Below are 57,348 nucleotides of genomic sequence, written 5' to 3'. Positions count from 1 at the left end.
ACAAGGCTAATGCCGTAGGAAAGCCACACATAAAAACCGTAGCCTCCCATATTGATAAAATCACTCCAACTTTGGAAAAACATTTTCCGCTCCCTAAAATAAAAATGAAAAACTATTTTAGCTTACTTGCTAACTCTTTTACCCATGGGCGTTTGCTATCTTCTTTCAGCAATTCAACGCGATAACGCACGAGCGTAAACCAAATGGATAAAAATAAAAATCCAAAAATACATAAAATCAGTGGAATCAACATCGGCGTTGCAATAGACGGTTTTTCAAACTTCGTGATACTTGCCCCTTGATGTAAAGTATTCCACCACTCTACGGAAAAGTGAATAATTGGTAAATTCACTACGCCAACAATACACAAGATTCCCGCTGATTTTGAACCCACCGCACGATCAGAAAATGCAGAATAAAGGGCTAATACACCGATATATAAGAAGAAAAGAATGAGTTCTGCGGTTAAACGTGCATCCCACACCCACCAGGTTCCCCACATTGGTTTACCCCAAATTGCGCCAGTGACTAGCGCGATAAAGGTAAACATCGCACCAATTGGCGCCATGGCAACCATCGAAAGGTGTGCTGCTTTAATTTGCCAAACTAATGCAATAATCGCAGCAATCGCCATTGAGCCATACACGCCCATTGACCAAATCGCAGCTGGCACATGCACATACATAATTCGGAAACTATTGCCTTGCTGATAATCTGCCGGTGCATAAGCTAAGCCCCACACAATGCCAACAGCCAATAATAAAACCGCAATCGCACCAAAAAATGGGCTTAATTTGCCACATAAATGATATTGGGTTTCATGTTTTGCGTAAGGATGTAACCACTTCCACATAAAAGATCCTTAATTCCAAAAAATAAAAAACAGTTAAAAATCTGACCGCACTTTCACCGTAATGATGATTAATTATCTAAACTAATTCGTAGTGCTGCTGCAATAGCAAAAGGCGATAAAGTTATCGCGCCAGTCAAAATTGCACCTAAAATAGCAAGCTGTCCGCCATAAGGGAGATTTAATGCGGCGGCATCTAAAATTGCTGAGGCAAAAATTAAAACCGGAATGAATAATGGTACCACAAGTAAACTCAGCAATACGCCACCTTTACGCAATCCCACCGTCAATGCCACACCAATTGCGCCAATGCAGCTTAAAATTGGTGTTCCCACTAGCAAGGTGACCACCAGCGCCCACCAAATATTCACTTCCAACGAAAGTAATAAAGCCGCAATAGGTGAAAGTAAAATCAACGGCAAACCTGTTAATAACCAGTGCGCAACAACTTTTGCGAGTGCCGTTAGCGCTAAAGGTTGAGCCGTGAGCATCAATTGTTCTAAAGAGCCATCAATAAAATCATCTCGAAATAAGCGCTCAAAAGACAGCAACGCAGAAAGTAATGCCGCCACCCAAGCAACCCCAGGTGCAATTCGAGAAAGGAGTTTAGGATCCGGCCCAATCACCAATGGGAACAGCGTAATCACGATCAAAAAGAACCAAAGCGGGTTCAATATTTCCGCTTGTTTACGGGTCGCAATCTTCAGCTCACGCTTTATAATCTGTAAAAATATCATAAAAATCTAAGAGTTATATTTATAATCAGCAAGATTGATTTTTTTCAATAACGTACTTGGCACTTCTTGGTGACTCGTTAAAATGACCATTCCACCTTTTTTAGCATGATTTTCAAAAATCGCGGTCAAAACTTCAACCCCTTTTTTGTCTATTGCTGTAAAAGGTTCATCCAAAATCCAAAGTGGCGCTTCAGAGATCCATAATCTCGCCAAAGCAATTCGCTTTTGCTGACCTGCTGAAAGTTGGGCGGCCGGTAAATCTTCGCGGCCGAGTAAGCCCACTTTTTCCAGCACATCCCATAAAATATCGGTGCCTTGCTGGCTTTGACTAATCTGCTGATAAAATTTTAAATTTTCCCATGCCGTTAATTCAGGTTTAACACCAGAATGATGGCCGAGATAAAGTAGCTGATAATGGTATTCTTCGCGTTGTTTTGTAATCTCGTCTGAATTCCACCGCACTTTACCTTCTACAGGCTGTGCAAGGCCGGCTAAAATGCGCAATAAACTTGTTTTGCCGATACCATTGTGCCCTTCAATTTGCACGAAATCACCGCTTTGAAATTGCAGTGAAAGATCGGTGAACAACACACGATCGCCACGCTGGCACGCTAATTGTTCTAATTGAAGTTGATGAGCAGGAAACATAGCCTCAGCCTTAAAAATAAAATCTTGTGAAAAATCAGCGGGTATTCTACCACAAGGGGAAATTTTGACGAGATTTTAAGGGCTAAAAGGTATAACTATTTAGAAGTAGATTGGTGTGTTTATTGATTTAAAACAAATTAAGCTTTTCTAGTCTATTCATCGGATAATCAAATAATTAAAAGATTTACTGATCTAAATCAAATTTTCTGCTACTATTTAACTACTTTTTGATGTTTTTTATCAAAAACATTACCCTAACTTCATTTAAAAAAGGAACATATTATGTCTTATACTCTACCTGAATTAGGTTACGCTTATGATGCGTTAGAACCACATTTTGATGCACAAACAATGGAAATTCACCACACTAAACACCACCAAGCCTATGTAAACAATGCAAACGCGGTGTTAGAAACTTTACCTGCTGAATTTTCTGAAATGTGCTCAGGTCAATTAATCAGCCAATTAGACAAAATCCCAGCTGAAAAACGTACCGCATTACGTAACAACGCAGGTGGTCATGCAAACCACAGCTTATTCTGGAAATCATTGAAAAAAGGTACTACTCTACAAGGTGATTTAAAAGCTGCTATCGAACGTGATTTTGGTTCTGTAGAAAACTTCAAAGCTGAATTTGAAAAAGCAGCGGCAACTCGTTTCGGTTCTGGTTGGGCATGGTTAGTGATCAACCAAGGTAAATTATCTGTTGTTTCTACCGCAAACCAAGATTCTCCGTTAATGGGTAAAGAAATCGCAGGTTGTGAGGGTTTCCCTCTTTTAGGCTTAGATGTTTGGGAACACGCTTACTACTTGAAATTCCAAAACCGTCGTCCAGACTACATCAAAGAATTCTGGAACGTAGTAAACTGGGATTTTGTTGCAGAACGTTTTGCTAAAAAATTAGCAGATTGCGGATGTGCAGCGAAATAATAGCTTCTCAAAATATATAAAAAATCGCCTATTTTTAGGCGATTTTTTTATTGGTTAAATCCAACGTCTCACTTTTTTCTTATAAGCCAAATAAGACTCACCAAACTTCTTCTCTAGCCAGTATTCTTCAGGTTTAATTTGCCATTGTGTGATGAGATAAATAAATAGAAAAACACCTAAAAAACTAACCGCACTTTGTAAATAAAACGCCCATGCCACTAACAAGCCAACTAAGCTTAAATACATGGGATTACGGCTAAAACGATAAATACCATTTACCACAAATACTTTGCTTTTCTCTAAATGGATGGGATGAATATTGGCTTTATTTTTGTAGAATTGCCAAACACTGAAAAAACCAACAAAAGATGAAGCCAACGCAATCAGATAAGCTATCACGATATTGATTGTAACAGGGTAAGGATTAGGTAAATATGTCATGATAAGTGCACAGCCAATAAAAATGACGGGTGGTGGCACAATAGGTTTCTGAATCATAAGATCAAAAATCCAATAAAAAAGCCCGAGTAATTCGGGCTAATTAAAATATTACAGATTATTTAATTTCATCTGCGCCATTTGTTTTTCTAACGGGTTACCGCTTTTTTGTGCATTCTCAAAGCTTGCTTTAGCACCATTCACATCGCCTTTTGCGATTTGAATATCGCCCGCTAAAAGATCTTTACGCGCGCTAAAGCCCTGGCTTTTCACTTGATTTAGACTTGCTAATGCGGCATCAAATTGACCTTGTTGGAACTGCACAGCAGACAAACGAAGCGCTGCAAGAGAAGTTAAGATATCATCTTGTGATTGAGCAATTGCTTGTTTTAAGCTATTTTCAGCAGAGGCGTAATCTTGTTTTGCAACAAAACCTTTTGCTTCATCTAATAAGCTAAATACCGCATAGCTGGTTTTATCATGCGCTTTCACAAATTCAGCTACTTTAGCTTGTTGTGCTGCAGCATCTTTGTTTGCTGTATAAACTAACGCATCATATTCAGCAGACGCTTGCATAATTTGATTGGCTTGATAAGACTGCCAATAACGCCAGCCCAACATCCCGCCTACACCAAGAATAAAAGCGGCAATAATGGTTTTGCCATTGTCTTTCCACCATTCTTTTAACTGGTTCAGTTCTTGTTCTTCTTCAATGGTATATGCCATTTTCCTATCCTTCTAAAATTAAAATTGGGCTTTCACGTGTTCAATTAAATTGTCCACATCAATGGTTTGCTGCTCTGCTGCGCCAAGTAAGTGTTTTACCACAACTTGATTATTTTGCACTTCACTTTCGCCAAGCACAAGAGCCAGAGTCGCACCAGACTTATCTGCACGTCTAAATTGTTTTTTAAAGTTACCGCCGCTGCAATGCAACATTGTGCTTAAGTGCGGTAATTCTGAGCGAAGTTTTTCCGCGAGCTGGAATGCGGCTAATGTTATACCTTCACCTTGATAAACAACGTAAATATCTACCGCACTTTTTACCGGAATCGATTTATTCACTTCTTGAACGAGTAGCACTAAACGCTCTAAGCCCATTGCGAAACCGACACCACTTGTTGCGTGGCCACCAAGTTGTTCAACTAAGCCGTCATAGCGTCCACCACCACATACAGTACCTTGCGCACCTAATGCGGATGTCACCCATTCAAATACGGTTTTATTATAATAATCTAAACCACGAACCAATTTTGGATTAATTTCATATTGAATACCAACCGCATCTAATAAACCGCATAACTGCGCAAAATGCTCGCGGCTTTCATCATCTAAATAATCCAATAATTTTGGCGCACCGTCCAATACGTCTTGTAATGCTTGATTTTTAGTATCCAAAATACGTAATGGATTTTTTACAAGACGTTCTTTCTCTTCTTCGCTCATTAAATCTTGGTGATTTTCTAAGAAGGCCACTAATGCTGAACGATAGTTTGCACGTGCTTCTAATGAACCAATCGAATTTAATTGAAGTGAAACATGTTGATCAATACCTAAAGCTTTCCACAAACGTGCAGTTAAAATAATTAACTCTGCATCAATTTCAGGGGTTGCGATACCAAATACTTCGACACCTGCTTGGTGGAATTGACGGTAACGACCTTTTTGTGGACGTTCATGACGGAACATCGGTCCCATATACCATAAACGTTGTTCATTGTTGTAAATCCAACCGTGTTCAATCGCAGCACGCACGCATCCAGCCGTACCTTCTGGACGAAGTGTTAATTGCTCATCGTTATCCCAGAATGTATACATTTCTTTTGAGACAACATCTGTGACTTCACCGATTGCACGAGCAAATAATGGCGTACTTTCCACGATTGGCATACGCACTTCTGAATAGCCGTAGCTGCTTAAAATTTGGCGAACCTGTCCTTCAATCCATTGCCAAAGTGGAGATTCAGTTGGGGAACAGTCATTCATCCCACGAATTGCTTGAATATTTTTTGCCACGAGTTTTCCTTAAATAATTCGATTTTTTGGATCTTGTTGTGCAACTTTGGCACGAATTTTTGCTTCTAATTGGTCAATAATCGCGTCGTTATCAAAACGTTCTTTTTGACGCTCACCATCTAAATAATAGCCACTTTTCTTATTACCACCGGTCACGCCAAGATCAGACACTAATGCTTCACCCGGGCCATTTACCACACAACCGATAATAGATACATCCATTGGGGTAATAATATCTTCTAAACGTTGTTCCAGTGCATTCACCGTGCCGATCACATCAAACTCTTGACGAGAGCAAGTTGGACAAGCAATAAAGTTAATCCCGCGAGAACGAATACGTAACGATTTCAAAATATCAAAACCAACTTTGATTTCTTCTACAGGATCGGCGGCTAAAGAGACACGTAAGGTATCACCAATACCTTCCGCCAACAGCATACCTAAACCAATTGCAGATTTCACTGAGCCCGCACGCGCGCCACCTGCTTCCGTAATGCCTAAATGCAACGGCTGTTTAATGGCTTTTGCCAGTAAACGGTAAGATTCCACTGCAAGGAAAACATCCGATGCTTTTACGCTTACTTTGAATTGATCGAAGTTTAAACGATCCAAGATCTCAACATGACGTAACGCTGATTCTAACAAGGCTTCTGGTGTTGGTTCACCAAATTTCTCTTGAATATCTTTTTCTAATGAGCCAGCATTGACACCGATACGAATAGGGATATTTTTATCGCGTGCGCAATCAACTACTGCTCGAATACGATCTTCACGACCGATATTGCCTGGATTAATACGTAAGCAATCCACCCCATATTCAGCCACTTTTAATGCGATACGATAGTCAAAATGAATATCCGCCACTAATGGCACATTCACTTGCTGTTTAATGATTTTAAAGGCTTCGGCGGCATCCATAGTTGGTACAGAAACACGCACAATATCTGCGCCGACACGTTCCAATGATTTAATCTGAGCAACGGTCGCTTCAACATCAGTTGTGCGAGTATTTGTCATGGATTGTACGGCAATTGGTGCATCACCACCGATTGGTACATTGCCCACATAAATTTTTGTCGATTCACGACGCTTGATAGTAGGTTTTACTGCTGACATTCTTTCGTAAATTATTCGTTAAGGTTTTGGTAATTTAAATTTAGCCACACGGCCATCAACTGTAAGCGGATACGCTTTGCCTTTATAAGTAATGCGAACGTTACCCGGCGCACCGATAATCAAGGCGTATTCGTCACCATTAAAGGTTAAGGTTTCACCTTGTTTATATTCTTTTTGCGCTAATACTTTACGGTTTTGGTCTTTCACACTAATCCAGCTTGAATTTTTGGTAATCTCAATAACGAGATCACCTTTCACTGTAGTTGGTGCTTCAGAAATAGCGGGGTTTTCAACCGCACTTTGCGCATCTGGTACGGTTGGTTCTGTGTTAGGTAACGTTTGTTCCACAACAGATGCTTGAGCTTGTTCAACAGTAGGTGCTGAAGTTGCTGAGCTTGAAACTTCTGCGTTTACTGTTTGAGCTTGATTTTCTTGAGTCTTTGAAACCACAGATTCAACAGCGGCATTATTTATTGCTTCCTCTACTGGCGCAGTTTCATTATTTGACGTAGCAGGCTGGCTATTTGCCGCGACTGTTTTTTCTTTTTCAACGTAGGTTTGCACTAAATTATCACGTTCTTCGTTTGATTTTTGATAATTTTGCCACCACCATAAACCTGTCATTCCAACTACCGCGAGTAAGATAATGGTTGTAAGTGTGCCGACCCAGCGACTATGAGAAGAGTATTGGTTTACTGAACGCGTCACACGTGCATTTTTACCTAAATCGTTTTTATATGCCTCACCAAAGGTCAAATGCTCCCATTCGCTTTCAGGAATACGTAAAAATTTCGTATAACTACGCACATACCCTTTCATAAAGGTTGATGGCACATTTTTTTGGACAAATTCATTATTTTCTAATTGCTCCAAAATACTTGGGCGTAAAGAAATTGCCTTTGCTGCATCTTCTAAAGATAGATTTAATGCTTCGCGAGCTTGACGAAGTTTATCCCCAAAGGAGGTATCTGTTTTTTTGGTTTGTTCAAGGATTGTATTCATAGGTATAAAATAAAGAAATAGCAACAAAAAACTAAGTGCTAAATTCTAAAGTCGAAAGGGGCTTTTGGCAATGATTATTTGAGTGAACGGAGCTTTTCCGCTCTAGAAGGATCAACTTGGCGCAATTTCTCTAACGCTTGTTGATAAACATCGGTTTGTTTTCCGGCAAAAGCACAAAGTGCTATGTTTTCGTAAGTATCGGCTTGATGATAATAATTCGGTGCTGCAAGTGCTGCATTAAATTGTGAATAAGCTTGTTCAAACTCACCTTGCCCACATAGAAATGCACCAAAGTTGTTATACACATCCCCTTGCTTATCGTCTAACTTAATCGCCTGTAAATAAGCTTGCTTCGCTTTTTCCGTATCGCCTTGTAATTGATAAAAATGCGCAAGTGCTGAGTGCACAAGGTAATAGCGGTCATCATGCTCAAGGGCTTTATCTAAATTCAGTTTTGCTTGAACAAAATCCTCTTGTTGAAGATAACCTAATGCCAATTCAACGCGCGCTTTTGCAGCTTGTTGTTTATTAAAATCAACAGAAGACTGAGAAACACAAGCCGAAAAAACAAAAGGGAAAATGACCGCACTTAGAATGTTAATTGGGATTAATTTCATTTTATCACTCCTCTATCTTGTCAGTCTTCTACGAGCCATTTTCCTTTACAAGTATTACTATATTTAGCTTAGTTAACCGCTTTTACGTCAATACCTTCACCAAACTTACGTTTCATTGCCGTACGTTTGGTTCGGTCGATCACATCTCCTGCCAACTGACCACAAGCCGCATCAATATCATCACCACGGGTTTTGCGCACAATCACCGTAAAGCCGTATTCCATTAATGTTTTTTGGAAACGATCGACACGGCTATTTGAGCTTTTACCATAAGGCGCTTCTGGGAATGGGTTCCATGGGATCAAATTAATTTTACATGGGGTATTTTTTAATACTTTGGCTAATTGATGCGCATGCTCTGTGCCATCATTCACATGATCTAATAACACATATTCAATAGTCACTTTACCATGGTTAGCATTTGATACTTCTAAGTATCTATGCACCGAATCCATCAACATTTTGATGTTATATTTTTTATTGATCGGCATAATTTCATCGCGCAACTCATCGTTCGGAGCGTGAAGTGAAATCGCTAATGCCACATCAATCTTATCGCGCAGCATATCAAGTGCTGGCACGACACCAGAAGTGGATAACGTCACACGCCGTTTAGATAACCCATACGCGAAATCATCCAGCATAATTTCCATTGCGGGCACAACATTGGCCACATTTAGTAATGGCTCACCCATGCCCATCATCACCACATTAGTAATAGGACGAACACCCGTCACACCAAAATTACCGATAATTTTTGATGCACGCCAAACCTGCCCAATAATTTCAGACACCGTTAAATTACGGTTAAAGCCTTGCTGTGCTGTCGAACAAAAAGTACAAGCTAACGCACAGCCTACTTGAGAAGAGACACAAAGTGTTGCGCGATCCGCCTCAGGAATATAGACCGTTTCAACTTGCTGTTCACCTACCTGCATCGCCCATTTAATAGTGCCATCCGCAGAGCGTTGCTCAACCGCGACTTCAGGCGCTTTAATTTCAGCGACCGCTTTTAATTTTTCTCGTAATTTTTTATTAATATTGGTCATATTGTCGAAGTTATCTTCGCCAAAATGATAAATCCATTTCACTAATTGGTCCGCACGAAATGGTTTCTCGCCTAATTCAGCAAAAAACTCACGCATCTGCTGACGCGTTAAATCCATTAAGTTAATCTTTTTTGTATTCGTTTCGGATGAAAGGGGTTGTTCTAACATAAAGCCTCGTTATTACACATTACGGCGATGATGTTACTCAGAATTGAGCAACAAAAAATTCGCATATTAAAAATGAGCCGAGATTTTACAGATTTACCGACAGATAAGCTAGCAGATTTAAAAAACAACGAAAATTTTGACCGCACTTATTTGCGATCCGCATCGCAAAAATCAAAAAAATGAAAGGGAAAAGTGCGGTTAAAAAAACTTCGAATTTTTTATCTTTCATACATCCCAACCCCCTACAAAAACTGATAGAATGTACACTTTGTTTTATTCTCTGAGTTAGCTATATTGAAGATATGTTAAAAAAAGTTCTTTCTGTATTGTGTTTAGTACCCACAGTCGCAACGGCACAATCTTATATCGTATATGATTTCACCCATGATAGAGTGCTCGAAAGTAGCTCACCTAATCATGTGCAACCTATCGCATCTGTCACCAAGTTAATGACGGCGAATGTGTTTCTTGAAAATAATCGAAACACAAACTGTACAGCCTCAATTACAGACGATGATTTCGATTACATCAAAGGCACTCATACAAAATTACCTAAATATACGCCAATTTCTTGTAATGAATTGTTAAAAGCAATGCTCGTTCATTCTGATAACTATGCTGCCCATGCACTTTCTCGCTCTGCTGGCATGAGTCGTTTGCAATTTATCCAAAAAATGAATGAGAAAGCACGAGAATTAGGCATGCTCTCTACTCGCTTTTCAGACAGTTCAGGTTTATCTGATAGCAACATTTCAAGTGCAATGGATTTAGTTAAGCTAGCCAAATACTCGCTCAATAAAGCACAAATCAAAAATCTTTCTAACATGCCAAGTGCCTTCATTCAAGCTGGCGGACGCAGTGTTTTCGTCAAAAACACCAATAAATTAGTGCGTGAAGAAGTCTTCGATGCAGCAATAAATAAAACCGGCTATATTCGCGAATCTGGCTATAATTTAGTTTTCGTGAATAAAAATCCATGTAATCACTCTACCATCGGTGTGATCAGTTTAAATAACCATTCATCCGCATTTCGTAGCAACTTTACGAAAGGAAAACTGGAACAATATGGCTGTACTGCTGGACGTAGCATGCAAAACTTTACCGTTGATGAAGACCAATATGAGGAAGGTTATGATGAGAGTGGTATGGATCGTCTAATCCAGCGAGTTGGCGGTTAATCCTTTCACAAAGAGCGGTCAATTTTGCACAAAATTTTCCGCTTTTTAATTTTAATCGCCTATCGATTTGATAATTATTTTCATTTGAATTCCTTATGAAAAATGGTATTATTCTGCAGAATGCTAATCAATCATTATTTTTTAAGGAGATCTCATGAAGCATTTATTTAAAAGCCTATCTGTTATCGCTCTAGGTTTAGCTGCTTTACAAGCCGAAGCGAAATTTAAAGTGGTGACCACATTTACGGTTATTCAGGATATCGCACAAAATGTTGCAGGCGATGCCGCAACGGTGGAATCTATCACCAAACCTGGTGCAGAAATTCATGAGTATGAACCAACCCCTAAAGATATTGTAAAAGCTCAATCTGCTGATTTAATTTTATGGAACGGATTAAATTTAGAGCGTTGGTTCGAGCGCTTCTTCCAAAATATCAAAGACAAACCAGCCGTTGTGGTAACCGAAGGCATCACGCCACTTTCTATTTATGAAGGTCCTTATAAAGATGCACCTAACCCACACGCTTGGATGTCGCCATCTAATGCGTTGATTTATGTCGAAAATATTAAAAATGCATTAGTTAAATACGATCCGCAAAATGCTGATACTTATCAAAAAAATGCGGTAGCTTATGCAGAAAAAATCAAACAACTCGATAAACCTTTACGTGAAAAACTCGCACAAATTCCTGCCAACCAACGTTGGTTAGTCACCAGTGAAGGCGCCTTTAGTTATTTAGCGAAAGATTACGATCTCAAAGAAGGCTATTTATGGCCAATTAACGCTGAACAACAAGGTACGCCTCAACAAGTGCGTAAACTTATCAATTTAGTGAAAAAAAATCACATTCCTGTGGTATTTAGTGAAAGTACCGTGTCAGCCAAACCTGCTCAACAAGTAGCGAAAGAAAGCGGCGCCAAATACGGTGGCGTGCTTTATGTCGATTCCCTTTCTGCCGCTGACGGTCCTGTACCAACTTATATTGACTTACTGAATGTCACTGTATCCACCATAGTCAAAGGATTTGAAAAATAATGACTGCTATTTCCGTTAATGACGTAACCATGCGTTACAACAACGGGCACACTGCAATTTATGATGTTACCTTTGCATTACAAGGGGGAACCATCTGTGCTCTTGTCGGTGTAAATGGGAGCGGAAAATCCACGCTATTCAAAAGCATCATGGGCTTAATTAAACCACAGCAAGGCAATATTGCGCTTTGTGGTTTGCCAATTAATCGAGCGTTGAAACAAAATTTGGTCGCCTATGTACCGCAAGCGGAAGAAGTCGATTGGCAATTTCCAGTCTCCGTTTATGATGTTGTCATGATGGGACGCTACGGCTATATGAATTTCCTACGCATTCCAAAGGCTGAAGACAAACAAAAAGTGCTCGAAGCGATGCAACGGGTAAACATCGAGTATTTAGCCGAACGACAAATCGGCGAGCTTTCTGGTGGACAGAAAAAACGCGTATTTTTGGCTCGAGCATTAGCACAACAAAGTAAGATTATCTTACTCGATGAGCCTTTTACGGGTGTAGATGTTAAAACTGAAAATGCTATTGTGGAACTCCTTCGCCAATTACGTACTGAAGGCCATTTAATTTTAGTCTCTACCCACAATTTAGGCTCTGTACCAGATTTTTGTGATCAAGTAGTAATGATTAACCGTACTGTGATTGCCGCCGGTAAAACGGAAGATACATTCAATCAGCATAATTTGGAAAAAGTCTTTGGTGGTGTATTACGACACGTCAAATTATTAGGTGAAGATCTGCATAATGATGAAGATAAACGTGCGGTAACCGTTCTCACAGATGATGAACGCCCTGTTGTCTTTTATGGCGAAACCAAAAATGATCCGCCTGCAACGGCTGTAAAATCCTGCCGAGTGCCTCCGCATGACAAGGAATAAGCCATGCTTGAATATTTGCTAGAACCTTTCTCCTATGAATATATGCAAAAAGCCATGTGGATAAGTGCCGCAGTTGGTGGAATTTGTGCCTTTCTTTCTGCCTATTTAATGTTGAAAGGCTGGTCATTAATTGGCGACGCACTCTCTCATTCGGTGGTACCGGGTGTGGCGATAGCTTATGCCTTTTCACTCCCCTATGCTTTAGGTGCTTTTTTTGCCGGAATTTTGGCCGCACTTTCCATTTTATGGATCAAATCCATTTCTAAACTCAAAGAAGATGCCGTTATCGGCTTTATTTTCAGCACATTCTTTGCCTTGGGATTGTTGATTATTTCTCTGAATCCAACTTCAATAAATGTGCAAAATATTATTCTCGGTAATATCCTCGGGATTGCCGATGAAGATATTTATCAAGTAGCCATTATTATGTTGATTTGCTTGGTCTTATTGCTTATTTTTTGGAAGGATCTGTTACTGATTTTCTTTGATGAAACACAAGCAATTACAGTTGGACTTTCACCACTGTTTTACAAAGTTCTCTTTTTTACACTCTTGAGTGCTTGTGTCGTTGCGGCATTACAAACTGTCGGGGCGATTTTAGTGATTGCGATGGTAATCACGCCAGGTGCAACTGCCTATTTACTCACAGATAAATTCAAAACTCTTATCAAAATTGCCGTAGCATTAGGCGCAATCACTGGTTTCGTCGGTGTCTATTTAAGCTATTATCTGGATGGCGCCACAGGTGGTGTCATCGTAACATTGCAAACCTTGTTATTTTTATTGGCTTTTCTATTCTCGCCTAAATACGGATTAATGAGTCAAAAACGACGTAAGGTGGTGGATTATGACTGAGATGTTCGCCATTTTCGTTGAGCCATTTCAATTTGCCTTTATGCAAAATGCGCTACTCACCGCATTAGTGGTTGCCGTCATCTGTGCACTACTCTCTTGCTATTTGGTGTTGAAAGGATGGTCATTGATGGGGGATGCCATTTCTCATGCTGTCCTACCTGGCATTGTCTTAGCTTTTTTAGCTGGTATTCCATTAGTCATTGGTGCATTTGTCTCAGGTATTGCCTGCGCCTTAGGGGTAGGTTATTTAAAAGAAAACAGCCGTATCAAAGAAGATACCGCAATGGGGATTGTATTTTCGGGAATGTTTGCCATTGGTTTGGTGTTGTTCACTAAAATCCAAACCTCACAACATCTCACACACATCTTATTCGGTAACGTATTGGGTGTAAGCCGACAAGAGCTGATACAAACGGCTATCATCGCCTTGATCATTTTTATTTTGCTTGGCTTAAAACGTCGTGATTTTCTGCTTTATTGCTTTGATCCGAGCCATGCCCGTGTTGCAGGGCTCTCACCTAAATTATTGCACTATGGCTTGCTCACATTACTCGCGCTCACTATTGTGAGTACGATGCAAGTCGTTGGGGTTATTTTGGTCGTAGCGATGCTCATTGCGCCTGGCATCACTGCGCTAACCCTAACAAATCGCTTCGATAAAATGCTTGTTATCGCAATCATCAGTGCTGTAACTGCAAGTCTATTAGGCGTGCTACTTAGCTATCATTTTGATGCGTCCACTGGTGCATGCATTATTTTGTTACAAGCTTTATTTTTCTTAATTGCACTGGTTTATAGCAAAATAAAAGTGCGGTTAAATTTCTAAATAGAAAAGCTAACAGAGATGTTAGCTTTTTTTATTAGGGATTGAGTTTCAGCAATGCCAGGGCTTCATAATGCGCTGTATGCGGGAACATATCAAATAATTGAATTTGAGTAAGTTTATAATTGGTTAGATGCTGCAAATCTTTTCCCATGGAAATCGCGTTACAGCTGGAATAAAGAATAAAGTGCGGTTGCATTTCATTGAGAAACTCAGCGAGTTCCCTTCCGATACCTCGACGAGGCGGGTTGACGATCACCAAATCTGGTTTGTTTTCATCTTGTGTTAAAGCAAAATTAGCCGCATCCAAAGATTGGAATTTAACGTTGTTTAGCCCTAACACCTGAGCGGATTGAGTCGCCGCTTGAATAGCAGATGGGGAAATTTCAATCCCGGTCAATTCCACTTCTTGTTGATGTTTATCCTGTAAAGCTTTAGCGCAATGAAGTCCAAAACCTCCAACGCCACAAAAGAGATCCCAGAGTTTAGTAATTGATAAATCTTGCACCCAATCTTGCGCTGTTGCATATAGCCCTTGTGCTACCAGTGGATTCGTTTGGAAGAAACCTTGAGGGCGAATAAATAGCGGAATACCGTTAAAGCTCTCTGATAAGGTGTGCTGGTCCGTCAAAAAGATTTCTTTCTCGCCTTCTAAGATCGCAGCATGATTAGGTTGGATATTCACACTCACCACTTCAAGCTGTGGCAATTTTTCCAATAAACCTGCAAATTCACGTTGAATTAACGGCAATTTAGTTTCTGAACGCAATACAAAACGCAACATCAATTTTTTTGTATGTTGGCTTTCTGTGAGCAGAATATATTTGAGCTCACCTTTTTGCTTAGCCACGTTATAAGGGACTAAACCAGCGCGTCCAATGAAATCTTTTAAAATCGGAAAGAGTTCAGCAAAGCGTTGTGGATAAAGCGGACAATCACATAAATCCACCGCACTTTGTGGATCATTCGGGTCTTGTAAAATACCTAGAATGGGGCGTTCCACCGCGCCACTTACAACCATTTTCGCTTTATTACGAAAGGCAGTCTCGGAGGAATAAAAAGGCGGATGCCAAATTAAATTATCACAATCTAATTTGGCAAGTTGTTGTTTTAGATGCTCTTCTTTCTTGGCGAGTTGCTGTTCATAAGGCATTTCAAGCCATTGACAAGAACGGCAATCGCCTTTTTGATAATGATGGCAATCAATCATTTAGAAGCAAGCCACTCTTGTTGAAGTGCGGTCAGTTTTTGATGATTTTCAATCCAATGCGAAGTTTTTGTGAGTTCTGACCAATCAAAGGATTTTTGTTTAAAGAGCGATTTCAAGCGAGCTTGGCGTGCTGCGAAATGCTCTGTTGCTTCCTGTAACTTCAGATTATCAAGCACTTGAATAACACCTTCACGTTCATTACAAAACAATAATAAGTCACAACCAGCCTTCAAGGCTTTTTCACTGCGAGCCACAAAATCGCCCATAAAGCCTGCACCTTTCATGCCTAAATCATCAGAGAAAATCGCCCCTTGGAATCCCAACTGTTTACGCAAAATCTCTTTTAACCAATAACTCGAACCGCTTGCTGGCTGGCTATCACATTGTGTATAAATCACGTGAGCCGGCATAATCGCATCAAGCTTACTCTGTTGAATTAATTGCTGGAATGGCAAAATATCATGATTAAAAATCACTTCTTTTGCACGCTCATCATAAGGGGTTTCAATATGAGAATCAGCTAAAACATGACCGTGTCCTGGGAAATGTTTTCCTGTTGTTGCCATGCCTGCTTGGTGCATACCATCAATAAAAGCAGCCGCCAAATTGACCGCACTTTTTACATCACAGCCAAAACTACGATCACCAATCGCACGACATTCGTGACCTAAATCCAACACCGGAGCAAAACTCAAATCAATATCTAGCGCCACCATTTCAGCCGCCATTTGCCACCCTGCTTCTTTTGCTATTTGTTGTTGCTGAGTTGAGCCCTCAACTAACGCCGCAAAAGCCTGCATTGCGGGGAGCTGAGTGAAACCTTCACGGAAACGTTGCACACGACCACCTTCTTGATCAACTGTGATCAATAAAGGCTTTTTCACTCGTTGACGAATGGATTTAATTAGCGCTTGAACTTGCTGACGATCATAAAAATTGCGGGTAAATAAAATCAAACCGGCAACTAAAGGATGTTCCAGTAATTCAACTTCTTCTTGTTTGAGCTCATGACCTTCAAGGTCAATTAATAGTGTGGACATAAACTATTGTAAATAAAGACGATAATTAGTACTTTCTGTGCTTGGTTTTGGTAGTTCAAACACTTTATTCTCTTGTGGTTGCAATAAAATATTGCCTGATTGGCTTTCTTGCTGATTCGGCCAAACCTGTGTCACACCTTGTGTGTTATACCAATAAAGATGGTAAAGTACATTGAGTTGTTGCGTGGTTTTATTTTTTAAAGCTGCCGTATTATCCGACAAATCAACATCTAAAGCGGGTGCTAAATTTGCCGCCATATTTAAAATTGGCTTATTGGTTCCCACAATATTTGGTGCAGATGAACAAGCCGTTAAAAATAATACCGTTGCTGTAATTAGGATCTTTTTCATTATTTTGCCAACATTCTACCTAAAGGTTCACCACCAACAAGATGCATATGAATATGGAATACTTCTTGTCCACCGTGTTTATTACAATTCATAATCAAACGATAACCGTCTTCGGCAATGCCTTCTTCTTTAGCAATTTTAGCCGCGACAGTAAATAAGCGACCCAAGGTAACTTCATCTTGTTCTGTCACATCATTAACCGTTGGAATGACTTTATTTGGGATAATCAAAATATGGGTTTTCGCTTGAGGTGAAATATCTCGGAATGCGGTCACTAATTCATCTTGATAAACAATATTGGCGGGGATTTCTTTGCGAATAATTTTGCTGAAAATAGTTTCTTGAGCCATAGTCTTCTCCTTGTTTTATATAAAAAAGTGCGGTCAAAATTTACCGCACTTTGCTTTTATTTTCCATCAGAAATTGATGATGAATGACATTTCAATCAGCTTAGTGAGCCGCACCTTCTTCTGAATCATCTTGATTAATAAAGCTGGTATTAATCTCGATTTGTGCTTTTTCACGCAATGCTTGCATTAACTGTCCTTGCAATTCACCTTGACGCGCACGAACAAGTTGAGTGCTAAATTTCGCTAATTCTTGCTCATCTAAAGTAGGTTCCTCTACTCGTTCAAGGGCAACCACAATCACATCACCTTTGCTGTTACGACCAACTTGATAAGCCGCTTTGCCATCTTGTGGTTTTGCAATGGCAAATACACCTTCATAAAGCACTGGATCTTTATTATCCACTAACGTAAAGGTTTGTGGCTCACCAAAACTAATACCGGCAGGTAATTTGGTTGGATCGGCAGATAGCGCTTTAACCGCTTGCTCTGCTTTTTCAGCTAATACTTTATCGGCTTTTTCACGTTTTAAGAACTGCTCAATCATTGCTTTCGCTTCATCAAGGCTTTGTAAACCTTCAGCTTTATGATCCACGACACGTACCACAACAAATTCATTTTCACCAACCGTTAATGGCTCAGAATTTGCACCGCCGTTTGCAATATCTGATTCAAAAATGGCAGAAGTCACATTTGGGAAATTTAATGCCGCAGGGACATTATTTTTACCGAAATAATCTGTTTCTTCCACTTTCACGCCTGCTGCTTCTGCTACCGCAGCTAAAGAATCACTGCTTTCAGCTGCTTTTGCATGAACCGCTTTTTCTACCGCTTGGAAACGACTTCCTGCTAAGTTTTTACGTACGATATCCGCGATTTGCTCTTTTACTTCATCTAACGTACGTTCTTTACGATCTTGCACTAAAATAATATGGTAAGCCCCATCTACATTAACTGGTGTGCTGTATTGACCAACATTTAATAATAATGCCGCATCTTCAAAGTTTTTCGGTAATTCGTTGTCTTTTACCCAACCTAATTCACCGCCTTGTGCACCAGAAAGTTTATCCACAGATTTCGCTTTTGCTAACTCAGCAAAATCAGCGCCTTTTTGCAGTTCTTGATAAACCGCATCCGCTTCTTTCTCAGTTGCTAATTGGATATGCGCTAATTTTTGGCTAATGAATTGCGCTTTATTTTCTTGATAATATTGCGCAATTTGTGTTTCAGTTACAGGTTGTAATTTACCTAATTCATTCGCTGAAACGCGAATATATTGTACTTTCGCCTGTTCAGGTTGAACAAGTGATTTCGCATTCGCATCGTAATACGCTTTAATTTCTTCTTCTGTTACCTTTTGTTCTGCTACTTCATCAGCTAATGGAAGGGTTGCAAGACGAGCGATACGTTTTTGGAAAAAGGTTTGTGCACTATCTTTTACTTGAGCTGGCACAACAAATTCACTATCAGCTAAACCGTTTTGCATTTGTTCAAGTGTTAATGCATTACGTAAAATAGCCGCATAAGTATCTGACGTTAAACCATTTTGAGTCAATAATTGTTGATAACGGGTATTATCAAATTTACCGTTAGATTGTAAGTTAGGATCGCTTACAATCGCACGTTTGATCATGTCGTCACTTACACCTAATTTTAATTCTTTCGCATATTGACGGATTAATTCTTGATCCACTAAACGTTGAATTAAATTTTGACGAAGTGCGGTCACAAATTCCACCGAGTCAGTTTTCGCTAGGAAGCCCTCACCTTCTTGTTGAGCTCGAGCTTCAAACTCCTGGTTATAACGATTTAAGAAATCTTGTTGAGAGATGGTTTCGCCATTTACTTTTGCCGCAAAACTATCATTGCTGCTATACAGATAACCTGACATCCCACCAATCAAAAATGAAACTGGAATTAAAGCAAAGATCGCTTTTCCGATAAAGCTATGGGCGATGCCATGCATTTTTTCAATTAACATTCAATTATTACCCTTTTAAAAAAAGACAAAGTTCGTAAGATTATAATCTAAAAGGCGAAAATTCGCACTTAAAAAACACCATGTTCGTGTAGGATTTTCACAGCCATGACTAATAACACTAAACCGCCAAAAATCTCTGCTTTGCTTTTGAATTTTCTCCCTAAAAAATGACCGCTCTTTACGCCAATAAAAGAGATGACAAAGGTTGTTAAACCAATGATGAAGACAGCCAACAAAATGTCCACGGAAAGAAAAGCAAAAGAGACACCAATGGCTAACGCATCAATACTCGTTGCCACACCAAGTGTTAGCACGTGTTTTAAATTAATCAATGAGGGCGCAGGTTCATCATCTGAACTCAGCCCTTCACGAATCATATTCACACCGATGAGAGCAAGCAAAACAAAGGCAATCCAATGATCCCAATTTTGAATCATCTGACTAAATTGCAGTCCGACAACATAACCTATCGCAGGCATGATGCCTTGGAATAACCCAAAGCAACATGCAATAGCTAATGCTTGTTTCCAACGAAAGCCCGAATTGCTAAGCCTTTAGAGATGGAAACTGCAAAGGCATCCATCGAAAGCCCTAGAGCAATAACCCACAACATATGAAAAGTCATAAGCTACAAGTTATTTTCCAATACAGAAAGAACTGAAAATATTGCCGAGTAAATCATCCGAGGTAAATTGCCCCGTAATTTCACTCAGATTAGCTTGAACTAAACGAAGTTCTTCCGCCAATAATTCACCTGCATGAAACTCGGTTAATTGGACTAATCCAATTTGTAAATGTTCGGCCGCTTTTTCTAAGGCATCAAGATGGCGACGGCGCGCTAAGAAACCACCTTCCATTCCCGTTTGGAATCCCATAGCCTGTTTTAAATGCTCACGCAACAAATCTACACCCTGATGTGTCTGGGCGGATAAACAAACGGTCGTTGTTCCATTTTCTTCTTTTAGCCCAACTGCCTCGCCGCTTAAATCTACTTTATTACGAACAATGGTCACTGGCATATTGTTTGACAATTTTGATAAAAATTCTGACCGCACTTTTTCGATATTTTGGCTATCAGGGTCGCTGCTGTCTAGCATTAAAATGATGCGATCGGCTTGCTCAATCTCCGTCCAGGCACGCGAGATCCCGATACGTTCAACTTCATCTGTCGCTTCACGAAGCCCTGCGGTATCAATAATATGTAAAGGCATGCCATCAATATGAATATGCTCACGCAACACATCACGCGTTGTTCCTGCAATATCTGTCACAATGGCGGCTTCTCTGCCCGCTAAAGCATTCAGTAAACTTGATTTACCTGCATTTGGACGACCGGCAATCACCACCTTCATCCCTTCACGTAAAATCGAGCCTTGTTTTGCTTCGCTACGGACTAAATCAAGTTGATCAATAATTTCTCGTAATTTTGCTTCGATTTTACCATCTGCCAAAAAGTCTATTTCTTCATCGGGGAAATCAATCGACGCTTCCACATAAGTACGCAGATAAATCACGGAATCCACTAACTGGTTCACTTTATTAGAAAATTCACCTTGTAATGATTTTAATGCTGAACGAGCAGCTTGCTCCGAAGTGGCATCAATTAAATCCGCGATCGCTTCTGCTTGAGCTAAATCTAATTTATCGTTTAAAAAAGCCTGTTCAGAAAATTCACCTGGACGCGCAAGACGAATACCATCAAGTTGTAAGATTCGTTTTAGCAACAAATCTAATACCACTTGTCCGCCATGACCTTGCAATTCCAATACATCTTCACCTGTAAAGGAATTCGGCGATTTAAAATAAAGCGCAATGCCTTGATCTAATACTGTGCCATCAGCATCTTTAAAAGGTAAATAATCTGCCATTCTTGGTTTAGGGCATTTACCTAGTACCGCTTGTGCAACTTCAACCGCTTTCGGGCCAGATACACGCAAAATACCAATACCACCACGTCCTGGCGCTGTCGCTTGTGCGACGATTGTTTCTTTCATAAAAACTCACTAAAAATTGACCGCACTTTTATCTGCGATAAAAAAATGAGAGGGCGCATTAATACGCCCATGAGATTATATATCAATCAATGATAGAAAAAAGGCATCTTTCGATGCCTTCTATCTGTTATTTTTTACGGGTGTGTAACCCTTTTTTCTCTAAACCACGGTAGATCATTTGTTGTTGTACGATAGTGATTAAGTTAGACACTAACCAGTAAAGTACGAGACCTGCCGGGAACCAGAGGAAGAAGAACATGAAGATCAATGGCATGAAATTCATCACTTTTTGTTGCATTGGATCTGCAACTGGTGTCGGTGACATTTTTTGTAACAAGAACATCGATCCGCCCATTAAGATTGGGAGAATGTAGTAAGGGTCTTGTGCCGATAAATCTTGAATCCAACCAAAGAATGGTGCATGACGCAGTTCAACCGCTTCCATAAACGTCCAGTATAATGCGATAAAAATTGGCATTTGAAGGATTAATGGTAAGCAACCGCCAAGTGGATTTACTTTTTCTTCTTTGTAAAGTTTCATCATTTCTTGGCTCATACGTTGGCGATCATCACCAAAACGTTCGCGCATTTCTTGCATTTTTGGTTGCAACATACGCATTTTCGCCATAGAAGTATATTGTGCTTTTGTAAGCGGATATAAAATCGCTTTCACCACTAAGGTTACGCAAATAATTGCCACCCCCCAGTTAGATACAATACTTTGAATGAAAGTTAATAACCAGAATAATGGTTTCGCGATAAACCATGCCCAACCGTAATCTACAGTCAAGTCTAAGTGGTTAGCCACTTCAGCCATTTTGTTTTGTAATTTTGGACCTGTCCACAATGAGCTGGTAATTTTTTCTGTTGCACCCGCTGGAACAGATACTACTGGACCACGATAACCAATAGACGCAACGTTATTTTTGCTGTCTGTAATACTATAAAGTTGGTTATTTACATCTTGATTTGGGATCCAAGCTGATACGAAATAGTGTTGTAAAACAGCAACCCAACCTGCTTTGGTATCGATAGAAAGATTTTTGTCTTTCATATCGCTGAAGCTGTATTTTTTGTAATTTGTTTCAGAAGAAGAATACGCACCACCGGTATAAGTAGGCATTGCCACGTTACCGCTGCTTTCAACTAATGTATGTTTTAATTGGCCGTAAGGTTCAACTTCAATTGCGCTACCACTTTGGTTCACAATTTCAAAGTTAACACCTACATCGTAGCTATCGCGTTTTAATACAAAGATTTTACGATAAGTGACCCCATCTTTTTCAAATGTTAATGGTACAGAAAGCTCATTTTGGCCTTCTGCTAATTTGAAATTATCACCCGTAACTTGATATTGTGCACGACCTGCTTTTGTATCGATCCCGTTTTTACCGATTAAGCCGCTTTGTGCAATGTAAACATGCTCGTTTGTATCTTTTAATAAAACGAAAGGTTCTTTTGAATTTAATTCTGCATCATATTTTAATAATTCAGAACTGATTACATCACCACCTAGTGTATCCACTTTCAAACGGAATACATCATTTTCTAATGTGATAATGTGACCTTTGGTTTGTGAGTCTGCCACTACTTCAGCAGATGAAGAAGAACTTGCCGGTACATCAGAAGAGGCGGTTGTTGTTTGTTCCGTGGTCTGTTGTTGAACCGGTGGATTTTTATCAAGTTGCCATTGCTGATAAACAAGGAAAGAAATAAAGAGTAGTGCAAGCACTAATAGGCTACGTCTTGAGTCCATTATTTTTTCTCATCGTTATTATTAATCTTTTTCGGCGGAACAGGATCGAATCCACCGGCGCTTAAGGGGTGACATTTTAATACACGTTTTAGCGTAAGCCAACTACCTTTTAACAATCCATGTGTTTTTAACGCCTCAATACCATAGCAAGAACAGGTTGGCACAAAACGACAACGAGGCCCAATTAAAGGACTAATCGCTACTTGATAAAACTTAATTAAAGCGATGAGGATTTTTGTGCCAAACGAATGTGACGTGCCCATAATTTATCCAAAGTTTGTAAAAACGTTTGATTATCAAGCTGACCAATGCCACGTTTCGCCACAAAGACAAAGTCACAAGAAGGCAAATTATGTTGAGATAAACGAAAACTTTCACGAACTAAACGTTTGATACGATTACGATCATGCGCTCGTTTAAGATGTTTTTTAGCCACAGTTAAACCTAAGCGTGGATGCTCAAGATTATTTTTGCGTGCGAGAATGGTAATTTCAGGGGTGCTTGCTCGAAACGGTTGTTCGAAGACATTTTTGAATTGAGTGGGAGTTAACAATCGTAACTCCCGGGAGAAGTTTAGCTTAATCACTAAAAGAGGTGATTATGCAGATAAACTCTTACGACCTTTAGCACGACGACGAGCTAAAACTTGACGGCCGTTTTTAGTTGCCATACGAGCACGGAAACCGTGAGTACGGCTACGTTTTAATACAGAAGGTTGAAATGTACGTTTCATTGTAATCTACCTAAATCAAAATGGTTTACTGTTTTGATATTCAAAACACAACAAGGGTTATTAAAAAATAGGCCACAATTTTAATCATAAATTGGGCTTTCGTCAAATAAGAAAAGAGAAAATTCCGAAATAATCTTCCGTTTCTTCTAAAATCGTGGGGATTATACGGATTTTGGGTAAAATCTCAAGCAACCTTTTTGTCTTTTTTTGATGAGCAACAGAAGATCTTTTGCCTAAATTATTGTAAAATTCTCTTCGATTTTTAACCGCACTTTTGCGGCTTTTATTTTATACGCATATAACATAAGGATAATTTATCGTGAGCCTTTCCAACCTATGGCAAGATTGCTTATCTCAACTACAAGATCAGGTTTCTCCGATGGATCTCAGCACTTGGTTACGCCCATTACAAGCGGATGTCATCTCGCAAGATCAAGTGGTGTTATATGCGTCCAATATGTTTGTAAAAAGCTGGGTGGAAAATCATTACTTGGCTCAAATTCATCAAATTTGCCAAGCCCTTGCTAAAAATCCAAATTTACAAATTATCGTAAAAGAAGGGGTAAAACCTGCTCCAAAAGCAGTTGAATCAGCCCCGAGTCAAACAGCTAATCATCAAGAAAGTGCTGTGAGTTTTCAGCAAGAGTCTGATGCACCAAGCAAATTTGAATCGCACCTAAATCATAAGCATTTATTCGAAAACTTTGTTGAAGGTAAATCAAACCAACTCGCCCGTGCAGTAGGCCAAAAACTCGCCCTTGCACCTGGTGAACCAACAGCAAATCCATTCTTTTTATATGGGGGTACTGGTTTAGGTAAAACTCACTTATTACACGCCATCGGTAATGGCATTTTAGCGAATAAACCGAATGCCCGCGTGCTTTATATCCATGCTAATAATTTTATGCAGCACATGGTAAAAGCAATGCGTGATAATAAAATGGATCAATTCAAAAAATTCTATCGTTCTCTTGATGCATTATTAGTGGATGATATTCAATTCTTTGCAGAGAAAGAAAAAACACAAGAAGAATTTTTCCATATTTTCAATAGCTTATTTGAAACTGGCCGTCAAATTATTTTGACCTCTGACCGCTATCCAAAAGAAATTGAGAAAATTGAAGAACGCCTAAAATCTCGTTTCGGCTGGGGTTTAACCACTGCGATTGAACCACCTGATTTAGAAACTCGTGTTGCGATTTTGCTGAAAAAAGCAGAAGAACATAATATGGATCTGCCAGAAGAAGTGGCATTCTTTATCGCCCAACGCTTACGCACCAATGTTCGTGAATTAGAAGGTGCGTTAAACCGTGTGAAAGCAATGCAAGACTTCAAAGGTGGTCACATTGATATTGATTTTGTGCGTGACACATTAAAAGATATTCTTGCCTTACAAGAACGGTTGGTAACCATTGAAAACATTCAAAAAGTCGTGGCAGAATACTATCGAATTAAAGTGGCAGATTTAAAATCAAAAAGCAGAGCGAGATCAGTCACTCGCCCGCGCCAAGTTGCGATGGCATTAGCAAAAGAATTAACCAATAAAAGTTTACCGGAAATTGGCCGTGCCTTTGAACGCGACCATACGACAGTCTTAAATGCTTGTCGTGAAGTGCCAAAATTCCGTGAAAAAGACAGCAGTATTCAAGAAGATTGGGCGAATTTAATTCGCACCTTATCTGCATAAGGAGCCCATGATGCAATTTAGCATTTCAAGAGAAAATCTATTAAAACCCTTACAGCAAGTTTGTGGCGTATTAAGCAATCGTCCGAATATTCCTGTATTAAATAACGTGTTATTACAAATTGAAGATAACCGTTTAACTATTACAGGGACAGACCTTGAAGTTGAGCTTTCTAGCCATACTCAACTTTCGTCTTCAACCGCTGATGGAGCTTTCACCATTCCGGCTAAAAAATTCTTAGATATTTGCCGTACATTATCAGATGAATTTGAAATTACAGTTACCTTTGAAGAAGATCGCGCAATTGTAGAGTCTGGTCGCAGTAAGTTTAATCTCACTACTCTGCCAGCTGAAGAATATCCAAATCTAACAGATTGGCAATCTGAAGTGGATTTTGCCTTACCGCAAAGCACCTTACGTCGCTTAATTGAAGCCACCCAATTTTCAATGGCAAACCAGGATGCCCGCTATTTCTTAAACGGCATGAAATTTGAAACGGAAGGTAATTTATTACGTACTGTTGCAACTGACGGTCACCGTCTTGCCGTTTGTACGATCGAATTAGATCAAGATCTGCAAACCCATTCAGTTATTCTCCCTCGCAAAGGTGTATTAGAACTAAATCGCCTATTAGAAAGCAGTGACGAACTTGCTCGTTTGCAAATCGGCACGAATAATCTTCGTATTCACTTAAACCACATTGTGTTTACCTCAAAACTCATTGATGGTCGCTTCCCTGATTACCGTCGTGTATTACCACGTAATGCAACTCGTATCGTAGAAGGAAACTGGGAAACTTTAAAACAAGCTTTTGTACGTGCTTCTATCCTTTCAAATGAACGTGTACGTAGCGTACGTTTAAACTTAAGTGAAAACCAACTTAAAATTACTGCTTCTAACCCAGAACACGAAGTGGCAGAGGAAATCGTGGATGTGAATTATCAAGGTGAAGAAATGGAAGTGGGCTTTAATGTGACTTACATTTTAGATGTATTGAACGCCTTAAAATGCCAACAAGTACGTATTCGCCTCACGGATGCATCATCAAGCTGCTTAATTGAAAACAGCGAAGATGCAAGCGCAGAATACGTCATTATGCCAATGCGCCTCTAAGAATAATGGCCATTTCTCGCTTAATTGTTGAAAAATTTAGAAATTTAAATGCCGTGGATCTTGAATTTGAACACGGCTTTAACTTTTTAGTTGGCAACAACGGCAGCGGAAAAACCAGCTTATTAGAAGCAATTTTTTATCTTGGACATGGACGCTCTTTCAAAAGTGCGGTCGCAAATCGTATCATTTCTTACGATGAACCTCATTTCACGCTTTTTGGCCAAATTCAAGAAAGTCAGCATCAATGGTCTGTTGGCTTACAAAAACTTCGTCAAGGTAATACCATCGCAAAAATAAACGGTGAAGACGGCAATAAAATTGCTGCTCTCGCTCACCTTTTACCCATGCAATTAATTACGCCTGAAGGACTTACCTTATTAAATGGCGGCCCTAGTTTTCGACGTGCTTTTTTAGATTGGGGCTTATTCCACCACCATAACAGTTTTCATTCCTCTTGGATCGCATTAAACCGCTTATTAAAACAGCGAAATGCCGCATTAAGTCAAAACCAGCCTTATTCTGCGATTAAAATTTGGGATATTGAATTAGTCAAATTAGCCCACCAAGTGAGTGATTGGCGTGCTGAATATGCAGAAGCCTTACGCCCAGAAATTGAAAAAACCTGCCAGTTATTTTTACCTGAATTAGAAATTACTGTTAGCTTTTATCAAGGCTGGGAGAAAGAGACAGAATATGGCGAATTACTGGCGAAAAACTTTGAGCGAGACAAAGCCATTGGTTATACAGTTTCTGGTCCACAAAAAGCGGATTTCCGCTTTAAAGCCAATGGGCTCCCCGTAGAAGACGTACTCTCTCGTGGTCAATTAAAATTATTGATGTGCGCGCTACGTTTAGCGCAAGGTGAACATTTAATGATTCAAAAACAGCGTCATTGCATCTTTTTAATTGATGACTTTGCCTCTGAGTTGGATCAACATAAACGAGCCCTGCTTGCGGAACGCTTGCAACAAAGTGGTTCTCAAGTTTTCGTAACCGCTATTACTCAAGGTCAACTCAAAGAAATGCAAGTGGGAAAAGGAAAATTGTTCCAAGTAGATACTGGTAAGATCACCGAATTGCAACCATAAAAAATAATCCGATCTGTTTAAGGATCGGATTACGTTTAAAACAATACTATTTTTGACCGCACTTTAGTTTGGTTTCCATTCTCCGTTTAATACGGTACCAATCACGTCATAATCTTTTGTGAATACCGCCAAGTTAGCCACTTTACCCGCTTCAACTGAGCCTAAACGATCATCTACACCAATTGCTCTCGCAGGGTAAAGATTACTCATACGAATTGCTTCTGCTAATGGAATTTCCACATATTCCACGACATTCTTGATGGATTCCATCATGGTAATTGATGCGCCTGCAATTGTGCCATTTGCATCATAGCAACGACCGTCTTTCACATAAATCGCTTTTCCTACAAAAGTGAAGGTTTCCAATTCAGGTGGTGCACCTGCAGCAGCAAGAGAATCGGTTACAATGCAAAGTTTATCACCTTTCGCTTTTTTATCTAAGCGAACGTTACCAAAGTTCACATGCACGCCATCTACAATAATCCCCGTGTAAACATCAGAATCTAATACTGCACCAACTACGCCCATTGCGCGTCCTGAACTGATCGGCGACATGGCATTGTGTAAGTGAGTAGCAAAAGTCGCACCTTTGTGAAAGGCAGCTTTCGCCACTTCATAAGTCGCATTAGAATGCCCAATAGACACAATAATGCCTGCTTTTACAAAATCCTGAATATATTGCACCGTTGGGTTTTCAGCGGCAATGGTCAGCTTAGTAATCACATCTGCATTATCACATAAGAAATCTTTCATCTCTGGCGTCGCTTCACGGATATATTCCGGGCGATGCACGCCTTTTTTCTCAAGACTTAAATAAGGGCCTTCGATGTGTAAACCAAGCGCTTGATTTTTATGCTTATTCAAATACTCACGCATAATGTTTACTGCCCGTTTGATATCTTCATCTGGTGCAGTAATAAACGTTGGTAAGAAACTGGTACAGCCTGATTTCAAGTTCGTGGCTTGCATAATTTCTAATGTTTCTACGCTTGTTTGATCGTTAAACATCACGCCACCGCAGCCGTTTAATTGCAGATCAATAAAGCCGGCTGTGAGGTTATGCCCTTGTAAATCAATGGTTTTAATCCCACTCTCTAATTCGCTTTGTGGAATAACAGATTGAATATATTCCCCTTCAATAACGACCGCATAATCTCTTAACACTTCATTTTTCGTGTAGATTACGCTGTTAATTAATGCATATTTCATTATACCTTCCTAAAATCCCATTAAAATTAACCGCACTTATAATACACTATGAATCGCGCGTCCTTCCAATTCAGTAAAATATTTCACAGTTTTGACTTTCAATTCTTGCAATGCAGGCTCATCACATACTAAAACAAAATGGCGATGAAGCTGTAAAGCACTCACTGTCCAAAGGTGATTAATACTGCCCTCAACTGCAGCTTGCACGGCTAAGGCTTTATTATGACCTGTTGCTAAAATCATCACTTCTTCAGCATCAAGTAATGTACCTACGCCGATTGTTAAAGCATATTTGGGCACTTGATTTACATCGTTATTAAAGAAACGAGAATTAGCAATAATGGTATCAGGTGTTAAAGTTTTAATACGGGTACGCGAACTTAAAGAAGACGCTGGTTCATTAAAGGCAATATGCCCATCAACGCCTACACCGCCCATAAATAAATGAATCTTGCCGTAAGATTTAATTTTTTCTTCATAACGACGACATTCTTCATCATGGTCATTGGTATTACCATTCAAAATATTGATATTTTGCGGTTGAATATCAATATGGTTGAAGAAATTATTATGCATAAAACTGTGATAGCTTTCTGGATGTTCTTTTGGTAAACCCACATATTCATCCATATTAAAGGTCACCACATGTTTAAAACTCACTTCTCCCGCTTGATTTAATTTAATCAATTCTTGATAGGTCTTAAGTGGTGTACTGCCTGTTGGTAAACCTAATACAAAAGGACGTTCTGCGGTAGGTTTAAAATGATTAATTCGATCAGCAATATGACGCGCAGCCCATCGGCTGACTTGTTGTTCATTGTTCAGAGGAATGAGACGCATAATAACCTTCCTTATCAGTACCACACCGACATTCTTTCCTCTCTCCATTGAAGAGAGAGGAAAGAAGTAAGTGCGGTCACTTTTCCATTAATTTATAAATATTTTGCTTTTAACTCTTTCGCTTTCGCTAATTGCTCTGGTGTTGCTTTCGCTGTCATTGGCTGGCGGCAATAACCTGCATCCACACCATCTAGTTTCAATAACTCTTTGATAGTGAGATATAAGCCATTCGCTAAAATGCCTTCGATAAGGTCATTGGTCACGTGTTGAACTTGAAGCGCATCAGCCAATTTACCTTGTTTGGTTAATTCAAAGATTTGTCTTGCACGCACACCATTTACGTTGAATGTACTACCGATCGCACCATCTACACCAAGAGATACTGCCGGTACCATCATTTTATCAAAACCAGCCCAAATGAGGTGATTTGGATAAGCTTTTTTCAAGCGTTCTAATAGATAGAAATCCCCAGCGGTAAATTTCACACCTAGCACTTTCGGTTTTTTATAAAGTTCGCCGAATTGCTCAATCCCCATATTCACGCCTGTTAAAAACGGAATTGAATACACGATCATGTTATTGCCTGTTTCAGCAATGATAGTGTCATAGTAATGTTTGATTTCAGGGAAGCTGAATTTATAGTAGAACGGGGTTACAGCAGAAAGACTGTCATAGCCTAATTCCGTTGCATACTTACCTAATCCCACTGCTTCATGTAAGTTCACACTACCTACTTGTGCGATTAGCGCGACTTGGTCTTTTGCTTCATCTTTCGCGATACGGAAAATTTGTTTTTTCTCCTCCGTAGAAAGCATGAAGTTTTCACCTGTTGAACCGCCTACATATAAACCATCAATTTTCATCTTATCAATGTTATAGCGAATAATTTCACGCAAACCTTTTTCATTGATAGAGCCATCTTCATTGAATGATACTAATAACGCACTAAAAATACCTTTTAAGTTACGTATTTTTCTCTACTATTTGATACGTTGTTCTAAAATAACATTTAATGTTTTTTGCTTTATTTTGACCGCACTTTCCTGTGATGCCTGTACCAATAAAGCGTAAATCAAATCTAATACGAGTAATTGAGCAATCTTCGTGCTGATAGAATCGCCCTGTAACTTGCCTTGCTTATTCCCATTCACTAAAACAAGATCGGCATATTCTGTGATGGGTGAACGCAAGCTGTGCGTAATCGCAATAGTTTTAGCGCCATTTTCTTTGGCAATTTTCATGGTATGAGTCGTTTCTTGAGAATAACCTGAATGGCTCAAACCAATTGCTACATCTTTTTTCGTCAATAACGATGCCTGCATATACATAAAATGATTATTACCCGTCGCATCCACTTGCACACCAATACGCATCAGTTTATTTTTGGCATCTTCTGCAGTAATACCTGATGTCCCCACACCAAATAAGAAAACACGATTTGCTTGTTGAATGGCTTTTACTGCCTCTTCCAACTGCTCAAAATCTAATAAATTAATGGTTTCATCCATCACGTTATTGATGGCAGATTTCAGCTTATGTGCAATATTCAACGAGTTGTCAGAATCAGTAATATCTGAATCTAATACGGTGTTATCTTTGCCATCTTTTGTGGCAAGCTCGATGGATAATTCCAATTTAAAATCACTGAAGCCTTTAAAGCCGAGTGTACGGCAAAAACGCACAAAGGTCGCCTCCCCCACTTCTAAATGGGCGGCAATTTCAGCTAAAGGAGCTTGCACCGCAAGATCGGGATTCAATAAAATCGCATCCGCAATTTTCTTTTCAGTCTTCGTTAAACTACGATACAACGAGCTAATGGTATTTAAAATATTGCCGTTTTTAGCCATAAACCACTCCCATATTTTTTGCTTGTAATAAGCAATCTTTTACTCAGTAAGCCGCGTCAATCAAGCCTGCATCTTGTCCAAATTGGGCACTTTCTAATTCGCAGTGATAAACAGCGGGAAATTCACTTAATAAAGATTGAACTAACGGTAAATAGCCTTCTGCCAATCCTACGCTACCGCCAACCACGACTTTTTGCATGTCTAATCCAATCTTCAAATCCGCAATGCCTTGTGCTGAACGAGTCACAAGTACGGTTGCTTTTTCATCATTTTGACGGAAACGCGCAAAAACTTCTTTCGGATCACAAGGATCATCCCATTGAGAATAAACTGCTTCAATCACGCGACCTGATGCAATGGCTTCAACATAGCCACGGTGGCCACAACCACAAATTGGACCATTAGGATCGGCCAAAGTATGACCTATATGCCCCGCAATGCCGTTTGGCTCAGTAAGTAAACGATGATTTAAAATTAAACCACCCCCTACGCCTGTGGAAACAGTAATAAAGGTAAAGTTTTGAACATCATTAGGATTCTGTAATTGATACTCGGCATAGGCTGCCGCTTGCACGTCATTAAGTAAACCTATCGGTTTATCAGTATGCTGTGCAATGCTATCTTTTAATTGAAATTGGGCTAATCCACCCAAATTTTTAGGATTAAGTGCAGTCAGAATGCCTTGATTAATAATGCCCGTTGAAGCTACGGCGACATAATCAAACTGTCCCTCATATTCTTTTAACAACTGAGCAAGGGTTTGATGCATCGCTTGCGCAGCGTCATTTTGTGACGTGGGAATCTGTTTTCGCTGCTGAATCTCACCATTTTTCACAATAGCAGAAACAATTTTCGTGCCACCAATATCTAATGCCAAACAACGCTGTAATGTCTGACCACTATCCACTGTTAATGACATATCTTCTTCCTTTATTTTTTCGCTGAATGAATGGCTTCGGTGAACCAACTTACGATATGCTCTAAACGAGTCAATGCCGAACCTACTGTCACACAATAAGCACCAATTTCAATTGCCGTTTTCGCCAACTCAGGGGTGTTATAATGTCCTTCTGCCATGACTCGGCAGCCTGCCGCTTTCAAATCTTTAACTAATTGATAATCAGGCTCTTCCGGCACAGAGCCACCTGTGTAGCCAGACATCGTACTGCCCACAATATCAAAACCAAGTTTTTGACAGTACAAACCTTCTTCTAAATTCGAGCAATCCGCCATGGCCAAACAGCCTAATTCGTGGATTTTTTTGACCGCACTTTCAATATCTACCGGCCTAGGACGATTCGTACCATCCACTGCAATAATATCTGCACCTGCTTTCGCTAAATCTTCAATATCATGCAAAAATGGGGTAATTCGTACAGGGCTGTCAGGTAAATAACGTTTCACAATACCAATAATCGGTACATTCACAGTAGGGCGTGTTGCTTTAAGATTTTCTATGCCCTCGATACGCAATCCGGCTGCACCACCAATAACAGAAGCCTGTGCCATAGCCGCCACAATTTCTGGTTTATCCATCGGGCCGTCATCGACAGGCTGACAAGAAGCAATAAGACCAAATTTGATTTTATCTAAGACTTTATAATGTGATAATTTCGACATATAAACTCCTATTCTAAGCACGGATACCTAGTTTCCTTTTAGTTGAGTCTCATTATAGTAGACATTGCGCCATAAAAAAATATTTTTTGAAGTGTAGTTTCAAAATTTGTGATCAGATTCTCAAATTTGAGATAAAGTAACAACATTTATACAAAATATTTTTTTTTACTTTAAAATATCAAGTAATACTTCATAATTAATAAAAATAGGAGAAAAAAATGAATGTGTTAGGTTATGCGCAAAAAATTGGGCAGGCCTTAATGGTACCTGTTGCGGTCTTACCAGCAGCAGCTGTACTGATGGGGATTGGTTATTGGCTTGACCCAGATGGCTGGGGAGCTAACAGCCAACTTGCTGCATTTTTAATTAAATCAGGTGGTGCTATCATCGATAACATGGGCCTGCTTTTTGCCGTTGGTGTTGCTTTCGGTTTATCTAAGGACAAACATGGTTCTGCTGCGCTTTCAGGTTTAGTGGGTTACTATGTGGTAACCACTCTACTTTCACCTGGCAGTGTTGCTCAGCTACAACATATTGATGTAAGTGAAGTACCCGCCGCTTTCGGGAAAATCAATAACCAATTTATTGGGATTTTGATCGGGGTGATTTCGGCTGAACTTTATAACCGCTTCTATCAAGTAGAATTGCCAAAAGCGCTTTCCTTCTTTAGCGGAAAACGCCTTGTGCCAATCGTGGTTTCTTTTGTCATGATGTTCATCAGCTTCGTATTGCTTTACATCTGGCCATATATTTTCGGCGGTTTAGTGTCATTCGGTGAAAGCATTAAAGACTTAGGTGCTGTTGGTGCAGGCCTTTACGGTTTCTTCAACCGTTTACTCATTCCTGTTGGCTTACACCATGCATTGAACTCAGTATTCTGGTTTGACGTAGCTGGCATCAATGACATTCCAAACTTCTTAGGTGGTGCGAAATCACTTGCTGAAGGAACGGCAACGGTTGGAGTAACTGGCATGTATCAAGCAGGTTTCTTCCCTGTCATGATGTTCGGTTTACCGGGTGCCGCATTAGCGATTTATCTCAGCGCTAAACCAAGCCAAAGAACTAAAGTGGCATCAATTATGCTTGCGGGTGCGTTTGCGTCATTCTTCACAGGTATCACCGAGCCATTAGAATTCTCTTTCATGTTTGTTGCGCCAGTGCTTTACTTCATCCATGCGGTATTAACCGGTATTTCCGTCTTTATCGCGGCAACAATGCATTGGATTGCGGGCTTCGGTTTCAGTGCGGGTCTCGTAGATATGGTGCTTTCATCACGCAACCCGTTAGCCGTTGAATGGTATATGCTAATCGTACAAGGCTTAGTATTCTTCGTGATTTACTATGCTGTATTCCGTTTTGCAATTAAAGCATTCAACTTAAAAACATTAGGTCGCACAGAAGAAGCAGAAGAAACCACTGCAGCACAATCAGCAGCGAACCAATCTCGCGAAGAAAGAGCGATCAAATTTATTGATGCTTTAGGTGGTGCTGATAACTTTAAAAATATTGATGCTTGTATCACTCGCTTACGTTTAAGCTTAGTGGACCAACACAAAATTAATGAAGAGCAGCTTAAGTCTCTTGGCGCAAAAGGTATCGTGAAAATCGGTAACGATGGCTTACAAGTAGTTCTCGGCCCTGAAGCTGAATTTGTGGCAGAAGCCATGAAACAAAAAGTGAAATAAAATACACTAAATGAAATGCCGACTCAGAAATGGGTCGGTATTTTTTTGCCAAAAATAAAGTAAAAAATGACCGAACTTTAGCTGAGAATTTATCGTTCGAAGTGAGTTAAATGAAAGTTTGAAAATTGAAGATTGTTTTGAAGGGTGGTGGAACTAAGCAGAATTGGTCTTAACAGCAAGTGGCTTACTGCATCGCATCCCTGCGGGATTTCTACCTAGCCCACCATAGATTTAAAGCATCTCTGGGGTTCCAGTCTGCGATATAAAATTAAAAGATTAAGAATCTTTTAAAAGCCACTTATATATTCAGGAGACCAATCCTGACTTCCAAACAAACCACGTTGGAAGGCAGTGGTATGATAGAAGTCTTCCGCTATTTTGTCAATTAAGATATTGCACTAAAAGAAGTATTTTTTCGCTTTTCGTATAAAAATTAACAAAGGCATTTCAACTATCACATCAATGTAACAAAAACAAAATAACCGTCTATTAAAGACGGTTATTTTTACTATCGAGTGCCGTAAACCACAATGGTTTTACCGTGCGCATGAATTAGATTTTGATCTTCCAGCATCTTAATTATTCGCCCTACGGTCTCACGTGAACAGCCCACCATTTGACCAATTTCCTGACGAGTAATTTTAATCTGCATACCATCAGGATGAGTCATTGCCTCTGGTTGTTTTGCCAAATGCATCAGCGCTTGCGCAATTCGACCTGCTACATCAAGAAAGGCTAAATTTGTCACTTGTCGGGAAGTATTTTGTAAGCGCTTAGCCAATTGTGCAGTCAAGAACATCAATATTTCTGGGTTAATCTGAACTAGCTGACGATATTTCTTATAAGATATTTCTGCGATCTCACAAGGCGTTTTTGTCTTAACCCAAGCTGAACGTTTAGACCCCTCCTCAAACAAGCCTGCTTCACCAAAAAACTGCCCAGCTCCAAGATAAGATAAAATCATCTCTTTACCCTCATCATCCTTTGATGAAACCATCACAGTCCCTTTAATTAAGAAATACAGAATATTCGCATCTTCCTCTGCATGAATTAAAGTTGATTTTGCAGGATATTTATGTAAGTGGCAGTGTGTCAGGAACCAGTCAAGGGCAGGATCTCGAGCTTGCTCATCATCCTGCTGATTCTGTTCTTCAAGTAATTCTACATCTTCTGACATATAAGCTCCTATTGATTCATTTTAGAAATTCCATTTTATCTTTGATATCAATGGATTCATGTAATTCTGACCAAACAATCACTGCACTTCCATTGTGAATCTTGTTTAGTAGGTGTTGTTTTTTTTGTTCTAGAGAAAATTCGTGTGAACCATAATCGGTACCTTCTCTAAGTACCACACTTTCCACAATGTTTTCTAAGGTTTCTATTGGCAATTCTTGCCACGGAATAATCATATATTTATCAACTAAAGTCAATTAAGCAAAAAGCGGTTCAAGAAAACGCCATTGCTGTTCAAAACTTTGATTTGCGCCTAAACGGAAGTTTGTGCGGACATAACGCATAAACTGTCCTTCACAAAGGGTCACTAAATGCCCCGCAATAATGCGTTCATCAACATTAAAACCCCGCCCTTCGCGTAATTTACGCATTTGTAAAATATTTACAAATTGCATTTCAAGACGATCGAAAAATTGGGCTACACGCGCCTGTAAAAGTGGCTCTTCAAACATCAAGGCATGTCCGGTCAAAATACGGGTTAAACCAGGATTTTTACGTGCAAAGTCGAGAATCATCTGCATAATGTCACGCACTCGATTCATCGTATTGGTTTCATTACGAATTGATGTGGTGATACGGCTAAATAAATTTGCTTCAATATTATCGATCAACGCTTCAAACATTTTGGTTTTACTTGGGAAGTAACGATAAAGTGCAGCTTCTGACACCCCTACTTCTTCCGCTAAACGTGCTGTTGTCATACGTTCCATTCCCCGTTCAGAATGCAACATATGGGTAAGCACCGTCAACACTTGTTGTCGACGTTCTTTTACCGTGCGTTTTTCGATTTTTGGCGGTTTGATTTCCGCAGCAATCTCATCAACTTCAACGAGAGATAATTGTTCTACCATAGTTTATTTTTTACCTGAATGACCAAAACCGCCTTCACCACGTTCAGTTTCGGTAAATTCACTAACAATATTGAATTCCGCTTGTACGACTGGCACAAAGACTAATTGTGCAATACGATCGCCGACTTCTATTTTGAACGGTTCATGGCCACGATTCCATACCGACACCATTAATGGACCTTGATAATCTGAATCAATTAAGCCCACTAAGTTACCTAATACGATACCGTGTTTATGACCTAAACCAGAACGAGGCAGAATCACTGCTGCAAGATTTGGATCTGCAATATAAATTGAAAGGCCTGTTGGAATAAGTTTGGTTTCGCCTGGTTGAATTTCAATGCCTTCTTCAAGTAATGCACGTAAATCCAAACCTGCTGAACCTTCGGTTGCATAGGTTGGTAAAGGAAATTCGTTGCCAATACGGTTATCTAAAATTTTTACATCAATTTTTTTCATGCTTATTTATCCTTTAAAAGAAATCTGTCACACAAAAGTGCGGTCACAAAATCCAACGAATTTTGAACATCTTTTATTTGTGATAATGGTCAACAATTTCGGTGACCAACACGTCTGCCAATTTATTTTTATCAGCTAACGGCAACGCTTTTTCGCCTGTTTTCCAAAAGATCTGCAAGGCATTTTGATCTTGTCCGAATACTTGCCCACCCGATACATCATTAGCACAAATCATATCTAAATTTTTGCGTTGAAGTTTGCTCTTCGCATACTCAGCGACATTTTGCGTTTCAGCTGCAAAGCCCACAACAAATGGACGATCTTTTTCTAAACTTGCCACACTCGCGATAATGTCTAGATTTTTCACCAATTTAAGAGAAAGCTCATCATTATTATTGGTTTTCTTAATTTTTTGATCAGCGACTTCCGCAACTCGATAATCAGCCACAGCAGCACAGCCAATAAAGATACTATTTTTGACCGCACTTTCAAGGGAGGCTTGCCACATTTCATGGGCGGTTGTTACATCAATACGATGAACGTTTTTCGGCGTAGCCAAATTAACAGGCCCCGCAATTAAGGTGATATTTGCCCCACGTTTTGCAAAGGCCTCGGCAATTGCAAAGCCCATTTTACCTGAGCTGTGATTAGAAATATAACGAACAGGATCGATAGCTTCACGCGTCGGGCCTGCCGTAATAGTGACACTTAAATCAGCTAAATCTTGTTGAACCACAAAAAGTGATTGAAGCGACTCAAAAATTTCAGCTGGCTCAGACATTCTACCCATACCCACATCACCACAAGCCTGAAAACCGCTATTTGGCCCCACAAAATGAATGCCTCGCACAGAAAGAGCGGTCAAATTTTGTTGTGTAATCGCCTGACGGTACATCTGTTGATTCATGGCCGGTGCGAGCAAAATAGGCGCACTTGTCGCAAGACAAATCGTGCTAAGTAAATCATTTGCCATTCCAACGGTTAAACGCGCAATAAAATCGGCGCTAGCTGGCGCAATCACAATCGCATCAGCCCACTTGGCCAGCTCAATATGCCCCATGGCTAATTCAGCTTGAGGATCAAGTAAAGATTGAGAAACCGCATTACCCGAAATGGCTTGTAGCGTTAAAGGTGTGACAAATTCAGCGGCTGCAGGCGTTAAAGCCACTCGAACTTCTGCGTTAGATTTGCGTAATAAACGAACAAACTCAATGGTTTTATAGGCAGCAATGCCTCCTGTAATTCCGACAACAATACGCTTTCCGCTCAAGCTCATTTGCTACTCCGCTACGACTTAATAGAATGGATATGTTTTGTGTGTTAGTACTTAACAACTTAAGGTCACCTATTTTACTTCAAATTTCGCCAATAAAAAATTTTATTTTTGCGATCTCTGTTCCAAAAATAAAATAGACAATTCGCAATGCCTAAAAACATCATGAAAATTGACCACACTTTTTCTTTTCATTAATTAATATGCAGACAAACTCTCCTTTAATGCCTCGTGAAAAATTATTGAAATATGGTGTTGAAGCCCTCGAAGATCACGAATTACTTGCTATTTTTCTACGAACAGGGATTAAAGGTTGCCCAGTCATGGAATTATCACAGAGCGTGCTGCAACATTTTGGATCCCTTCGAGCCTTATTAAGTGCAGATAAAGAAGCCTTTTGCAAAGTAAAAGGATTAGGTATTACGCAGTTTATTCAACTGCAAGCCACCACAGAAATGACAAAGCGGTATCTGAAGCAAGAATTACTGATAGAGCATGTATTTAGCGACACATCTACGGTAAGGCTTTATCTTCAAGCGGAGCTTCATCACGAAGAACGTGAAATTTTTATGGTGTTATTTTTAGATAATCAACATCGTTTGATTAAAAAAGAGCGGTTATTTTTAGGCACAATTAATGTGACGAATGTTTATCCACGTGAAATCATCAAAGAAAGCCTTTACTGCAATGCGGCCGCCTTAATTTTGGCTCACAACCACCCTTCTGGCCTAGCAGAACCGAGCTATTCCGATAAACTGATTACACAAAAAATTATTGAAGCTGCCGAGTTAATGAATATTCGTATTTTGGATCATTTTATTGTCGGCAAAGGGACTTGTTATTCTTTTGCTGAACATAATCTGTTATAGTTTTAGGGAATTTGATGATTTTTTTATCGTTCATTTCCATTTAAAGACGGAAAAAATCGCTTTTGGACTTGAGAAATGAAAATAAAGTCAGTATAATTTGCGACCTTTAATATAGTAAGTGGGTCGGATACTGCGACCTGACGAGGAAGCAAGCTTAGTTTTAAGCTTCATTATCCGAACCATAAGCTCGAGCTTATATTTAAATTATTGGAGATTATTATGTCTAGAGTTTGTCAAGTAACAGGCAAGCGTCCAGCTGTGGGTAACAACCGCTCACACGCGTTGAATGCGACACGTCGTCGTTTTCTTCCAAACCTTCACACTCACCGTTTCTGGGTTGAAAGTGAAAACCGTTTCGTGACCTTACGTTTAACTGCGAAAGGTATGCGTATTATCGATAAAAAAGGCATTGATGCAGTGTTAGCTGAAATCCGTGCTCGTGGCGAAAAAATCTAAGGAGCTAAAACATGGCAGCTAAAGGCGCTCGTGAGAAAATCCGTTTAGTTTCTACAGCAGAGACTGGTCACTTCTACACAACTGATAAAAACAAACGTAATATGCCTGAAAAAATGGAAATCAAAAAATTTGATCCAGTAGTGCGTAAACACGTTATCTATAAAGAAGCAAAAATCAAATAATTTTGCTGATTTGAAAAAAGCCCGACATTGTTCGGGTTTTTTTATATCACAAATTCATTACCGAGATTATCTATGCCTGAACTTCCTGAAGTCGAAACAGCCCTACGCGGTGTCACTCCCTATTTAAAAGATTTTACCATCGAAAAAATTGTAGTGCGCCAACCCCAATTACGCTGGGTTGTCTCTCGTGAATTAACCACGCTCAAAAACGTCAAAATTTTAGATACTTCTCGTCGTGCGAAATATCTCATTATTCATACAGAAAAAGGTTACATTATTGGTCATTTAGGGATGTCTGGCTCTGTTCGAATTGTGCCACACGATAGTCCTATTGATAAACATGATCACCTTGATATTGTAATGAATAATGGGAAATTACTACGTTATAACGACCCAAGACGCTTCGGTGCATGGTTATGGACTGAAAACTTAGATGACTTTCATCTTTTCCTAAAACTTGGTCCTGAACCGCTTTCAGATGAATTTAACGCAGAATACCTTTTTAAAAAATCACGCAAAAAATCGACCGCACTTAAAACCTTTTTAATGGATAATGCCGTCGTCGTGGGCGTAGGAAATATTTATGCCAATGAAACGCTCTTTTTATGTGGTTTGCACCCCGTGAAATTAGCCGAAAATCTTACGCGAAGCCAATGTGCCTTACTCGTTGAAACAATTAAAGACGTATTAGCAAAAGCCATTACACAAGGTGGAACAACATTAAAAGATTTCTTACAACCCGATGGTCGCCCTGGTTATTTTGCTCAGGAATTGTTAGTGTACGGAAACAAAGATAAACCTTGTCCAAAATGTGGCACAAAGATTGAAAGTATGATTATTGGGCAACGCAATAGCTTTTATTGCCCTCATTGTCAGAAAAAGAAATAGGCGTTATTACACGCCTATTTCTTAGAAAAAGGCACTCCAGAAATGAGAAATTGGCATGGCAAGGAAAAGAGCCGGCAGCATATTCGCTACATGGAACATTTGGATATTACAAATGCGAAAGCCCGCAGCTATCATTAGCATACCGCCTACTGCTGCAAAATCACCTCGCATTTCTGGTGTCACAAAAGGAATAATAAACACCGCAGAATAAGCTAAAATCACTTGAATCAATGTCTGCGGCACAAAAATACTTGCTACAGAAATGCCAAGTGATGTGGCAAAGATCATCGCGGTGAAAAAATCTAAAAAAGATTTTACAATAAGGATATCAAAATTCCCCGTCATCCCCTCATTCATCGCCCCAAAAATACCCGTTCCACTAAATGAAAACAAAATCACAATCGCAACAAATTTAGACAAGAACTCTTCTTGGCTATGCATGCTACTTGGTGTATCAGGGAACATCTTTTCAACAAGACCTTTGGCTGATGAGGCAAGCTTATTGATCCCGTGTTCTAATAAAAGCAATTCCCCGATTATCGTGCCTAATAACACCGATAAAATCATTGCCGGCATATTGGTGGTTTTCGCCACCATCACAATACCCATGCCCATCGAACACAAGCCAAAGATTAAGGTTAGATTAGTGCGTAAACGCTCTGGAATGCGTCCACCGAGCACCGCACCGATAACTGCACCACTGATAATCGCCAGTGCGTTGATATAAGGTCCGATAATCATATTCTTCTCCGAGTTGACTTACCCTATTATACGAAAAACAAGATGAAAATCGACCGCACTTTTTTCCTCTTTAGGGTATCCTCCTCTACCACTTCCTCAACACCCAATATACCTCTTTATGAGTATTTTGATTTTAAAGTTTGATCAACCTCAAACTTTTGGAAGATAACCTTAGAAAAACTACTACTTTTTGGTATCTTATGCTTGCACTGAACTATTTTTATGAGTGAATTCAAAAGCTTAATAGGAATTGTTCGCATTTTAAATTGTTTTTTTATTCTTTCCTAATGGAGTGATTATCGTGAACGCATTGAGAAAAAGCCTTGTTTTGGCCACTTCTTTCGCAGCTTTAGGTGTATACAACTCAGCGATGGCTGAAATGGTATACAAGCCTCTTGAACAACCTGTTGAAGCAGCGAACCCCAATTTAAAAATTGAAGCAGTAAATGAAAAATTTGCTGAGAAATATCCTAGCCAATTCAATTCGTGGAAAGCGACTGAAAAAGGCGACAAAATCATCTATGCTGATGAACAAGATCCTCGTTTAATCGTGTTATGGGGGGGCTATTCTTTCGCAAAAGAATATAACGCACCTCGTGGTCACGTTTATGCAGTAGAAGATGTACGTAATATTTTACGTACTGGTGCGCCCAAAAATGCAAATGATGGCCCTCAACCAATGGCATGTTGGACTTGTAAAGGTCCAGACGTTCCTCGTTTAATTGCAGAATGGGGTGAAGATGGTTACTTTGGTGCAAAATGGGCTAAAGGTGGACCTGAAGTGGTCAACTCAATCGGTTGTGCAGACTGTCACGATACTACATCAAAAGACTTTGCCGAAGGCAAACCAGCATTACGTATTGCTCGTCCACACGTTCTTCGTGCATTAGATCACTTAAATAATGCACTTCAAGCAAAAGCAAAAGCTGAAGGTAAAGAACAAGCTAACTTAAGCTTTAACACAGCTGCTCGCACTGAAAAACGTGCTGAAATCTGTGCAAACTGTCACGTTGAATACTACTTCGCGGGCGACTTAAAACAAGTAACCTTCCCTTGGGATAACGGTCAAACTGTTGATGACATCGAAAAATACTATGATGATATCGGCTTCAGTGACTGGACTCACTCTCTTTCTAAAGCACCAATGTTAAAAGCGCAACACCCTGACTTTGAAATTTGGTCTTTAGGTATGCACGGTAAAAACGGCGTAACTTGTATCGACTGTCACATGCCTAAAGTACAAGGTAAAGACGGTAAAGTTTACACCGACCACCAAATCCAAAACCCATTCGATGCATTTGATACCACTTGTGCAAACTGTCACGATCAAAGCAAAGAAAAACTTAAAGACATCGTTGCTTCACGTAAAAAAGAAGTGAAAGATGTAATGGGTCGTTTAGAAGATCAACTTGTTCGTGCTCACTTTGAAGCGAAAGCGGCATGGGATGCAGGTGCAACTAAAGAAGAAATGGAACCTGTTTTAATGGATATCCGTCACGCTCAATGGCGTTGGGACTACACAGCAGCAAGCCACGGTGGTCACATGCACGCACCTGATGTAATGCTTCGCGTATTAGGTTCTGGTATAGACAAAGCAGCGGATGCACGCGCTAAACTCGCAGCAATCTTAACTAAACATGGCGTGAAAACTCCGGTTGAAGTACCAGATATTTCTACAGCTGATAAAGCATGGAAAGTAATGGGTATTGATATCGAGAAAGAACGTAAAGCGAAAAAAGAATTCTTAGAAACTGTTGTACCTCAATGGGTAAAAGAAGCGAAAGCCAATGGCAAATTAGCTGAAGATACCGCAACAAAACAATAAAAAAAGAACCGCACTTTGTAACTAAAGTGTCGAAGTGCGGTCATTTTTAACCATATATTTGAGGTAATCAGAATGAATTTAACTTCTTTAATCAGCAAATCGGCAAAATCCCTCGCATTGCTTGCAATGCTTGCTGCAATGCCAATGGCTGCAAGTGCGGAAGAGATGGCAAAAACACCTGCCTCTCAACTCACTTATGAGCCACAATTGGATAACCAACGTGACCCAAACCAATATTGTGCGAAATGTCACAAATTTGACCAAGTTGATAAAAACCAAACTTTAGATCAATCTGGTGGTGAATTACACTTTGGTAAATTCCACGGCGCACACTTAAATCAAAAAAGCCCTAACACAGGTAAACCGATTAACTGTGTAAACTGTCACGGTAATATTTCGGAATATCACCGTCGTGGTGCAAAAGATGTGATGCGTTTTGATGGCGATATCTTTGGTGATAAAAAACCAATGTATACCGCACAAGAACAAAACCAAGTTTGTTTTGCTTGTCACCAACCTGCAAAACTTCGTGAAAAACTTTGGGCGCACGATGTTCACGCAATGAAATTGCCTTGTGCAAGCTGCCACACATTACACCCGAAAGATGATGCGATGAAAGGTATTCAACCGAAAAATCGTGTGAAACTTTGTGTAGATTGCCACGGCGAACAACAAAAACGCAAAGCGGCAAAAGACACACAATCACAAACGCAATCAACCGAACAAAAGGATAAATAATGACAGCTTGTTCACGCCGAAACTTTGTTTCCGGCATGGGGGCATTAATCCTTATGACGGGGACATCAGTTACCTCTTTAGCAAAAGAGGAAAAGGCGGATAAACCGAAACGCTATGCAATGGTACACGACGAAACAGCTTGTATCGGCTGTACCGCTTGTATGGATGCTTGTCGTGAAACAAACCACGTTCCTGAAGGCGTTTCACGTTTGGAAATTCTCCGTAGTGAACCTTACGGCGAATTCCCAAATCAAGAATACGAGTTTTTCCGTCAATCTTGCCAACACTGTACAAACGCCCCTTGCGTGGCAGTTTGTCCGACCGGTGCATCATTTATTGATCCTGAAACAGGTATCGTCGATGTGCATAAAGATCTTTGTGTAGGTTGCCAATACTGTGTTGCAGTTTGTCCTTACCGCGTACGTTTCATTCACCCAGTACACCGTACTGCAGATAAATGTAACTTCTGTCGCGATACAAACTTAGCAGCTGGCAAACAACCTGCTTGTGTAGAAGCTTGTCCAACCAAAGCATTAACCTTTGGCGATATGAATGATCCAAGCAGTGCAGTTTCCCGCAAAGTGAAAGAAAATCCGGTTTATCGCACTAAAGTGGAATTAGGTACTCAACCAAATCTTTACCATATTCCATTCCAACACGGGGAGCCAAGAAGATGACATTAGATTATCCTGTTCCGTTTCACACACCTAATTTGGTGTGGGATTCAACAATCGCTATCTATTTATTCTTACTTGGTATTTCTTCCGGTGCGGTACAATTAGCGATTGCTTATAAACGTAGTCACAAATTAGAAAATCCTAGCAAAAACTGGATTATCCGAGCGGCTGCCGTTTTAGGTTCTGTGCCAACATTAATTGGTTTAACCCTGTTAATTTTCCACTTGGCACGTCCTTGGACATTCTGGAAATTGATGTTTAACTATCAATTCAACTCTGTAATGTCTATGGGGGTAATGTTATTCCAAGTTTATATGCTGTTCTTGGTATGTTGGTGTGCGGTTATCTTCAAAGAAGATATCATGGCGTTCATTCAACGTTTTATGCCAAAACTTGGCTTCGTCGGTAAAATTATCAATGTATTAGAACGTTTAACTAGTCCTGTAGAAGTTATTCTCTTCATCTTAGCCGCTGTGCTAGGGGCTTATACTGGTTTCTTACTTTCAGCATTGATCAGTTACCCAATGTTGAATAACCCTGTTCTACCAGCGTTATTCCTGGCTTCTGGTACCTCTTCAGGTATCGCAGCAACCTTCTTATTTATCCTCATTGCAGGTAAATTAAAAGGTGATAGCCATGAATCACACTTCATTCATAAATTTGAAGTGCCAATTATGGTGACTGAACTTGGTTTATTAATCTGTTTCTTTGTTGGTCTACACTTCGGTGGTGGTCAGAAAGTGGTTGCATTACACAATGCACTTTCCGGCTTCTGGGGGGCAGTGTTCTGGATTGGGGTATTCTTAATTGGTATCATCATTCCTCTACTTGCGAACCTTGCAGTAAAAGACAACTTAAAATACAACAAGAACTTTATTATCCTTGTGTCAATCTTCGACTTAATCGGGGTTCTCTGCTTACGTTACTTCATCTTGTATGCAGGACAACTTACCGTTGCGTAAGGATAAACTTCTTATTTAATCAAAAGGCGTATACAATGCGCCTTTTGTTTATTTAAAAGACTAAAGTGCGGTTAATTTTACGTATGTTTTTCATGCTTAAAATTAACCTTATTTTGTCAAATACAACCATTAATACTGAAGAATACTATGCTCCCCGAATTCGGATTTCTATCACTACTCTTCGCCACTACTGCCGCACTCTTACTTTCTATCGTGCCGCAAATTGGTATTTGGCGAAATAAACCCTCTCTCACCAACACAGCTTGGGAATTAAGTTATTGTTTCGGTATTTTTACGAGCGCTTCAATCGGTATTCTTGCCTACTCTTTTGCAACAGATGACTTCACTTTGGAATACGTGGCAGCGCACTCCAATTCTCAGCTACCGACATTTTTCAAAATTGCCGCCACCTGGGGCGGACATGAAGGCTCTATTTTATTTTGGCTTTTCACATTAAGTCTTTGGTTAGTGGCTTTTGCCTTTTTCTCTCGTAAAAATGACCGCACTTTTTCTGCACAAACCCTTTCTTTACTCGGCTTAATTTGTCTTGGATTTGCTATTTTTATTTTGTTCTACTCCAATCCATTTGGACGTGCTTTTCCTGCCCCTGCGGAAGGGCGAGATCTCAATCCAATGCTGCAAGATATTGGCTTAATTTTCCATCCACCGCTTTTATATGTGGGTTATGTGGGCTTTGCTGTTAACTTTGCCATGTCAATTTCTGCCTTAATCTTTAATCGTTCTGCACAAGCAATCGCGCGTGCGATGCGAGCCTGGGTTCTCGTTTCTTGGCTGTTCTTAACGTTAGGGATCGTGCTTGGTGCATGGTGGGCATATTACGAATTAGGCTGGGGTGGCTGGTGGTTCTGGGACCCTGTAGAAAACGCCTCACTTATGCCATGGTTATTAGGACTTGCACTTTTACACAGCTTAATGGTGACTGAAAAACAAGGCATGTTTAGCTACTGGACAATACTCTTTTCCCTACTCGCTTTTGCATTTAGTGTATTAGGCACATTTATTGTCCGTTCAGGTGCATTAACCTCTGTTCATGCTTTTGCTTTAGATAGCTCCCGTGGTTATGTACTATTACTTATTTTCTTCTTATTGACTGTCGGCTCACTCAGTTTATTTGCCCTACGCACAAATACCAATGAAAGTGCGGTCAAATTTCCACTCATTTCTAAAACTGGGGCTATTTTAGGTTTAAACATCGTATTGACCGTCGCAACCGTCAGTACCTTCTTAGGCACTTTCTATCCAATGCTATTCCAAGCCATGAATTGGGGAAGTATTTCTGTGGGGGCTCCTTACTTTAATAGTATTTTCTTGCCCTTGCTCACGTTAGTACTTTTTGCCATGGCGGGTACACTTTGCTTAAACTGGTTTAAATCAGACAAAAAAAGCTTTTTCAAACGTCTGTTATTACTTATTCCCGCTGCAGTAATTGCTTATGGCATGATTTGGAACGCGTTGCAAAATGACAGTGCGTTACGTTTCCATTTCTTTGCTTATGTATTACTCACCCTCTCTATTTGGGTCTTATTCGTTACCTTATGGCAAAATTGGGCAAAAGTAAGACTTGCTTATTTCGGGATGATTCTCGCACACTGTGGCGTGGCGATTGCCACAATGGGCGCCGTGATGAGTAGTTACTTTGGTAGTGAATTAGGTGTTAGACTCGCACCACAACAAAGCCAACAATTAGGTCAATTTGAATTCCACTACGATCGTTTTTCCAATGAAATTGGGCCAAACTTTACCGCCGAAGTCGCTTTCTTTAGCGTGTTAGAACAAGGCAAACCTTACGCTGAAATTGTACCAGAACGCCGTTATTATGATGTTCGAACTATGACCATGAGTGAAGTGGGCTTAGATGCTGGCTTTTGGGGCGATTTATACATTGTTATGGGTGATAACTTAGGCAAAGGTGAATTCACATTCCGCTTGCATTACAAACCGCTTATTCGCTGGTTATGGCTCGGGGGCATTTTAATGGCACTTGGCGCATTATGTTCAGCCATCAATTTGAAGAGAAAACGTGATGAATAAAAAGTTTATTTTGTTTTTACCGCTGATTTTGTTATTGAGTATTTGCTTACTGCTTTTTGTTGGCTTACATAAAGATCCCAAACAAATCGCCTCAGCACTCATTGATAAGACTGTGCCAGAATTCTATCAAGCGAATTTGCTTGAACCGAGTCAAATTGTCAGCCCAAGAGATTTCCCGAAAAAGCCTTTTCTACTTAATGTGTGGGGAAGTTGGTGTGGCTATTGCCAACAGGAACACCCTCTTTTGATGGAAATTTCAAAAGAAGTGCCAATTGTGGGCATCGACTATCGTGACAAACCACAAAACGGTATTGCAATGCTCGAACGCATGGGCAATCCATTTATACTCACTATTGACGATAGCCGTGGTGAATTTGCGATGCAATTAGGCGTAGATGGCGCACCAGAAACCTATGTCGTCGATGAGCACGGCATGATCCGTTATCGTCATTCAGGCTATATGGATAGAGAAACATGGCTCACTGAGATCAAACCAAAACTTGATGAATTAACTAAAAAGTAAAATGAAAAAATTAACCCGATTTCTGACCGCACTTTTACTGACTTTCGCCCTTTTTACTCACGCAGAAATGGTGGATACCTATGCGTTTAAAAATCAAGCCGATCGTACTCGTGCTGTTGAACTGGCAAAATCCTTACGTTGCCCACAATGTCAGAATCAAAACTTAGTTGAGTCCAATTCACCAATTGCTTATGACTTACGTATTGAAGTCTATAAAATGGTGGATGAAGGAAAAACGAATCAGCAAATTATCGACACGATGACAGCTCGTTTCGGTAATTTCGTAAACTATAAGCCACCTTTCCAATGGAATACAGCACTACTTTGGCTATTGCCTATTTTGTTATTAATTGGGGCTTTTGCATTAATTTTATTTTCTACTAAAAAATCAGAAGGCGAGCCAAAACAACTCGAAAATCAACCTCATAGTGCTCCTAAAGAAGAAAAAAGTGCGGTCAAATTTGAAACCAAATCCGCCATTTGGGTCTTTGCTATTTTATTAATTCTTCCCTTAAGTTATTACTTCTCCCTTGATCGTTTTGAACGTGTTCAACAAGGCGAAAAAGAGATGCTTGAGCTTGCCAATAAAAAAACAGATACATCAATGGTGCATCAAAAAGAAGATATGGTGCTCAAAATTCAAAATAAAATTCGAGAAGATGTAAATAACCCTGAGCTTTGGGCTCAGCTAGGTGATGCCTACATGCAAAATGATGAATTTGATCATGCGCTCATCGCCTATAGCAATGCAGAAAAAATTTCAGGCACAACTCCCGCTATTTTAGGCCTAAAAGCGACCGCACTTTATTATCAAGCCGGTCAAAACATCACACCACAAATCCAGCAAATAATGGATGAAGCGTTAAAACAAGATAAACATGAAATATCAGTAATGACATTATTGGCGACCGAAGCCTTTAAAAATCATGAAGCTGAAAAAGCCAAAGCTTATTGGCAGCAATTATTAGATTCGGGTAATGCTGCCGTGGATCGCCGTGCTGTCATCCAACGAATCAAAATGATAGACTATTTTGAAAAAGGACAAACCTCACAATAAGCTATGTCTCATTATTCAGAAAATATTATTATTGGAGCCGGTGCTGCCGGCTTATTTTGTGCCGCACAGTTAGCCAAGCTGGGCAAACAAGCCACCATTTTTGATAACGGTAAGAAAATTGGTCGAAAAATTTTAATGTCTGGCGGTGGATTCTGTAATTTCACCAATATGGAAATCACATCTGGCCGTTATATCAGCCAAAACAAACACTTCGTCAAATCCGCCTTAAAACGTTATACACAATGGGACTTCATTGCTTTAGTCGCTGAGTACGGCATCCCTTACCACGAAAAAGAATTAGGTCAGTTATTTTGTAATAATGGCGCAGAAGATATTGTGAAGATGCTCGGAGCCGAATGTGACAAATACGGTGTCAACATTCAACTACGAAGCGAAGTGAATGATGTTGAAGCCGTTGAAAACAATCCTAGCGTACGGTTCAAATTAAAGATAAATGCAGTTGAATGGCAATGCCAAAATTTGATTATTGCCACGGGCGGGCTCTCTATGCCTGGCTTGGGCGCCTCACCTTTTGGTTATCAAATTGCAGAACAATTTGGGTTAAATGTGATTCCTCCGCGTGCAAGCCTTGTGCCATTCACGTGGCGAGAAAGTGACAAATTCTATTCGGCACTCTCTGGCGTTTCATTAGATGTGGCGGCGACGAATCAGCACAAAACCTTTACTCATCAAATGCTATTCACCCATCGTGGTTTATCAGGCCCTGCTATTTTACAAATTTCCAATTATTGGCAACCTGGTGAAAGCATCCATTTGGATTTATTGCCTTATAACAATATTCGCCATCACCTAGATGAAATGCGTCAATCTTCACCAAAATTGCAGTTAAAAACCGTATTAAGTCGCTTATTACCGAAAAAATTAGTCGAGCTTTGGTTAGAACAAGGCTTGATTCAAGATGAAGTGATTGCGAACTTAAGTAAAGTGCGGTTAGAAAATTTAGAGAATTTAATCCACAACTGGCAATTTATTCCTAATGGCACTGAGGGCTACCGAACGGCTGAAGTGACGATAGGTGGTGTCGATACTCATGAGATCTCATCTAAAACCATGGAGGCGACAAAGATTAAAGGTCTCTATTTTATCGGTGAAGTGCTCGATGTTGTCGGTTGGTTAGGCGGCTACAATTTCCAATGGGCATGGAGTTCGGCTGCTGTTTGTGCAATGGGGATTGCTGAAAGCTAATCTTTCTCTGTATTAATTATTTTCATCATGAATAAAAAATCATTACTTTGATCATGAAATATCCTTACGTTAAAATCATCATACGAAAATAAAAAAGAAGGATATAAACATGACATCAAAAACACTTCCCTTCCACGCTGATACTGTGGGCTCATATTTACGTTCTCAACCTTTAAAAGAAGCCCGTGCAAAATTTGCAGCAGGCGAACTTTCTCATGAACAATTAACGGAAGTTGAAGATCAAGAAATTGCTAAATTAGTACAAGCACAGTTAAATGCCGGTATTCAAGTGATCACAGATGGGGAATATCGCCGTGCATTTTGGCATATTGATTTCTTAGAAAACCTAAATGGCATCGAAGGTTATCACCCTGAACACGGTTATAAATTTAATGGCGTGGAAACCAAACCTTACAATACTCGCTGCTGCGGTAAAGTCTCTTGGAATCCAAACCATCCATTTATCGAACATTTCAAAAAATTAAAAGACATTGTTGGGGATCGTGGCATCGTAAAATATACCATCCCTAGCCCGAATCAATTAATGTATCCAATCCAATGGGATACAGGCGTTTATGCGACACGTGCAGAATTTGCCAAAGATGTTCAACAAGCATATAAAGATGCAATTAAAGCCTTCTATGATGCGGGCTGTCGTTATTTGCAATTTGATGATGTGTATTGGGGTTCACTCTGTAACAATCACTTAAAACCAGAATTTGAAGCAGATAAAGCACAGGCGCTTGAAAATATTCAAGTTGTATTAGCTGCTAAACCAGCAGATATGGTTATCACAACGCATGTTTGTCGTGGCAATTTCCGTTCAACTTATTTATTAACCGGTGCATACGATCCTATTGCGGATGCGTTATTCGGCCAAACCCAATACGATGGCTACTTCCTTGAATATGATGACGAACGTTCTGGTGGATTTGAACCATTAAAACATTTTGCCAAGAATCCACACAAAGGCCGTGTTGTATTAGGTTTAATCAGTTCAAAATTCCCTGAATTAGAAGATAAAGCGGCTATTAAAGCTCGCATTGAAGAAGCGACTCAATATGTTCCACTTGAGCAGCTTTGCTTAAGCCCACAATGTGGTTTTGCTTCAACAGAAGAAGGGAATATCATAACGGAAGCGCAACAATGGACAAAAGTCCGTTATGTTGAAGAAATTGCTAAAGAAGTATGGGGTGAGGATTAATTCTTTTCATAAAACATACTGTTTTTAAACCGCACTTTTATAGGCTGAGAGCGTAGCAATACGCTCTTTTTTATTGTTTCCTTTCAATAAATAAAAAAGCTGATGTTATTCACATCAGCTTTATCATTATCGATTTGTCACTAGATTTGTGTTAAATCGACATTTTTCGTTTCTTTTGAGGCTAATAATGCTAACAAGGTTAAGAATGCATTAATGGCTAAATAACCCCCCACGCCCATTAAACCATAGAGAGCATTGATTTTTAATGAAATCATTGCTGCAATGGTTGCCCCGATAATGGATGCAATGTTATAGGCTAAAGAAGCCCCAGAATAACGTACTTCCGTTGGGAATAATTCAGGTAATAACGCCGCCATTGGGCCAAATGTCATGCCCATTAATGCCATACCAATTACTAAGAAAGCAAATACAGAAGCTGGTGTACCGTTTCCAAGGAATAATGGCATACATAATGCAAAAATTAAAATACTGACCGTTGTCCAAATCAACCATTTACGGCGACCAATTTTATCTGCATAAAGACCTGAAATACTGATAAAAATCGCAAAAACAATCGCGCTTATTAAAAGTAATCCCGTGAAGGTATTGGCAGGAATGCCTAACCCCATTGGATAACCCGCTTCTGAAAGGGTTGACGGTGTACGAGAATACGCTTGTGCAAAGGCCGTCATAATATAGAATAAGGAATAAGTCGCCACCATAATAAAGGTACCAATCACCATCTGTTTAAAGTGTTTAGTGAATACCACACTCACCGGTGCTTTTAATTTTTTCCCTTTTTCTTCTGCTTCAATGAACACATGGCTTTCATGTAAGGTTAAACGAACATATAACCCAACTAAAACTAAGGCTAAAGAAGAGATAAATGGAATACGCCATGCCCACTCAACAAGGGCTTGCTGGCCCCAGAAATAGCTCACTAAGAAGAAGGTCGCATTAGCGACAAATAAACCTATTGGCGCACCTAATTGAGGGAATGTACCATACCAAGCACGTTTTCCTTCTGGTGCATTTTCTGTTGCCACTAAAGCGGCGCCACCCCATTCACCACCAAGACCAATACCTTGACCGACACGGCAGATACATAACAAAATCGGTGCCCAAATACCAATTTGAGAATAAGTCGGCAACAAGCCGATAATAACTGTAGAGCCCCCCATTAAAACCAAAGAGGCAACCAAGGTTTTCTTACGACCGATCTTATCACCGAAATGCCCAAATAAAGCGGAGCCAATTGGACGAGCAAAGAACGCTAAGGCTAATGTGGAAAGAGAAAGTAAATCATCTGAAAGCGGATCACCGCTCTGGAAGAATTGCGTGTTAAAAACTAATACTGCCGCAGCGGCATAGATATAATAATCAAAGAATTCAATTGCAGTACCCACCATGGATGCCAAAGCAACCTTAAATGGATCATTACGAAGTTGTGAGGACATTTTGCTTCCTTAAGAGTCAAATAAAATGAAAGGGCTAAATCCTAGCATTTCCCTTAAGGTTGAGCAATTTTTAATACGATATTTTCGATTTTTTCAGCAAAATATGTTGGGTTTTCTAAATGTGCATTATGACCAGCATTAGGAATAATCATTAAATAAAGTTGATTATCCTCTGCCATTTGGCGAAACTTCTGATCTCGTTCACCACAAAAATAAAAAAATGGCAGCAAACTTGACCGCACTTTCTCTCGAAAATCAGGCTGTTTGGCAAGGCTAGTGGCTAATAACATATTGCCTATATTTGCCCCACAATTGGCTTTTCGTTTTTCAATTAATGCTTTGCGTTGTTGTTCATTCAAATGAGAAAAGACGGGTTGTTGATACCAATCTTCGAGTACGGCTTCAGGGGTTTCATGGAAAAACCGCTCCGTCCACATTTTGTCATTGGTTAGACGGGTTTGTTTTTCTTGTTCAGACTGTAAACCTAAATTAGCTCCTTCTAAAATGACGGCCTTTAAATGCCCTATTTTCACTTTCGCTTGCAGTGCATAATATTGTGCGATTCGTCCACCAAGTGAATAACCAATTAAGATATAAGGCCCATCTTTTATGAGATGTTGAATTTGTTTTTCAAGAAATTGAGCGGTTTGCTCAAAATCTTCAACCGCTACAGCTTTATTCTCTCCATGAAACGGTAAGTCGAGAGAGAAACAACGAAAGTGCGGTAGATTTTCGATGACTTTTTGCCAATCTGATTTCGTACCTAATAAGCCATGAAGAAAAACAAGATTCATCATAATAATGCCATATAAAGAAATCCCCTCTATATAAGAGGGGAAAGAAATTATTCACCAATAACCGCGTGGCTGATTTGCTCAATCAAGCGCTTATAGGTTGCGCTGCCATCACTTGGGTTTGTTTTGATTTCAATTAATGTCGCACGGCGACGAGTATACGCTTGTTTTAACACGGAGCTTAAATCTGCCCAGGTGTAAGGTAAAGCATATTTTAAACCAAACATTGCAGCGACTTGAGAGAAATCGCCATTATGTGGCAAACGATAGAATTGCTCTTTCACCTCTTCATCCACTGGCAACATATCAAAGATTGCACCGCCATTATTATTAATCACAAAAATAATAGTCGGTTGAGTGACATTCTTAAATAAGGCTAAAGAGTTCAAATCATAAAGTGTTGACGTATCACCAATCATGGCTACCACTGGCTGATCGGCGCCGATACCAATACCTGCAGCCGTGGCTAATAAGCCATCAATCCCGCTTGCACCACGGTTGGTGAAAATCGGATACCCTTCAGGCAATTTAGTTAATGCATCCACCAAACGAACAAAAAGACTGTTTCCTAAGAACAAAATACCGTTGTAAGGTAAAACACGTTCAATATGATGTGCTAATGAGGCTTCATTAAGATTGCCACCAACTTGTTGTTCGATAAAGGTTGCACAGAATTTTGAAAGCGCAAGTGGCTCAAGTAACCAAGGTTTTTGACGCAATGGCGGATGTGCACGCAACCAATGATGTACTTTGGCGTTAAAGCGAGTTTGCGTATGGTGATTTGGATCGACTGCATTTTGACTTTGCTCCACCACCCAAAATTCGCCCTGGAATTCCGCTAAGAATTGATTAATACGTTTACTGATAAAACGAGAACCAAATTGAATCACGATATCAGCTTGAAGTAGTTTTTGTTTCACGGTTTGATTTGCTAACCAAATATCTGCATAAGGGGTAAGTGGCTCGACACCAGATTGAATATCCGTCAGCAAAATCCACCCCATGGTATTTGCCCATGCGTTAATGCCCATTGCTTGTTCAGGCGTTAATTGCCCAGCCACAATGACACCACGTTTCGTACGCCAAGTATCCCAATTCTCGTGCATCAACACTTCTTGTTGTAATGGCTGATGATCAACCCAATTTTTAGGCTGACTTAACCAACGTTGAATTGGCATTAACCACGGATGACCGTCAATTTCTTGTTCTTGCGCATTATAAAGTGGCTCTGCAAAAGGCACGTTGATATGCACCACGCCTGGTTGTTGCTTTTGTTTATAACACGCTTGTTCTAACGTAGAAATTATCCATTTTGCCGCATAATCGGCTTGAGGTTTCGGTAAATTGACACTTGCCACTGGGTAATCAGCAAACATATTTTGTTGCACGATCGCTTGATTCGCACCACATTCCCACAATTCAGGTGGTCGATCGGCAGTAAGAATAATTAAATTCACGCCTGTTTGGCGAGCTTCAATAATCGCTGGATATAAATTTGCTGCAGCAGTGCCTGAGGTTACAATCACAGCAACAGGTGCTTGTGTGGATTTTGCAATCCCCAAGGCAAAAAAGCCTAAGCCACGCTCATCAAAATGACTATGGCAAGTTGCTCGAGAGGCATTTTGTAAACGCACAGCTTCTAGCGTTAAAGGTGTTGAGCGAGAACCAGGAGCAATACAAAAGTGACTCACTCCTTGGCGAACCAAGGTTTCTAAGATCACTTTTGACCAACAACGATTAAATACGCTTACAGACATTCTTCTTATTCTCCGTTATTCTCTGCAAACAGGGAAATGAGCCCTGCCGCTTTACGTTCAATTTCTAACCACTCTTCTACAGGTTGTGAGCCTTCCACAATACCGGCTCCAGCAAATACACGCACTCGGTTTTCTTCAATAAAAGCCGAACGAATGGTGACGCAAAATTCTGAAAGATGTTGACTCATCATGCCTAATGTACCAGCATACCAACAACGATCAAAAGTTTCAATTTCAGCCAAGGCTTTCTTCGCTTGCTGCTGTGGTAAGCCTGATACAGCCGCCGTTGGATGAATCGCCTTCAGTAAATCTGCATCCGTACAAAGTGCGGTCAATTTTGCTTGCATTTTTCGAATCAAATGCTGCACTTTGCGTAATGACTTTAATGCGACATCATCAACAGTAATTTGTTCCACTAAGTGACTGATATTTTGTGAAATATCCTCAACTACCAACCAGTTTTCATTGAGGTTTTTTTCATCATTTAACAGCCACTTCGCACGTTCATCATTTTCACTTGGATTATCACTAACAGGCGCAGTGCCCGCAAGGGCCTCCGTAAATAACTGGCGATCATCTCGTGCAAACAGGCGTTCTGGTGTTGAGCCCACAAAACAGTTTTGGGCGTTATCTGCCCATAGAAAATGGTAACAACCGCTATTTTTTGCTTGGCTTGCAGCAAGAAAATCTTTTCCGTTTAATTCGCCCTGAATGTGAAATACCGTTTCATTTGCTAAGACGAGCTTGGTTAATTCCCTTTGTCGAATTTGGGTAAGTGCTTGGTTGACCCAATCACACCACGTGTTCTGATTCGCTTTGGACTCTACGTTTTCGATGGTTAATTGATTGAGCGGTAAAAGTGCGGTTATTTTTTCAAATGAATTCAAAATCGTTTTTGCCGAATCAAGCTCATTTGTCTCAACAAAAACTGAAACCAGGGTCTCACCATTTTGCTGTTCAATTAAAACTTGAGGCAAAATAAACTGTCCTTCGCCTTGGAACTGTAAACCACCCACTAAAGGGAAATCATGATCTTGAATAAATTGCTGTGCCAAATTCACATCTGAAAATGACTGTACTTTACCCACGGCTGCTACGGTTTTAGTTTCATCACGAAAACGCAAATAAAATTGCGGATAAACTGGCTGCACTTTCAACCACGCCAAAAGATCAACATCCGATTCCACCTTCGTTTGAAGATGTACAATAGATGCCTGCTGATCCATTGTCGCCAAAGCGTCAAATTGGCGAATTAGCGCAGATTTAGCTTGTACTAAAGGGCCCATGAAAAATAA

60 protein-coding genes and 1 pseudogene (1 of these 61 running past the window's edge) are annotated in these 57,348 nt (G+C 39.9%); 23 read left to right on the top strand and 38 right to left on the bottom strand.

The genetic code is table 11. The features are described 5' to 3' along the window. The 4 genes from ccmD to ccmA all read right to left on the bottom strand — a co-directional run. On the bottom strand, positions 1-83 hold the 5' portion of the coding sequence (gene ccmD / locus DPV97_RS06555) for a heme exporter protein CcmD (protein WP_005699972.1). 121 nt of this gene lie to the left of the window's left edge; only the first 83 of its 204 coding nucleotides appear in the window; it begins with the start codon at positions 81-83; its stop codon lies beyond the left edge, outside the window. A 29-nt stretch (positions 84-112) separates the two neighbouring features. Beyond that, the gene (locus DPV97_RS06550) at positions 113-853 is read right to left on the bottom strand and encodes a heme ABC transporter permease (protein WP_070712755.1); all 741 of its coding nucleotides are present in this window, start codon (positions 851-853) and stop codon (positions 113-115) included. A 68-nt stretch (positions 854-921) separates the two neighbouring features. Next, positions 922-1,587, bottom strand: coding sequence for a heme exporter protein CcmB (gene ccmB, locus DPV97_RS06545; RefSeq protein ID WP_070712756.1), 666 nt, complete (start codon positions 1,585-1,587; stop codon positions 922-924). A 6-nt stretch (positions 1,588-1,593) separates the two neighbouring features. Further along, positions 1,594-2,235 (bottom strand): cytochrome c biogenesis heme-transporting ATPase CcmA, encoded by a 642-nt coding sequence (ccmA, locus tag DPV97_RS06540; protein ID WP_070712758.1) that lies wholly within the window; start codon positions 2,233-2,235, stop codon positions 1,594-1,596. Between the two features lie 282 nt (positions 2,236-2,517). Between ccmA and sodA the strand changes: the two genes are divergently transcribed. Then, positions 2,518-3,165 (top strand): superoxide dismutase [Mn], encoded by a 648-nt coding sequence (sodA, locus tag DPV97_RS06535; protein ID WP_070712760.1) that lies wholly within the window; start codon positions 2,518-2,520, stop codon positions 3,163-3,165. A gap of 54 nt (positions 3,166-3,219) precedes the next feature. On the opposite strand, the gene DPV97_RS06530 is transcribed toward sodA, so the two are convergent. From DPV97_RS06530 to rlmN, 7 genes are all read right to left on the bottom strand, one after another. Further along, positions 3,220-3,663, bottom strand: a complete 444-nt coding sequence (locus DPV97_RS06530; RefSeq protein WP_070712761.1) for a methyltransferase family protein — start codon at positions 3,661-3,663, stop codon at positions 3,220-3,222. A 51-nt stretch (positions 3,664-3,714) separates the two neighbouring features. Beyond that, the gene (locus DPV97_RS06525; RefSeq protein ID WP_070712762.1) at positions 3,715-4,329 is read right to left on the bottom strand and encodes a YfgM family protein; all 615 of its coding nucleotides are present in this window, start codon (positions 4,327-4,329) and stop codon (positions 3,715-3,717) included. 18 nt (positions 4,330-4,347) lie between these two features. Continuing rightward, the gene (gene hisS / locus DPV97_RS06520; protein WP_070712765.1) at positions 4,348-5,619 is read right to left on the bottom strand and encodes a histidine--tRNA ligase; all 1,272 of its coding nucleotides are present in this window, start codon (positions 5,617-5,619) and stop codon (positions 4,348-4,350) included. Between the two features lie 9 nt (positions 5,620-5,628). Then, entirely contained in the window at positions 5,629-6,735 is a 1,107-nt protein-coding gene (gene ispG / locus DPV97_RS06515) for a flavodoxin-dependent (E)-4-hydroxy-3-methylbut-2-enyl-diphosphate synthase (protein ID WP_005695590.1), read from the bottom strand. Between the two features lie 18 nt (positions 6,736-6,753). Continuing rightward, positions 6,754-7,737, bottom strand: a complete 984-nt coding sequence (locus tag DPV97_RS06510) for a RodZ domain-containing protein (protein ID WP_070712766.1) — start codon at positions 7,735-7,737, stop codon at positions 6,754-6,756. Positions 7,738-7,811: 74 nt separating this feature from the next. Next, a complete protein-coding gene (gene pilW / locus DPV97_RS06505; RefSeq protein WP_070712768.1) occupies positions 7,812-8,354 on the bottom strand; it encodes a type IV pilus biogenesis/stability protein PilW in 543 nt (180 codons plus the stop codon). A 68-nt stretch (positions 8,355-8,422) separates the two neighbouring features. Beyond that, complete coding sequence (rlmN, locus tag DPV97_RS06500) at positions 8,423-9,571, bottom strand: dual-specificity RNA methyltransferase RlmN (protein ID WP_049381580.1); 1,149 nt, start codon at positions 9,569-9,571, stop codon at positions 8,423-8,425. Positions 9,572-9,873: 302 nt separating this feature from the next. Here rlmN and DPV97_RS06495 point away from each other — a divergent pair, with 302 nt between their 5' ends. The 5 genes from DPV97_RS06495 to DPV97_RS06475 all read left to right on the top strand — a co-directional run bounded on the left by DPV97_RS06495 (position 9,874) and on the right by DPV97_RS06475 (position 14,350). After that, positions 9,874-10,749 carry a D-alanyl-D-alanine carboxypeptidase family protein gene (locus DPV97_RS06495; protein ID WP_049381581.1) on the top strand — a complete coding sequence of 292 codons (876 nt, stop codon included), beginning with the start codon at positions 9,874-9,876 and terminating at the stop codon, positions 10,747-10,749. A 154-nt stretch (positions 10,750-10,903) separates the two neighbouring features. Beyond that, positions 10,904-11,785, top strand: a complete 882-nt coding sequence (locus tag DPV97_RS06490; RefSeq protein ID WP_049381582.1) for a metal ABC transporter substrate-binding protein — start codon at positions 10,904-10,906, stop codon at positions 11,783-11,785. Next, positions 11,785-12,669, top strand: coding sequence for an ATP-binding cassette domain-containing protein (locus DPV97_RS06485; protein ID WP_070712769.1), 885 nt, complete (start codon positions 11,785-11,787; stop codon positions 12,667-12,669). Before DPV97_RS06490 ends, DPV97_RS06485 begins: the two co-directional genes overlap by 1 nt. A 3-nt stretch (positions 12,670-12,672) precedes the next feature. Further along, on the top strand, positions 12,673-13,524 hold the full coding sequence (locus DPV97_RS06480; protein ID WP_049383328.1) for a metal ABC transporter permease: 852 nt from the start codon (positions 12,673-12,675) through the stop codon (positions 13,522-13,524). Then, positions 13,517-14,350, top strand: coding sequence for a metal ABC transporter permease (locus DPV97_RS06475; RefSeq protein ID WP_070712771.1), 834 nt, complete (start codon positions 13,517-13,519; stop codon positions 14,348-14,350). Before DPV97_RS06480 ends, DPV97_RS06475 begins: the two co-directional genes overlap by 8 nt. A gap of 34 nt (positions 14,351-14,384) precedes the next feature. On the opposite strand, the gene rlmC is transcribed toward DPV97_RS06475, so the two are convergent. From rlmC to rpmH, 11 genes and pseudogenes are all read right to left on the bottom strand, one after another. Next, complete coding sequence (gene rlmC, locus DPV97_RS06470) at positions 14,385-15,557, bottom strand: 23S rRNA (uracil(747)-C(5))-methyltransferase RlmC (protein WP_070712773.1); 1,173 nt, start codon at positions 15,555-15,557, stop codon at positions 14,385-14,387. Beyond that, positions 15,554-16,597, bottom strand: a complete 1,044-nt coding sequence (nagZ, locus tag DPV97_RS06465) for a beta-N-acetylhexosaminidase (RefSeq protein WP_070712774.1) — start codon at positions 16,595-16,597, stop codon at positions 15,554-15,556. The genes rlmC and nagZ overlap by 4 nt, the downstream gene beginning before the upstream one ends. A 3-nt stretch (positions 16,598-16,600) precedes the next feature. Next, the gene (locus DPV97_RS06460) at positions 16,601-16,948 is read right to left on the bottom strand and encodes a putative periplasmic lipoprotein (protein ID WP_070712776.1); all 348 of its coding nucleotides are present in this window, start codon (positions 16,946-16,948) and stop codon (positions 16,601-16,603) included. Further along, positions 16,948-17,298 (bottom strand): purine nucleoside phosphoramidase, encoded by a 351-nt coding sequence (gene hinT, locus DPV97_RS06455; protein WP_070712777.1) that lies wholly within the window; start codon positions 17,296-17,298, stop codon positions 16,948-16,950. The genes DPV97_RS06460 and hinT overlap by 1 nt, the downstream gene beginning before the upstream one ends. A gap of 100 nt (positions 17,299-17,398) precedes the next feature. Then, a complete protein-coding gene (gene ppiD, locus DPV97_RS06450) occupies positions 17,399-19,276 on the bottom strand; it encodes a peptidylprolyl isomerase (protein ID WP_111382929.1) in 1,878 nt (625 codons plus the stop codon). A gap of 68 nt (positions 19,277-19,344) precedes the next feature. Next, positions 19,345-19,901 (bottom strand): annotated as a pseudogene (locus DPV97_RS06445) (manganese efflux pump MntP). Positions 19,902-19,911: 10 nt separating this feature from the next. After that, entirely contained in the window at positions 19,912-21,270 is a 1,359-nt protein-coding gene (gene mnmE, locus DPV97_RS06440; protein WP_070712780.1) for a tRNA uridine-5-carboxymethylaminomethyl(34) synthesis GTPase MnmE, read from the bottom strand. Between the two features lie 127 nt (positions 21,271-21,397). Further along, on the bottom strand, positions 21,398-23,026 hold the full coding sequence (gene yidC / locus DPV97_RS06435) for a membrane protein insertase YidC (RefSeq protein ID WP_070712783.1): 1,629 nt from the start codon (positions 23,024-23,026) through the stop codon (positions 21,398-21,400). Next, on the bottom strand, positions 23,026-23,289 hold the full coding sequence (gene yidD, locus DPV97_RS06430; protein WP_005695569.1) for a membrane protein insertion efficiency factor YidD: 264 nt from the start codon (positions 23,287-23,289) through the stop codon (positions 23,026-23,028). The genes yidC and yidD overlap by 1 nt, the downstream gene beginning before the upstream one ends. Then, the gene (gene rnpA, locus DPV97_RS06425; protein ID WP_014064016.1) at positions 23,244-23,612 is read right to left on the bottom strand and encodes a ribonuclease P protein component; all 369 of its coding nucleotides are present in this window, start codon (positions 23,610-23,612) and stop codon (positions 23,244-23,246) included. The genes yidD and rnpA overlap by 46 nt, the downstream gene beginning before the upstream one ends. Positions 23,613-23,624: 12 nt before the next feature. Then, entirely contained in the window at positions 23,625-23,759 is a 135-nt protein-coding gene (gene rpmH, locus DPV97_RS06420; RefSeq protein ID WP_005539760.1) for a 50S ribosomal protein L34, read from the bottom strand. Between the two features lie 319 nt (positions 23,760-24,078). Here rpmH and dnaA point away from each other — a divergent pair, with 319 nt between their 5' ends. Genes dnaA through recF form a run of 3 tightly spaced genes read left to right on the top strand, consistent with a single transcriptional unit; the run spans position 24,079 to position 27,645 of the window. Beyond that, a complete protein-coding gene (dnaA, locus tag DPV97_RS06410) occupies positions 24,079-25,446 on the top strand; it encodes a chromosomal replication initiator protein DnaA (protein ID WP_049363075.1) in 1,368 nt (455 codons plus the stop codon). A 10-nt stretch (positions 25,447-25,456) separates the two neighbouring features. Continuing rightward, positions 25,457-26,557: a DNA polymerase III subunit beta gene (gene dnaN / locus DPV97_RS06405; protein ID WP_049363074.1), complete on the top strand. Its 1,101-nt coding sequence runs from the start codon at positions 25,457-25,459 to the stop codon at positions 26,555-26,557. Positions 26,558-26,562: 5 nt separating this feature from the next. Continuing rightward, entirely contained in the window at positions 26,563-27,645 is a 1,083-nt protein-coding gene (gene recF, locus DPV97_RS06400; protein ID WP_070712785.1) for a DNA replication/repair protein RecF, read from the top strand. 63 nt (positions 27,646-27,708) lie between these two features. Here recF and nagA read toward each other — a convergent pair whose 3' ends face one another. The 6 genes from nagA to DPV97_RS06370 all read right to left on the bottom strand — a co-directional run bounded on the left by nagA (position 27,709) and on the right by DPV97_RS06370 (position 33,161). After that, positions 27,709-28,854, bottom strand: coding sequence for an N-acetylglucosamine-6-phosphate deacetylase (gene nagA, locus DPV97_RS06395; protein WP_070712786.1), 1,146 nt, complete (start codon positions 28,852-28,854; stop codon positions 27,709-27,711). A 36-nt stretch (positions 28,855-28,890) separates the two neighbouring features. Then, a complete protein-coding gene (gene nagB / locus DPV97_RS06390; RefSeq protein ID WP_070582511.1) occupies positions 28,891-29,694 on the bottom strand; it encodes a glucosamine-6-phosphate deaminase in 804 nt (267 codons plus the stop codon). Between the two features lie 92 nt (positions 29,695-29,786). After that, entirely contained in the window at positions 29,787-30,665 is an 879-nt protein-coding gene (nanA, locus tag DPV97_RS06385; RefSeq protein WP_070712788.1) for an N-acetylneuraminate lyase, read from the bottom strand. 9 nt (positions 30,666-30,674) lie between these two features. Beyond that, positions 30,675-31,541 carry a MurR/RpiR family transcriptional regulator gene (locus tag DPV97_RS06380; RefSeq protein ID WP_070712789.1) on the bottom strand — a complete coding sequence of 289 codons (867 nt, stop codon included), beginning with the start codon at positions 31,539-31,541 and terminating at the stop codon, positions 30,675-30,677. Between the two features lie 43 nt (positions 31,542-31,584). Further along, on the bottom strand, positions 31,585-32,460 hold the full coding sequence (locus DPV97_RS06375; RefSeq protein ID WP_070712791.1) for an N-acetylmannosamine kinase: 876 nt from the start codon (positions 32,458-32,460) through the stop codon (positions 31,585-31,587). Positions 32,461-32,471: 11 nt separating this feature from the next. Beyond that, positions 32,472-33,161: an N-acetylmannosamine-6-phosphate 2-epimerase gene (locus tag DPV97_RS06370; protein ID WP_070712792.1), complete on the bottom strand. Its 690-nt coding sequence runs from the start codon at positions 33,159-33,161 to the stop codon at positions 32,472-32,474. 218 nt (positions 33,162-33,379) lie between these two features. On the opposite strand from DPV97_RS06370, the gene nagE reads away from it, so the two are divergent. Further along, a complete protein-coding gene (nagE, locus tag DPV97_RS06365) occupies positions 33,380-34,846 on the top strand; it encodes an N-acetylglucosamine-specific PTS transporter subunit IIBC (RefSeq protein ID WP_070712794.1) in 1,467 nt (488 codons plus the stop codon). A 508-nt stretch (positions 34,847-35,354) separates the two neighbouring features. Here nagE and crp read toward each other — a convergent pair. From crp to coaBC, 5 genes are all read right to left on the bottom strand, one after another. Beyond that, positions 35,355-36,023: a cAMP-activated global transcriptional regulator CRP gene (crp, locus tag DPV97_RS06360; RefSeq protein ID WP_070712795.1), complete on the bottom strand. Its 669-nt coding sequence runs from the start codon at positions 36,021-36,023 to the stop codon at positions 35,355-35,357. 16 nt (positions 36,024-36,039) lie between these two features. Then, entirely contained in the window at positions 36,040-36,258 is a 219-nt protein-coding gene (locus DPV97_RS06355; protein ID WP_070712917.1) for a YheU family protein, read from the bottom strand. 21 nt (positions 36,259-36,279) lie between these two features. Further along, on the bottom strand, positions 36,280-36,933 hold the full coding sequence (gene slmA, locus DPV97_RS06350; protein ID WP_005698358.1) for a nucleoid occlusion factor SlmA: 654 nt from the start codon (positions 36,931-36,933) through the stop codon (positions 36,280-36,282). A gap of 3 nt (positions 36,934-36,936) precedes the next feature. Further along, a complete protein-coding gene (gene dut / locus DPV97_RS06345) occupies positions 36,937-37,392 on the bottom strand; it encodes a dUTP diphosphatase (protein WP_070712797.1) in 456 nt (151 codons plus the stop codon). Between the two features lie 73 nt (positions 37,393-37,465). Continuing rightward, positions 37,466-38,668 carry a bifunctional phosphopantothenoylcysteine decarboxylase/phosphopantothenate--cysteine ligase CoaBC gene (coaBC, locus tag DPV97_RS06340; protein WP_070712799.1) on the bottom strand — a complete coding sequence of 401 codons (1,203 nt, stop codon included), beginning with the start codon at positions 38,666-38,668 and terminating at the stop codon, positions 37,466-37,468. A gap of 200 nt (positions 38,669-38,868) precedes the next feature. On the opposite strand from coaBC, the gene radC reads away from it, so the two are divergent. The 4 genes from radC (at position 38,869) to mutM (ending at position 41,060) form a co-directional block, all read left to right on the top strand. Continuing rightward, the gene (radC, locus tag DPV97_RS06335; RefSeq protein ID WP_049383342.1) at positions 38,869-39,534 is read left to right on the top strand and encodes a RadC family protein; all 666 of its coding nucleotides are present in this window, start codon (positions 38,869-38,871) and stop codon (positions 39,532-39,534) included. A 219-nt stretch (positions 39,535-39,753) separates the two neighbouring features. After that, the gene (rpmB, locus tag DPV97_RS06330; RefSeq protein WP_005599762.1) at positions 39,754-39,990 is read left to right on the top strand and encodes a 50S ribosomal protein L28; all 237 of its coding nucleotides are present in this window, start codon (positions 39,754-39,756) and stop codon (positions 39,988-39,990) included. Between the two features lie 11 nt (positions 39,991-40,001). Next, the gene (gene rpmG / locus DPV97_RS06325; RefSeq protein ID WP_005613503.1) at positions 40,002-40,172 is read left to right on the top strand and encodes a 50S ribosomal protein L33; all 171 of its coding nucleotides are present in this window, start codon (positions 40,002-40,004) and stop codon (positions 40,170-40,172) included. A 72-nt stretch (positions 40,173-40,244) separates the two neighbouring features. After that, the gene (mutM, locus tag DPV97_RS06320; RefSeq protein ID WP_049383345.1) at positions 40,245-41,060 is read left to right on the top strand and encodes a DNA-formamidopyrimidine glycosylase; all 816 of its coding nucleotides are present in this window, start codon (positions 40,245-40,247) and stop codon (positions 41,058-41,060) included. Positions 41,061-41,081: 21 nt separating this feature from the next. Here mutM and DPV97_RS06315 read toward each other — a convergent pair whose 3' ends face one another. Continuing rightward, positions 41,082-41,801, bottom strand: a complete 720-nt coding sequence (locus DPV97_RS06315) for a DUF554 domain-containing protein (RefSeq protein WP_070712800.1) — start codon at positions 41,799-41,801, stop codon at positions 41,082-41,084. A gap of 301 nt (positions 41,802-42,102) precedes the next feature. Between DPV97_RS06315 and nrfA the strand changes: the two genes are divergently transcribed. The 9 genes from nrfA to DPV97_RS06270 all read left to right on the top strand — a co-directional run bounded on the left by nrfA (position 42,103) and on the right by DPV97_RS06270 (position 52,045). Then, a complete protein-coding gene (gene nrfA, locus DPV97_RS06310; protein WP_177991529.1) occupies positions 42,103-43,626 on the top strand; it encodes an ammonia-forming nitrite reductase cytochrome c552 subunit in 1,524 nt (507 codons plus the stop codon). A gap of 72 nt (positions 43,627-43,698) precedes the next feature. Beyond that, positions 43,699-44,364, top strand: coding sequence for a cytochrome c nitrite reductase pentaheme subunit (gene nrfB / locus DPV97_RS06305; RefSeq protein ID WP_070712802.1), 666 nt, complete (start codon positions 43,699-43,701; stop codon positions 44,362-44,364). Then, positions 44,364-45,041, top strand: a complete 678-nt coding sequence (nrfC, locus tag DPV97_RS06300; RefSeq protein WP_005695543.1) for a cytochrome c nitrite reductase Fe-S protein — start codon at positions 44,364-44,366, stop codon at positions 45,039-45,041. Before nrfB ends, nrfC begins: the two co-directional genes overlap by 1 nt. Continuing rightward, positions 45,038-46,003: a cytochrome c nitrite reductase subunit NrfD gene (nrfD, locus tag DPV97_RS06295; protein WP_070712803.1), complete on the top strand. Its 966-nt coding sequence runs from the start codon at positions 45,038-45,040 to the stop codon at positions 46,001-46,003. The genes nrfC and nrfD overlap by 4 nt, the downstream gene beginning before the upstream one ends. 147 nt (positions 46,004-46,150) lie before the next feature. Then, positions 46,151-48,055 (top strand): heme lyase NrfEFG subunit NrfE, encoded by a 1,905-nt coding sequence (nrfE, locus tag DPV97_RS06290; protein WP_111382927.1) that lies wholly within the window; start codon positions 46,151-46,153, stop codon positions 48,053-48,055. Beyond that, a complete protein-coding gene (locus DPV97_RS06285; protein ID WP_070712806.1) occupies positions 48,048-48,578 on the top strand; it encodes a DsbE family thiol:disulfide interchange protein in 531 nt (176 codons plus the stop codon). The genes nrfE and DPV97_RS06285 overlap by 8 nt, the downstream gene beginning before the upstream one ends. A gap of 1 nt (position 48,579) precedes the next feature. After that, positions 48,580-49,635, top strand: a complete 1,056-nt coding sequence (gene nrfF / locus DPV97_RS06280) for a heme lyase NrfEFG subunit NrfF (protein WP_070712808.1) — start codon at positions 48,580-48,582, stop codon at positions 49,633-49,635. Between the two features lie 3 nt (positions 49,636-49,638). Beyond that, positions 49,639-50,841, top strand: coding sequence for a BaiN/RdsA family NAD(P)/FAD-dependent oxidoreductase (locus DPV97_RS06275; RefSeq protein WP_070712811.1), 1,203 nt, complete (start codon positions 49,639-49,641; stop codon positions 50,839-50,841). 109 nt (positions 50,842-50,950) lie between these two features. Further along, positions 50,951-52,045 carry a 5-methyltetrahydropteroyltriglutamate--homocysteine S-methyltransferase gene (locus tag DPV97_RS06270; RefSeq protein WP_070712812.1) on the top strand — a complete coding sequence of 365 codons (1,095 nt, stop codon included), beginning with the start codon at positions 50,951-50,953 and terminating at the stop codon, positions 52,043-52,045. A gap of 140 nt (positions 52,046-52,185) precedes the next feature. On the opposite strand, the gene DPV97_RS06265 is transcribed toward DPV97_RS06270, so the two are convergent. From DPV97_RS06265 to DPV97_RS06250, 4 genes are read right to left on the bottom strand one after another with little or no spacing between them, the layout of a single operon-like run. Further along, on the bottom strand, positions 52,186-53,502 hold the full coding sequence (locus tag DPV97_RS06265; RefSeq protein WP_070712814.1) for an MFS transporter: 1,317 nt from the start codon (positions 53,500-53,502) through the stop codon (positions 52,186-52,188). A gap of 53 nt (positions 53,503-53,555) precedes the next feature. After that, positions 53,556-54,299, bottom strand: coding sequence for a 2-succinyl-6-hydroxy-2,4-cyclohexadiene-1-carboxylate synthase (gene menH / locus DPV97_RS06260; protein ID WP_070712815.1), 744 nt, complete (start codon positions 54,297-54,299; stop codon positions 53,556-53,558). Between the two features lie 47 nt (positions 54,300-54,346). Then, positions 54,347-56,053, bottom strand: a complete 1,707-nt coding sequence (menD, locus tag DPV97_RS06255; protein WP_070712817.1) for a 2-succinyl-5-enolpyruvyl-6-hydroxy-3-cyclohexene-1-carboxylic-acid synthase — start codon at positions 56,051-56,053, stop codon at positions 54,347-54,349. A 5-nt stretch (positions 56,054-56,058) separates the two neighbouring features. Then, entirely contained in the window at positions 56,059-57,339 is a 1,281-nt protein-coding gene (locus DPV97_RS06250; protein WP_070712818.1) for an isochorismate synthase, read from the bottom strand. Between the last annotated feature and the right edge of the window lie 9 nt (positions 57,340-57,348).

The organism is Haemophilus parainfluenzae (genome assembly GCF_003253005.1).
GTDB classification, from domain to species: Bacteria; Pseudomonadota; Gammaproteobacteria; order Enterobacterales; family Pasteurellaceae; genus Haemophilus_D; species Haemophilus_D parainfluenzae_M.
Note: the sequence above shows the minus strand (reverse complement) of the source record. Positions and strands in the feature narration are given on the sequence as shown.

Coding starts and splice junctions, on each gene's coding strand:
- DPV97_RS06550 (WP_070712755.1), bottom strand. CDS start 853: ATGTGGAAGTGGTTACATCCTTACGCAAAACATGAAACCCAATATCAT.
- ccmB (WP_070712756.1), bottom strand. CDS start 1,587: ATGATATTTTTACAGATTATAAAGCGTGAGCTGAAGATTGCGACCCGT.
- ccmA (WP_070712758.1), bottom strand. CDS start 2,235: ATGTTTCCTGCTCATCAACTTCAATTAGAACAATTAGCGTGCCAGCGT.
- sodA (WP_070712760.1), top strand. CDS start 2,518: ATGTCTTATACTCTACCTGAATTAGGTTACGCTTATGATGCGTTAGAA.
- DPV97_RS06530 (WP_070712761.1), bottom strand. CDS start 3,663: ATGATTCAGAAACCTATTGTGCCACCACCCGTCATTTTTATTGGCTGT.
- DPV97_RS06525 (WP_070712762.1), bottom strand. CDS start 4,329: ATGGCATATACCATTGAAGAAGAACAAGAACTGAACCAGTTAAAAGAA.
- ispG (WP_005695590.1), bottom strand. CDS start 6,735: ATGTCAGCAGTAAAACCTACTATCAAGCGTCGTGAATCGACAAAAATT.
- DPV97_RS06510 (WP_070712766.1), bottom strand. CDS start 7,737: ATGAATACAATCCTTGAACAAACCAAAAAAACAGATACCTCCTTTGGG.
- pilW (WP_070712768.1), bottom strand. CDS start 8,354: ATGAAATTAATCCCAATTAACATTCTAAGTGCGGTCATTTTCCCTTTT.
- rlmN (WP_049381580.1), bottom strand. CDS start 9,571: ATGTTAGAACAACCCCTTTCATCCGAAACGAATACAAAAAAGATTAAC.
- DPV97_RS06495 (WP_049381581.1), top strand. CDS start 9,874: ATGTTAAAAAAAGTTCTTTCTGTATTGTGTTTAGTACCCACAGTCGCA.
- DPV97_RS06490 (WP_049381582.1), top strand. CDS start 10,904: ATGAAGCATTTATTTAAAAGCCTATCTGTTATCGCTCTAGGTTTAGCT.
- DPV97_RS06485 (WP_070712769.1), top strand. CDS start 11,785: ATGACTGCTATTTCCGTTAATGACGTAACCATGCGTTACAACAACGGG.
- DPV97_RS06480 (WP_049383328.1), top strand. CDS start 12,673: ATGCTTGAATATTTGCTAGAACCTTTCTCCTATGAATATATGCAAAAA.
- DPV97_RS06475 (WP_070712771.1), top strand. CDS start 13,517: ATGACTGAGATGTTCGCCATTTTCGTTGAGCCATTTCAATTTGCCTTT.
- rlmC (WP_070712773.1), bottom strand. CDS start 15,557: ATGATTGATTGCCATCATTATCAAAAAGGCGATTGCCGTTCTTGTCAA.
- nagZ (WP_070712774.1), bottom strand. CDS start 16,597: ATGTCCACACTATTAATTGACCTTGAAGGTCATGAGCTCAAACAAGAA.
- DPV97_RS06460 (WP_070712776.1), bottom strand. CDS start 16,948: ATGAAAAAGATCCTAATTACAGCAACGGTATTATTTTTAACGGCTTGT.
- hinT (WP_070712777.1), bottom strand. CDS start 17,298: ATGGCTCAAGAAACTATTTTCAGCAAAATTATTCGCAAAGAAATCCCC.
- ppiD (WP_111382929.1), bottom strand. CDS start 19,276: ATGTTAATTGAAAAAATGCATGGCATCGCCCATAGCTTTATCGGAAAA.
- mnmE (WP_070712780.1), bottom strand. CDS start 21,270: ATGAAAGAAACAATCGTCGCACAAGCGACAGCGCCAGGACGTGGTGGT.
- yidC (WP_070712783.1), bottom strand. CDS start 23,026: ATGGACTCAAGACGTAGCCTATTAGTGCTTGCACTACTCTTTATTTCT.
- yidD (WP_005695569.1), bottom strand. CDS start 23,289: ATGGGCACGTCACATTCGTTTGGCACAAAAATCCTCATCGCTTTAATT.
- rpmH (WP_005539760.1), bottom strand. CDS start 23,759: ATGAAACGTACATTTCAACCTTCTGTATTAAAACGTAGCCGTACTCAC.
- dnaN (WP_049363074.1), top strand. CDS start 25,457: ATGCAATTTAGCATTTCAAGAGAAAATCTATTAAAACCCTTACAGCAA.
- recF (WP_070712785.1), top strand. CDS start 26,563: ATGGCCATTTCTCGCTTAATTGTTGAAAAATTTAGAAATTTAAATGCC.
- nagA (WP_070712786.1), bottom strand. CDS start 28,854: ATGAAATATGCATTAATTAACAGCGTAATCTACACGAAAAATGAAGTG.
- nagB (WP_070582511.1), bottom strand. CDS start 29,694: ATGCGTCTCATTCCTCTGAACAATGAACAACAAGTCAGCCGATGGGCT.
- DPV97_RS06380 (WP_070712789.1), bottom strand. CDS start 31,541: ATGGCTAAAAACGGCAATATTTTAAATACCATTAGCTCGTTGTATCGT.
- DPV97_RS06375 (WP_070712791.1), bottom strand. CDS start 32,460: ATGTCATTAACAGTGGATAGTGGTCAGACATTACAGCGTTGTTTGGCA.
- DPV97_RS06370 (WP_070712792.1), bottom strand. CDS start 33,161: ATGTCGAAATTATCACATTATAAAGTCTTAGATAAAATCAAATTTGGT.
- nagE (WP_070712794.1), top strand. CDS start 33,380: ATGAATGTGTTAGGTTATGCGCAAAAAATTGGGCAGGCCTTAATGGTA.
- crp (WP_070712795.1), bottom strand. CDS start 36,023: ATGTCAGAAGATGTAGAATTACTTGAAGAACAGAATCAGCAGGATGAT.
- DPV97_RS06355 (WP_070712917.1), bottom strand. CDS start 36,258: ATGATTATTCCGTGGCAAGAATTGCCAATAGAAACCTTAGAAAACATT.
- slmA (WP_005698358.1), bottom strand. CDS start 36,933: ATGGTAGAACAATTATCTCTCGTTGAAGTTGATGAGATTGCTGCGGAA.
- dut (WP_070712797.1), bottom strand. CDS start 37,392: ATGAAAAAAATTGATGTAAAAATTTTAGATAACCGTATTGGCAACGAA.
- coaBC (WP_070712799.1), bottom strand. CDS start 38,668: ATGAGCTTGAGCGGAAAGCGTATTGTTGTCGGAATTACAGGAGGCATT.
- radC (WP_049383342.1), top strand. CDS start 38,869: ATGCAGACAAACTCTCCTTTAATGCCTCGTGAAAAATTATTGAAATAT.
- rpmB (WP_005599762.1), top strand. CDS start 39,754: ATGTCTAGAGTTTGTCAAGTAACAGGCAAGCGTCCAGCTGTGGGTAAC.
- rpmG (WP_005613503.1), top strand. CDS start 40,002: ATGGCAGCTAAAGGCGCTCGTGAGAAAATCCGTTTAGTTTCTACAGCA.
- mutM (WP_049383345.1), top strand. CDS start 40,245: ATGCCTGAACTTCCTGAAGTCGAAACAGCCCTACGCGGTGTCACTCCC.
- DPV97_RS06315 (WP_070712800.1), bottom strand. CDS start 41,801: ATGATTATCGGACCTTATATCAACGCACTGGCGATTATCAGTGGTGCA.
- nrfB (WP_070712802.1), top strand. CDS start 43,699: ATGAATTTAACTTCTTTAATCAGCAAATCGGCAAAATCCCTCGCATTG.
- nrfC (WP_005695543.1), top strand. CDS start 44,364: ATGACAGCTTGTTCACGCCGAAACTTTGTTTCCGGCATGGGGGCATTA.
- nrfD (WP_070712803.1), top strand. CDS start 45,038: ATGACATTAGATTATCCTGTTCCGTTTCACACACCTAATTTGGTGTGG.
- nrfE (WP_111382927.1), top strand. CDS start 46,151: ATGCTCCCCGAATTCGGATTTCTATCACTACTCTTCGCCACTACTGCC.
- DPV97_RS06285 (WP_070712806.1), top strand. CDS start 48,048: ATGAATAAAAAGTTTATTTTGTTTTTACCGCTGATTTTGTTATTGAGT.
- nrfF (WP_070712808.1), top strand. CDS start 48,580: ATGAAAAAATTAACCCGATTTCTGACCGCACTTTTACTGACTTTCGCC.
- DPV97_RS06275 (WP_070712811.1), top strand. CDS start 49,639: ATGTCTCATTATTCAGAAAATATTATTATTGGAGCCGGTGCTGCCGGC.
- DPV97_RS06270 (WP_070712812.1), top strand. CDS start 50,951: ATGACATCAAAAACACTTCCCTTCCACGCTGATACTGTGGGCTCATAT.
- DPV97_RS06265 (WP_070712814.1), bottom strand. CDS start 53,502: ATGTCCTCACAACTTCGTAATGATCCATTTAAGGTTGCTTTGGCATCC.
- menH (WP_070712815.1), bottom strand. CDS start 54,299: ATGATGAATCTTGTTTTTCTTCATGGCTTATTAGGTACGAAATCAGAT.
- menD (WP_070712817.1), bottom strand. CDS start 56,053: ATGTCTGTAAGCGTATTTAATCGTTGTTGGTCAAAAGTGATCTTAGAA.
- DPV97_RS06250 (WP_070712818.1), bottom strand. CDS start 57,339: ATGGGCCCTTTAGTACAAGCTAAATCTGCGCTAATTCGCCAATTTGAC.